Raw genomic sequence first — 55,579 nt, forward strand, 5'->3', positions numbered from 1 at the left:
GTCCTCCCCCGCGACGATCATCCGCGCGAGGTAGTGCAGCGCGGCGTCGACGTCGGAGCCGCGCAGCGACTTGATGAACGCGCTCGCGACGTCGTAGTGCTGGTCGCCGTCGCGGTCGTAGCGCACCGCGGCCTTGTCGATGCTCGACTCGACGGTCGGCAGGTCGATCGTCGCGCCCGTACCGCCGCGGTCGAGGGCGGTCTCGGCGGCCGCCTCGAGGGCGGTCAGCGCGCGGCGTGCGTCGCCACCGGCGAGGCGCACCAGGTGCTCGAGCGCGTCGTCGGTGATCTGCACGCTTCCACCGAGGCCGCGTTCGTCGGTGCGGGCCCGCTCGAGCAGGGCCCGGATGTCGTCGGGGCCCAGCGGTTGCAGCTGCAGCACCAGGGAGCGGGACAGCAGCGGGGCAACGACGGAGAACGACGGATTCTCGGTGGTGGCGGCCACGAGCAGCACGATCCGGTTCTCCACCGCGGCGAGCAGCGCGTCCTGCTGGGTCTTGGAGAAGCGGTGCACCTCGTCGATGAAGAGCACGGTCTGCTCGCCGGCGCTCAGGCGGCGACGGGCCAGGTCGATCACGGCCCGCACGTCCTTGACGCCGGCCGACAGCGCGGACAGTGCCTCGAAGCGTCGACCGGTGGCGCCGGAGATGAGGGAGGCCAGGGTGGTCTTGCCGGTCCCGGGCGGGCCGTAGAGCACGACGGACGCGGCGCCGGAGCCCTCGACGAGGCGGCGCAGCGGCGCGCCGGGGGCGAGCAGGTGCTGCTGGCCGACGACTTCGCTCAGGTCGGCCGGGCGCATGCGGGCGGCGAGCGGTGCGTTCGGTCCGCCGCCGCGGGGCGGACGCGCCGCCGGTTGCGCGGGGTCGGGTTCGGGTTCGGCCGGGCGGGGGGCCTCGAACAAGGCGTCCGGGCCGGTGGGTTCCTCCGCTCCGAAGAAGGTGCTCACCCCACGAAGCTACCGTCCCGTCCCGACGGCGGTCCGGGCCGACGGGACCGTGAACCGACCGTGAACGTTCAGGACGTTCGGCTGTGGTGCTTGCTCATCGCCGGGCACGCTGGTCTGATCGTCCGGTGCCCCCCACCGAACCTCGTGCCGTGTCGCGACGGACCGCGCTGCGCGCGGGCGGCGCCGTCCTCGGCGCCGCGGCCCTCGCGGCCGTCTGCGCCTCCCCCGCCTCGGCGCAGAACTCCGTGTTCGCACACGGCGTCGCCTCCGGCGACCCGCTGCCCGACCGGGTGATCCTGTGGACCCGCGTGACCCCCGCCCCGGGCGCCGTGCCGGGTTCCGGCCTCGGCGCGGCGACGGCGGTCCGCTGGGAGGTCGCCACCGACGGCGATTTCCGCGACGTGGTGGCCTCGGGGTCCGTGACCACGTCCCCGGTGTCCGACCACACCGTCAAGGTCGACGCGACGGGCCTGGAACCGGACACCGCCTACGTCTACCGGTTCACCGCCGGCGACGTGTCCTCCCCCGTCGGCCGTACCCGCACCGCGCCGGGGCCGGACACGGACCCGGACCGCCTGCGGTTCGCGGTGGTGTCGTGCTCGAACTGGGAGGCCGGGTTCTTCGGCGTCTACCGGCATCTGGCGGCGCGCCCGGACCTCGATGCCGTCGTGCACCTCGGCGACTACCTGTACGAGTACGGCACGGGCGAGTACGCCGCCGGTGACCGGGTGGTGCGCCCGCACGATCCGCGACACGAGATCGTCACCCTGGCGGACTACCGGATCCGGCACGGCCAGTACAAGAGCGATCCCGACCTGCAGCGATTGCACGCGCTGGTGCCGTGGATCGTGGTGTGGGACGACCACGAGAGCGCCAACGACGCCTGGTCCGGCGGCGCGGAGAATCACGATCCGGCCGTCGAGGGAATCTGGGCGGACCGGCGGGCCGCGGCCCTGCAGGCGTACCTCGAATGGCAGCCCGTCCGGCCGGGCGGCACCACCGACGCGCCCCGGTTGTACCGGCGGCTGCAGTTCGGGAGCCTGGCCGAGTTGTCGATGCTGGATCTGCGCAGCTACCGATCCGAGCAGGTGAACGGGCGCCGCCTCGACGACCCGGAGCGCACCATCACCGGCGCCGAGCAGATGGCGTGGCTGACCGCGGGCGTCGCCAGTTCGGGCACGCGATGGCAGCTCGTCGGGAACCCGGTGATGATCGCACCCGTGCTGCTGCCGCCGCTGGACGAGCGGACCACGGCGGCGCTGACCGCCGTCGCGGGGATCCCGGCTGCGGGGGCGCCGTTCAACGTCGACCAGTGGGACGGCTACCCCGCGGACCGGCGACGGCTGCTCGACGCGATTCGCGCCTCCGGCCGGGACGTGGTGTTCCTCACCGGCGACATCCACTCGTCGTGGGCCGCCGACATCCCTGTCGACGCCGCGAACTATCCGGGCGCAGGCACCGTGGCCACCGAGCTCGTGGTGCCCTCGGTGACCTCGGCGAACATCGACGAGTTGCTCGGCGTCGCGCCGCGCACCGTCTCCCCGTCGATCGAGGCGGCGGTACAGGCGACGAATCGCCACATCGGGTACGTCGAGCTGGATTCGCACGGCTTCGGAATCCTGGACGTGACCGCCGACGCGGTGCAGATGGACTGGTTCTACGTCCTCGATCCGACCGACCCGGGGACCGGCGTGCGGTACGGCACGAGCCGACGGGTCGCAGCCGGCACGCCGCGGCTCGCCCCGGCCGGCCCGCTCGACCCCGGTGCGCACCGCCGGGCGGACCGGCCGTGAGGCGGCCCGCCGGGGCGATCGACCGGCGCACGATGCTCGCGGGCACGGCCGTGCTGGCCGGCGCGGCCCTGATCGGCGCGGCACCGGCGAGGGCGGCCACGTCGGCGCTGGTTCCGGACGCGGACGTGCACGTCCTCGTCGTCGACGGGATGCGTCCGGACGAGCTCGCGCCGGGTCTCACGCCGCATCTCGTGGCGCTCGCCGACGCCGGCACCCGGTACACCGCGGCCCGGGCGATTCCGGTGGCCGAGACGCTGCCCAACCATGCGGCGATGATGACCGGTGTGCTGCCGCACCGGAACGGGGTGCCCGCGAATTCGGTCTTCGACCCGGCGCTCGGACGCACCCGGGACCTGGATCGGCCGGCCGACCTGCGCGCCGCCACGGTGCTCGACCGGTTGTCCCGCGAACTGGGGTTGACGACGGCGAGCGTGCTGTCCAAGCGGTACCTGCACGGCTTGTTCGGCGGTCGCGCGTCGGTGGCGTGGGATCCGGTGCCGCTGCTCCCGCTCACCGAGCACGCCCCGGACCGGTTCACGGTCGACGCGCTGATCTCCGTGGTGGACGAGCGGTCTCCGCGGTTCACGTTCACCAATCTCGGCGACGTGGACCGCGTCGGGCACCTGGACGTGCTCGGCGCGTCACTGCGGCTCGCCCGGACGGCGGCGCTGCGCTCGGCGGACGAGCAGGTGGCGCGGTTCGTCGAGTTCCTGCGCGCGACAGGGCGGTGGGAACGCTCGGTGCTGATGGTGCTGGCCGACCACGGGATGGACTGGTCGGCGCCGGACCAGGTGATCGGACTCGTCGACGTGCTCGGCGCCGACCCGCTGCTCGCCGGCTCGGTGCGCACCGCGCAGAACGGTGGCGCGAACCTGCTGTACTGGGTCGGCGATCCGGCGGCCCGTCTCGAGGCGGTCGCGCGGATGCGGGAGGTGACCTCCGCCGTGCCGGGCGTGGCCGAGTTGTACGCGGGAGCGGATCTGGGTCTCGGGGCGGCCGCGGGCGATCTGGTCGCGCTGTGCGACGCGGGGTGGCGGTTCTCCGATCCGAGCCCGCTGTCGAATCCGATCCCGGGCAATCACGGTCACGCCGCGACCGTCGAGATCCCGTTCTTCGTCGCCGGCGGGCACGCCAGCCTCCGCCGGGGCTCGACGGTCTCCGAGCCCGTCCGCACCCTCGACGTCGCCCCTACGGTCGCGGCGCTGTTCGGGCTGGCCGAGCCGCCGGGCGGCTGGGACGGCCGCGCGGCGACGCACGCCTTCGCCGGGTGAGTTCGATGGCCCCTCCCCCCTTCCACCGCCCGCCGCCGCGCGTGACAATGGAAGGGCAGTAACCGTTTTCAACGGAGGAGGCAGTGATGACCACCGCACGCGACATCATGCACCGTGACGCGGTCTGCATCGGTGAACACGACACCCTCGAGACCGCGGCCCGGCGGATGCGGGAACTGGATATCGGCGCGTTGCCGATCTGCGGCGACGACAATCGGCTCCACGGCATCATCACCGACCGCGACATCGTGCTCGAGTGCGTGGCAGCGGGCGGCGACCCGCGTTCGATGACGGCCGGTGCGCTCGCCCACGGCAAGCCCTACGTGGTCGACGCGGACGCGGACGTCGGCCGGGTCCTGACGGTGATGGAGGAACACCGCATCCGCAGGCTGCCCGTCGTCGAGGAGCATCGGCTGGTGGGGATGATCAGCGAGGCCGACCTGGCCGTGCATCTGCCCGAGTCGGAGGTGGGCCGGTTCGTCGAGGCGATCTGCGCACGCACCGCGCCGTGACCCTTCGAGCGTCCCGCGCCGTGACCCTTCGAGCGTCCCGCTCCGTGACCCTTCGAGCGTCCCGCTCCGGAGCCCTTCGAGCGTCCCGCTCCGGAGCCCTCCGAGCCTCCCGCGCCGGGGCGCTCCGGGCGTGGTGTGGTCAGTCGCCGACGCGCTGCTCGAGCCGGTCGAGGACGTCCCGGGCATGCCCGGCGACGTCGTCGTGTCCGGCGTCGCCGGCGAAGTCGGCGAGCAGCGACCAGCGGGTGCGCAGCGCGTCGGTCCACGGCACGGACAGATGGTGGTCACGCACCGCAGCGATGCGGGCCGGGTCCTCGGGAACGAACAGGTAGGTGCTCAACCACACCCACGCGAGTTGTGCGTCGAGCAACCGCTCGGCGAGCACCTCGTCGAAGCCGAGCGAGGGCCACATGCCCACCACCTCGGCGCGCCACGCGTCGGCCATCGCGCGGGCCCGCTCGAGGGTGAGCGGTGCCTTGCACAGGCAGGCCGGGAAGGAGGTCAGGGCATAGGCGATGTCGAGGGTGGCGTCGCGGAAGCCGCCCCATTCGTAGTCGAGGAACTGCACGCCCTCGTCCCCGACGACGATGTTGTCCGGGCACAGATCCGAGGGACTGAACGCCCGGAACCGGCCGGCGGTGAACAGCTTCGCGGCCCGCTCGGCGCGGTCGATCACGCTCTGCGGCACCTCGAGCCCGAACTCGGTGGCGAAGCGGTCCGGCACCCCGCGGAGCGCGCCGGTGGCCTGCTCGACGACGGCGTCGGCGAAGTGCGCCACCTCGGCGCGACGCAGCAGCGCGGCGAAGTCCTCGTCGCGCCCGACGGTCGCGGCGTGCATCCGGCCGAGGGCCTGGGCGAAGGCCATGAGGGTGTTGGTGACCGTGTCGGTGTCGTCGCTGCGCAGCAGTGTCGCGATCGGAGTGGCGTCGCCGAGATCGCTGAGCACGAGCAGACGGGATTCGAAGTCGTAGGCCAGGAGTTCGGCGCCGGGCCGGTCGTCCTTGGGCAGGGCGGTAGCGAACTGGTAGGACACCGCCTCCCGGAGGAACGCGACCTCGTCGTCGGTGGCGGCACCGCGGAAACCCACCTGCCGGTTCGCGCGTGGCGGCACCTGCTTGAGCACGAGGGTGCGCGGCAGGGAGAACGGGTTCGCCGCGACCCGCACGCGCAGGACCACCGAGCGGCCGCTGCCGCCGAGATCCACCGGATCGGCCAAGGTCACGGGTGCGCCGGTGCGCCGGGTCAGCAGCTTCTCCGCCGCCTCCACCACTTCCGACATGGGCTCCGCCAATGTTGCAGTCATCGCCTGACAATCTACCCGGTTCGGACGACGATCAGTTCGTGCACGAACCGCATCTTGACCGAAACGTGCGTGGGCAGCACGAACGGATGCCGGTCCCGTGACCCGGTGCACCGGGTCCGGCGACGGCCGGTGCCCCGGGGGCGCCACCCGGGGATCCCGGGCGGCGCCACCGGGACGGCTCCGCCGTCCTCTTACTTCCCGGCCGGCTTCGGCTCCGGCTTGAAGTCGATGCCCGAGTCCTTGCGCTGTTCGGCGGTGATGGGCGCCGGGGCGTCGGTCAGCGGATCGACGCCACCCCCGGACTTCGGGAACGCGATGACCTCGCGGATCGAGTCCGCGCCGGCGAGCAGGGCGGTGATGCGGTCCCAGCCGAAGGCGATGCCGCCGTGCGGCGGCGCGCCGTACTTGAACGCCTCGAGCAGGAAGCCGAACTTCTCGTTCGCCTCCTCCTCGGAGATTCCCATCACCTTGAACACCCGCTGCTGGACGTCCATGCGGTGGATACGGATCGAGCCGCCGCCGATCTCGTGACCGTTGCACACGATGTCGTACGCGTAGGCGAGCGCCGAACCGGGGTCGGTGTCGAACGTGTCGAGGTGCTCGGGCATCGGCGAGGTGAAGGCGTGGTGCACCGCGGTCCACGCGGAGGTGCCCAGCGCCACGTCGCCGGACGCGGTGGCGTCGGCGGCCGGCTCGAACAACGGGGCGTCGACGACCCACACGAACTTCCAGTCGTCGGGATCGATGAGATCGAGCTTGCGGGCGATCTCGCCGCGCGCGGCACCGAGCAGCGCACGCATGGGCTTGGTGGGGCCGGCGGCGAAGAAGATGCAGTCCCCCGGCGCTGCACCGACGTGCGCGGCCAGCCCGGCCCGCTCGGTGTCGGTGAGGTTCTTCGCGACCGGTCCGGACAGCTCGCCGTCCTCACCGACCAGTACGTACGCCAGGCCCTTCGCACCCCGCTGCTTGGCCCACTCCTGCCAGGCGTCGAGCTGGCGCCGCGGCTGGCTCGCACCGCCGGGCATGACGACCGCACCGACGTACTCGGCCTGGAAGACCCGGAAGGTGGTGTCCTTGAAGAACTCCTTGCACTCGACCAGTTCGAGACCGAAACGCAGGTCGGGCTTGTCCGAGCCGAAGCGGCGCATCGCCTCGGCGTAGGTCATGCGCGGGATCGGTGTGGTCAGCTCGTGGCCGATCAGGCGCCACAGCGCGTGCAGGATCTCCTCGGCGAGCAGGATCACGTCGTCCTGGCCCACGAAGGCCATCTCGATGTCGAGCTGGGTGAACTCCGGCTGGCGGTCGGCGCGGAAGTCCTCGTCCCGGTAGCAGCGGGCGATCTGGTAGTAGCGCTCGATGCCGCCGGCCATCAGCAGCTGCTTGAACAGCTGCGGCGACTGCGGCAGCGCGTAGAAGCTGCCGGGCTGCAGCCGGGCCGGCACCACGAAGTCGCGTGCGCCCTCGGGGGTGGAGCGCGTCAGCGTCGGAGTCTCGACCTCCACGAAGCTGTGGTGGGCGAGCACGGCACGCGCGGCGGCGTTGACCTTGCTGCGGAGCCGGATCGCCTTGCCGGGGCCCTCGCGTCGCAGGTCCAGGTAGCGGTACTTGAGGCGGGCTTCCTCCCCGACCTGGTCGTCGAGCTGGAACGGCAGCGGTGCGGCCTCGTTGAGCACCTCGAGCTGCGTCGCGTTCACCTCGACGGCGCCGGTGGGGATGTCGAAGTTCTGGTTGCCCTCGGGGCGGACCTCGACGACCCCGACGACCTTGATGCAGTACTCGGCGCGCAGACGGTGTGCCTGCTCGAGGACGTCGCCCTCGCGGAAGACGACCTGCGACACGCCCGACGCGTCGCGCAGGTCGATGAAGATCACCCCGCCGTGGTCGCGGCGCCGGGCCACCCAGCCGGTGAGGGTGACGGTCTGCTCGGCGTGCTCGGCTCGCAACGAGCCGGCGAGATGGGTGCGCAGCACGGAATTCCTTTCGAAACAACTTTGGCGAGGGACGTCGTCGCTGCAATCCTACGAAAGGCACATATCCGCCGAGGACACCCGTACCCGATCGGCCGTGCCAAGCTGAACCGGTCGGTCACCCTGCGACGAGAAAGCGAAGGCGGCGATGACGTTCAACGAGGGCGCGCGGATGGAGGGCGGCCGGATCCAGCTCGGCGGCGGGGGCAGCCCCGGCGGGCGGATCGCGATCGGCGGTGGCGCCGGCGGCCTCGTGGTGCTGATCCTGGCACTGCTGTTCGGGGGTGACCCCGGTTCCCTGCTCGGCAGCGGCGCCCCGGAGCAGTCCGGACAGTACGGTTCGGGCACCCTCGAGGGCTGCGAGACGGGTGCGGACGCCAACGCGAGCGTCGACTGCCGCGTCCAGTTCACCGTCGGCAGCCTCGACGCGGTGTGGGAACAGCAGCTCGGTCGGCAGACCGGCGTCGAGTACGTCCGGCCCGACGTCGTGCTGTTCTCCGGCGCGGTCGCGACGGGCTGCGGCAACGCCACGAGCGACGTCGGGCCGTTCTACTGCCCGGCCGACCGGACCGCGTACTTCGACACCAGCTTCTTCCAGGATCTGGTCACCCGGTTCGGTGCCAACGCGGGCCCGCTCGCGCAGGAATACGTCGTCGCGCACGAGGTGGGTCACCATCTGCAGAACCAGCTCGGCGACCTCGGCCGCGCGCAGGCCGATCCGCGTGGCGCCGACTCCGGGGCGGTCCGCACCGAACTGCAGGCCGACTGCTACGCCGGCGCGTGGGCGTACCACGCCGACAAGCAGCCGGATCCGAACACCGGGGAGCCGTTCCTGCAGCCGCTCAGCGACCAGGACATCCGCGACGCCCTGTCGGCGGCCTCCGCCGTCGGCGACGACCGGATCCAGGCCTCCGCCGGCGGGCGGGTCAACCCCGAGGGCTGGACGCACGGCTCGTCCGAACAGCGGCAGAAGTGGTTCCTCGCCGGGTACACGACGGGGCAGATCGCGGCGTGCGACACGTACACGGCGCGGGACCTGGACAACCCGCCGGCGCTGCGCTGACGCCGCCTCGCACCGCGGGGATTCCGTACCCGGAACGCGGTGCGCGTGCCATGCTCGAGGGGTCCGCACCGGTACGAGGTGACCTGCCGTGGAATGGTACGACGCCGAGGGGTATTCGCTGGGACGGTTGCTGTGCACGCGCGCGCTCGCCCTGGTCTACCTCGTCGCGTTCCTCGTGGCGCTCAATCAGTTCCGGGCGCTGCTCGGATCCGCCGGCCTGACGCCGATCCCCCGCTTCCTGAGCGCGACGTCGTTCGGGCGTGCCCCGAGCGTGTTCCACCTGCGCTACTCGGACCGTCTCTTCGCGGCGGTCGCCGGTCTCGGCGCGGTCCTGGCCGCCGCGACGGCCCTCGGGGTGACGGACCGGCTGCCGCTGATCGCCTCGATGCTCGTCTGGTTCCTGATGTGGCTGCTGTACCTGTCGATCGTCAACGTCGGTCAGGTCTGGTACTCGTTCGGCTGGGAATCGTTGCTGCTCGAGACCGGATTCCTGGCGATCTTCCTCGGCAACGCGGACACCGCCCCGCCGCTGCTCGGCCTGATCCTGCTCCGCTGGCTGCTGTTCCGGCTCGAGTTCGGCGCGGGCCTGATCAAGATGCGCGGCGACCGGTGCTGGCGGGACCTGACGTGCCTGTACTACCACCACGAGACCCAGCCGATGCCGGGGCCGCTGAGCTGGTACTTCCATCGTCTGCCGAAGCCGCTGCACCGGGTCGAGGTGGCCGGGAACCATGTCACCCAGCTGGTGGTGCCGTTCTTCCTGTTCGCGCCGCAGCCGATCGCGGGGATCGCGGCGTCGATCATGATCGTCACCCAGCTGTGGCTGGTGGCCAGCGGGAACTTCTCCTGGCTGAACTGGCTGGCGATCGTGCTGGCGCTGTCGGTGATCCCCGACGACTGGTGGGAGCGTCTGCTGCCGCTCGAGCCGGGCACGGGGTACGGGCCGACACCGACGGTGTTCGTGGCCGCGGTCCTGGCGCTGACCGGGGCGGTCGCGGTGCTGAGCTACCTGCCGGTGCGGAACATGCTCTCCCACCGGCAGGCGATGAACGCCTCGTTCAATCGATGGCACTTCGTCAACACCTACGGTGCGTTCGGCAGCATCACCCGGCACCGGCACGAGGTGATCGTCGAGGGCACCTCGGATCGGGACGTCGGTCCCGGCACCGTGTGGCGTGAGTACGAGTTCAAGGGCAAGCCCGGCGACGTGCACCGCCGGCCCCGTCAGTACGCGCCGTACCACCTACGGCTGGACTGGTTGATGTGGTTCGCTGCGCTGTCCCCCGACTACGCGCGGTCCTGGTTCGGGCGGCTGCTCGAGAAGCTGCTCACCAACGACGAGCACGTGACGGCGTTGCTGCGCCGTAATCCGTTTCCCGACGAGCCGCCGCGGTGGGTGCGGGCCCGGTATTTCAGTTATCGGTACACCACGCGGCGCGAGCGCCGGGAGACCGGCGCGTGGTGGGTGCGTGAATACATCACCGAGTACATGCGACCGGTGACCCTGGCCGAGGGCGACGTCGGCTGAAACTGCCGCGACGGCGACGTTACCGATTGTTTGTTTTCCGAAATCGAGATATTTACCCGCGGGAATTCACAAGAAGGCGGCCTGCGGTTGTGCAACCGCAGGCCGCCTGCTCGTCGAGTCGAGCCTACGCAGCAGCCTCGGAGCTGCCGGCGGCCTCAGCCGAACCCGAGAAGAAGTCGAGCGCGTCGAAGAGCGTCGACACGGCGTCGAAGAATTCGCTGAGGAAAGCGAGGTCCATTAGGTAACTCCATTTCTGATGCTGTACACGGCGGTGCGGGTCGCGCACCGGCTCAATTGTTACCGGAGGCTCCGAGCGTCTGCAATTCGAGACACAATCCGGCAGATACGACGTTCCGCGGAATTCCCGCAATACGGACCGCGGTGGCAATGCCCGTCGCGTCGCAATTCACGCAGGTCGTCCCGCTTCGGGGCGCGCAATCGGCGCCGCACACAATTCGTCGACGGCGGCGGAGAATCCTTCGGCCACGATCTCGAGATCGGGAACGAGCACCGCGTCCGCAACCAGATCGATATTCAGCCGGCCCGCGTAGGAGAGGACGCCGACGGCGAGCCCGACATTGCCCTGCACCACCCCGATCTGGAACATCTCGCGGATGCGGGCACCGACGAAGTGCAGCGGCACGGGCGGGCCGACCAGATTGCTGACGAACAGGTTCACCAGTCGTTGACGCCGCATGACCCGCACCGTCCAGCGCTGGAGCAGCCGGCCCCCGGGCTGCAGCGGCGGCTCCCGCCGGAGCCGGGCCGTCTCGCGGGCAATCGCCGCGAGGCGGGCGGCGACCGATCCGGCGCCCACCGGAAGGGCCACGAGCAGGATCCCGACCCGATTTCCCGGGCTCCGGTCCTCGGCGGTACGCAACGACGCCGCCACCGACGCCGTCAGCACCAGGTCCGGGTCGCGTACGCCGCGTGCGTCGAGGAGGCGCCGCACGCCGGCCGCGACGGCGGCGAGTACGACGTCGTTGACCGTCGCTCCGTGCGCGTGGGCGACGCGACGGATCTCGGCGAGGTCGCAGCGCACCAGGCTCAGCCGGCGGTGTGGTCCGACGGGACCGTCGAACGGTACCCTCGGGGCCTTGCCGCGCCGCACGAGCGCGCGCACCTGCCGCATCCGCAGGGCGGCCCGTCGCGCCGCCACCGTCGGCCGCACCGCCCGGATCCGATGCCGCGCGGCCGTGGTCCGGCGGCGCAGGTTGTCGCGGACGAGGGCGTGCACCGAGGGCACCTGCACCGGGGTGGGCACGGGAACCTGCCCCTCGTCGGCCGGCCCCTCGTCGGCCGGCACGGAGGCGGTGTCGAGGAGCGCGCCGAACAGTTCGAGGGCGGCGATACCGTCGGCGACCACATGGTGCAGCCGCACGAGCAGCGCGATCGTCTCGTCGTCGCGACCGGTGAGCAGCCACATCTCCCACAGTGGCCGCGACCGGTCGAGGCGCGGCTCGTCGAGTTCCGCGCACGCGCGCACCAGGGCTGCCTCGTCGCCGGGCGCGGGCAGGGCGCGGGTCCGGACGTGGTACGAGATGTCGAAGCGCGGGTCGTCGACCCACACCGGCGGTCCGGCACCCGGCGGCGGCCGGTGCAGCCGCTGGCGCAGCCGCGGTGCTCGACGGGTGCGGCGCTCGACGTGGTCGCGGATCGCCGCCAGGCGGAGCCGTCCGGCTGCATCGCACAGCGGCGTCCCGTCCACGACGACGAGCGCCGCCACGTGCATCGGCACCCCGCGGTCCTCGACGCGCAGGTTGCCCACGTCGAGCGGACTCAGCCGCTCGAACCGGGGCCGCTGCTCCGCCATGGATTCGTCCTGCCGTCGTGGCCGCGCGGGGCCCGGGGACCGCTCAGCGCCCCCCGGGGCGTCTCGGTGGCATCTTCGTCGCCAGGACCGCGGCCTGGGTGCGGCGCTCCACACCGAGCTTGGCCAGCAGCCGCGACACGTAGTTCTTCACCGTCTTCTCGGCCAGGAACATCCGTTCGGCGATCTGACGGTTGGTCAGCCCCTCGCCGAGCAGCGCGAGCAGGTTCCGCTCCTGCTCGGTCAGGTTCGCGTACGGGCCGTCGCTGCCGCTGGTGTCGGCGCGCAGCTTCGCCATCAGCGTGGTCGCGGCGCGGCTGTCGAGCAGGGACTTGCCGGCGCCCACGTCCCGCACGGCCCGGATCAGCTCGGTGCCGCGGATGTCCTTGAGCGCGTATCCGCTCGCGCCGGCGAGGATCGCGTCGAGCATCGCCTGCTCGTCGGTGAACGAGGTCAGCATCAGGCAGCGCAGTTGCGGCATCTGTGAGAGCAGCTCCCGGCACAGCTCGATGCCGTTGCCGTCCGGGAGCCGGACGTCGAGCACGGCCACGTCGGGTTCCGCGGCCGGAACCCGGACGAGGGCCTCGCCGTACGACGACGCCTCCCCCGCGATCGTCAGGTCGGGATCCGTGGTGAGCAGATCCGCGATGCCACGGCGGACCACCTCGTGGTCGTCGACGAGAAAGACCCTGACCATGCGGCAGCCTCCAATCCCCGGACAGCACGGTACCGCACGGTGAGCCCGCTCACACCGGCTCGGACCGGGCGGTCGACGGCCGCAGAACGATCAGCTGCCCGCGCCGGGCCACCACGGCAGCGTGGTGCGCCGCCCGCTGATGTGCTCGACGTCGATGACGAGGAGCGGATCCGTCGGGCCGATGCCCCACGGCACACCGTGGTCACCGTCGAATCCGAGGAGGCCGTCGGTGCCCCGCACGAGCCGGGCGCGGCCGATCGCGACCACGCTCCATCCCGTCCGGACCGCCTCCTCGAGCTGCTCGGCATGGAAGGCGAGCAGCCCGCCGTCGAAGCGCTCGAACCACCCGTCGTCCCCGGTGGGAACGACGATCTCGCCGTTCGGGGCGGCAAAGGTCACCGGATGCACCGCCGGCAGTGCGCCGTCGGTGTAGACCAGACGGCCGGTCGGCACCGAGCGCAACAGCGCCATGCACCGCCCCGGGGGGAGCGGGGATTCCGGACCCGTCGTCATCCTGGACCTTCTTCACCTGTGGAGACGTTCTCCGACTCCACAGTGGTCCGTCGTGTCCGCAAGCAGCAGGGTCGAAAGTCGTCACCGTGGGGGCGCAAGTCACCGCGGCGGCGGCGGTCCGCGGATTACCCTCGGCACAATGGGAGAAACCGGGCCTTCCGAAGCGGCCGGGGCGGGGCCCGGGGCCCGGGATCCACTGAAGGGGTGAGCGATGGCTGCCGACGAGGAACCGTTGCTCTCGGGCACGCTGTCCCAACTGCGGCTGCGGGAGCTGCTCGCGGAGGTCCAGGACCGCATCGACCAGGTGATCGTCGCGCGCGATCAGATCGACGGGCTGCTCGAGGCCGTGCTCACGGTCGCGTCCGGCCTCGAGCTCGAGGCGACGCTCGCACGCATCGTGCACGCGGCCATCGAACTCGTGGACTGTCGTTACGGCGCCCTGGGCGTGCTCAATCGCCGTGGCGACGGACTGCAGAACTTCGTGTACGAGGGCATCGACGAGGACGCTCGCGCGTCGATCGGCGACCTCCCCACCGGTCACGGCCTGCTCGGGCTGCTGATCGAGCAACCGAAACCGATCCGTCTCGACAACCTGGCCCAGCACGTGGCCTCGTCCGGCTTCCCGGACCACCACCCGCCGATGCGGACCTTCCTGGGTGTCCCGGTCCGGGTGCACGGGGAGGTGTTCGGCAATCTCTACCTCACCGAGAAGGCGAACGGCCAGTCCTTCACCGAGGACGACGAGGTGATCGTGCAGGCCCTCGCGGCCGCGGCGGGCATCGCGGTGGACAATGCGCGCCTGTTCGAGGAGGCCCGGCTGCGGCAGCGCTGGCAGGAGGCCACGAGCGAGATCCGGGCGGAACTACTGGCCGATACCGCCCCGCAGGACGTGCTCGACCTGATCGCCCGGCGCGCGCTGGTGCTGGCGGAGGCGGACCACGTCCAGATCGCCCAGCCCGAGGACACCGACGTGCCGCCGGAGGAGGTCTCGGCCCTGGTCGTCACCGCGTACGCCGGTTCGGACCCCGCGGCGTTCGAGGGCAAACGGATCCGGGTGGAGGGCACCGCGACCGGGGTCGTGTACCGGGGCGGGCGACCGCTCCAGGTCACGGAGTTCGACGGCGACGGCGACGGCGACCGGCACGGACCGGCGCTGCTGCTGCCCCTGCGTGCCTCGGCCGACACCGTGTCGGGGGTGCTGTCGGTCGTTCGCACCGCGGGTCGGGAACCCTTCGACGACCGTCAGCTCTTCCTCGCCACGTCCTTCACCGACCAGGCGGCGCTCGCGCTGAAGCTGGCCGACGACCAGCGGCGGCTCAATTCCCTGACCGTGTTCGCCGACCGGGACCGGATTGCGCGGGATCTGCACGACCATGTCATCCAGCGGTTGTTCGCCCACGGCCTGAACCTGCAGAGCACGCATGCCCGCACCCGCTCCCCGGAGATCCGCGGGCGCCTGGCCGACATGATCGACGACGTGCAGAGCATCATCACCGATGTGCGCACCGCGATCTTCGACCTGCACAGCGGGCCGGAGAGCGGCCGGCAACTGCGCCAGGCCCTGCAGGACATCGTCGCCGAACAGACCGCCGATGCGGGCCTGCGCACCGTGGTGCGCATGTCGGGGCCGCTCAACGTCATCACCGGTCCCCTCGCCGACCACGCGGAGGCGGTGCTGCGGGAGGCGATGAGCAACGTGGTGCACCATTCCGGCGCGGACACCGTCACCGTCACCGTGTCGGTGGACGACTACCTCACCCTCGACGTCACCGACAACGGCATCGGTCTTCCGGCCACCGTCGCGCGCAGTGGACTGCACAACCTCGCCTCCCGGGCGGAGGACGCCGCCGGCACCTTCGCCGCTGCCGCGCTCGCCACCGGTGGCACCCGTGTGCTGTGGTCGGCTCCCCTGCCCGAGGACTGAGCTCGCGCCGCCGCGATGCGAGCATGGCCCGCCCCCGCCGCTCACCCGGGTACCGCCACCCAGTTCAGCGGCCTCTCCCGTTCAGCGGCCTCTCCCGTTTCAGCGGCCTCGCCCGTTCAGCGGCGCAGCCGGGCGTTGAGCCGGGCCGCCTGGCGGGTCAGGTGGTCACGCTCGGCGAGGTTCGGAGCCTTCCGGGCTGCCTCCGCGTACAACCGCGCCGCCGTCGCCGGGTCGCCGGCACGCTCGTGGAGGTACGCCGCCACCGCGCTATAGCGGGGCAGCGAGTCGTCCAGCGCCGCGAGCGCGGCGAGGCCGGCCTGCGGCCCGTCTGCCTCACCCACGGCCACCGCACGGTTGAGCCGGACGACCGGGCTGTCGGTCAGCCGGACGAGCTCGTCGTACCACTCGACGATCTGCACCCAGTCGGTCTCCTCGGCGCTGGGGGCATCGGCGTGGAGTGCCGCGATGGCCGCCTGGGCCTGGAACTCGCCCAGCCGGTCACGGGCGAGCGCCGCCTGCAGGATCTCGACACCCTCGGCGATCGACTCGGTGTCCCATCGGTTGCGGTCCTGCTCGGCGAGGGGCACCAGACTGCCGTCGGGTGCCGTCCGGGCGGCGCGCCGGGCGTGGTGGAGCAGCATGAGAGCGAGCAGCCCCGCCACCTCGGGATGGTCGATCGCGGCGGCGAGCTGCCGGGTGAGCCGGATGGCCTCGGCCGCGAGATCGACGTCGCCGGAGTACCCCTCGTTGAAGACGAGATAGAGCACGCGCAGCACGGTGGCGACGTCGCCAGGCCGGTCGAACCGCACCCCGGAGACGGTGCGCTTGGCCCGGCTGATGCGCTGCGCCATGGTCGCCTCGGGCACCAGATACGCGCGGGCGATCTGACGGGTGGTCAGTCCGCCGACGGCACGCAACGTGAGGGCGACCGCGGACGACGGCGTCAGCGACGGGTGGGCACACAGGAAGTAGAGCTGGAGAGTGTCGTCCACCGCAGGAACAGGCGTCGGCTCGGCGCCGTGGCCGCTCGGCCGGCTTCGCTCCGCGCAGACGAGGTCCTCGCGGCGCCGGCGGGCGCCGTCCGTGCGGGCGGCGTCGAGGAACCGGCGCCAGGCCACCGCGATCAGCCAGCCCTTCGGGTCCCGGGGTGGGTCGGCCGGCCAGGTGCGGATCGCCTCGACGAGCGCATCCTGCACGGCGTCCTCGGCCGCCGCGAAATCTGCTCCGCGGCGGACGAGGATTCCGAGCACGCTGGGCACGAGAGTGCGGAGTTCGAGCTCGTTCACCGGACGGTCACTCCGTCACGTTGGGCGGTGCCGTCAGGAAGGGGCGCACCTCGAGCCACTCGTGGATCGGCTTTCCCCCCGCGCCGGGGGCGGCCGACAACTCGCCGGCGAGCTCGACGGCGCGTTCGTAACTGTCGACGTCGATCACCATCCAGCCGGCGATGAGGTCCTTCGTCTCGGCGAACGGGCCGTCGGTGACGGGGGGCCGGCCCTCGCCGTCGTACCGCACGAACACCCCCTCCGGGGCGAGTGCCTGACCGTCGACGAACTCGCCGGACTTTTCGAGCCGGGCCGCGAAATCGTGCATGAACTGCATGTGGGCCGAGATCTCCGCCGGCGTCCACTGGTCCATGGGCACGTCGTTGACGGCAGCCGGGGCGCCGCGGTAGTGCTTGAGCAGCAGGTACTTGGCCATCGTGTTCTCCTCGGTGCTGGTGCGACCCATTGTGGTCGCATTCGATTCGGGGACGGAGTCGGTCGCGGGTTCTCGACATCGCCGTCCGAATTCTCTCGAATCCGGCCCGAATCCGGGATGCGCCACCCGGAGCCGAAAGGTCGCGTTTCTCCGATATGCGCCGGATCGTCGTGGCGCAGGGACTACCATCGAATACGGCGAGGGAACCCGATGAACACGAATTCGAACGCACTGGACGACCAGGTCCGGGCCGTACACCAGTTGGTACGCACGCAACTGCGCATCCTCGAAATCCGCCACGCGCACAGCACACGTCCGAGGGCGAAGCGGCACATTGCGGCGGACATCCGCCACGTTTCCGAACGATGCGACGCGCTCGAACGAATTCTGCATTCGCGCACGACCTCTGCGACCGGATCGTCGTCCCGGGCAGCGCGGCTGAGCGACTGCATCGCCACCATCGCCGGGTCGGCGGACAGGCGCAGCGTCGTCGCCCTCGAACACGTCCTCGCGGACCAGCTGGCCGACCGGCTCCACACCCTCGAATCCCTCGCGATCGCCCTCGGGGACCGGCCGCTGCAGCAGTGGGCACGTGGACTCCACTCCGTCGGCGCCGCCTGATTCCGCTGCCGTTTCCGTCCCGCCCGCCGGGGTGACGTGCCAGGCTGGAGCCACGGTCCTGCCGAGCTGTGTCGGCGGCCCGGTTGGAGGAGACGATGACGTCCACGCTGCCTCGACGTGCCGGATCCGACCGCGACGATGTCCGGATGCTGACCATGGGCGTCGAGGAGGAGTTGCTGCTCGTCGATGCCGACTCCGGCCGGCCCCGGCTCAACAGCGCGGCCGTCGTGGCGGGTGCCCGCGACGCCGGGCTCGACCTTCAGCTCGAACTGTCGCGCTGCCAGGTCGAGACCGCCACCTCGGTCTGCACACGGATCGACGAGCTGCGCCGGGAACTGCGCGTCTCGCGGGCGGTCGCGGCGGCCGCCGCCGCGAGCGCCGGGTCCCGCCTGCTCGCGGCGGCCGTACCTCCTCTGGAGACCACCCCGCCGGGGGCGCTGACCGACGCCGCCCGGTACCGGCGGATGGCCCGGCACTTCGGGGCGGTCACCGACCAGGTGATCTGCGGCTGCCACGTCCACATCGGCGTCCCCGATCGCGAGGTTGCCGTGCAGGTCTGCAATCACCTGCGGCCCTGGCTGCCGGCCCTGCTCGCGCTCACGGCGAACTCGTCCGTCACGGCCGGCGCCGACACCGGCTACGCGAGCTGGCGACACATCCAGTGGGGGCGCTGGGCCAGCGGCGGGCCGCCGCCCTACTTCCGGTCGGCTCGGCACTACGACGACGTCGTCGCGATGATGCTCGACGCCGGCGTCGTCCTCGACCCCGCGATGGTCTACTGGGACATCCGGCTCTCACCGCACCTGCCCACTCTCGAGATCCGGATCTGCGACGTGCCCGCCACGATCGAGGAAACCGTCACCGCCGCCGCACTCGTCCGTGGGCTCGTGTCCACCGCACTCACCGCGGTCCATCGCGGGGACCCGGCACCCCGGCTCGAGGCCGAGCGGCTCGAGGCCGCGTGCTGGCGCGCCGCCCACGAGGGCATCGACGGACACGGAATGGACCCGCTGACGCAACGGCCCGTCCCTGCCGCCCGGTTACTGGGTTCGCTGCTCGCACACGTGCGACCCGGCCTCGAGGAAACCGGCGACTTCACGTCCACCCGCGCGTCCGTGCGGCGGATCCTGCGCCGGGGCAACGGCGCGCGACGGCAGCGGCGCGCGCTCGCGATGTCCCGCACCGCCGCGGACTTCGTCGCGGAACTGGCCCGCAGCACCGTCGAGGACTGTGCACCGTCCGCTCCCCCGCCGCCGGCCCGGTGAGCGCCCCTACCCGGCCGGCGCGGCGCCGATGTCCTCGTGCCACAGATCCGGGTGCTCGGCGACGAACGTCGTCATCATGTCGATGCAGCGTCGATCGTCGAGCACCGTCACCTCGACGCCGTGCTCGGCGAGCCAGTCGTGGCCGCCGGTGAAGGTGACGCTCTCCCCGATCACCACCGCGCCGATCCCGAACTGCCGGATCAGGCCACTGCAGTACCAGCACGGTGACAACGTCGTCACCATGATCGTCGCACGGTAGTCGCGGCGGCGGCCCGCGGACCGGAAGGCGGCGATCTCGGCGTGCAGCGACGGGTCGTCCTCCTGCACGCGCCGGTTGTGACCGCGGCCGAGCAGGGTCCCGTCCGCGGCGAACAGGGCCGCGCCGATCGGGATGCCGCCCTCGGCGAGGCCCAGCCGGGCCTCCGCGAACGCGACGTCGAGCATCGCGTCCGCCGAAGGGCTCCCCACCGACCCGCGTGCGTTCGTCACGGCACCACCCCGAATCCCGGTCAGGTGAACGACTTGTGGATCTGCGCGCCGTAGCGGCGGACGATCTTCTGCTTGGTCGCAGTGTAGGCGTGGACGTCGTCCTGCAAGCCCCTGTTCTCGAGGGATCGTCGTGCGAGTTCGCCGGCGATCACATCGAGGAACAACTCGGCCAGCAGCAGCCGCGCCGAGTCCCGGAACCGGCCCCGGCCGTCGAGGTACAGCTGCACGGTGGGATCGCCGGTGTTGATGAGAATCGTGCGATGCTCGGGGTCGTACACGGCGCGTCCACCGTCGTCCCCGAGATAACGCAGGTCGTAGCCGACGAACATGTCCTCGCCGTGGTCCCGGGACACCCGCCGGCGCTGCACCGGACGAGGCGGCGCCGGGTGCGGCCGCGGGACATGGTGCGGCGACGGCGCGTCCTCGGCGACGACGATCTCACACCACGCCCAGAACGCACCGGACCGCACCATGATCTCGCCGCGCTCCCCGGGTGTGTCGCCCACGACGGTCCATTCCAGCCGCTGCACACCGGTCCTCTGCTCCACGGCGATCTCGGTGGGCCGTGGGTCGATCCGCAGCGAGTCGGGCAGCGTGTACGAGATCGTCAGCCGGTCGTCGCCGGGAAGGCGCTCGGTGTCGACCTCCAGGGTGACGTGGAACGGGTGGCCGGGCCGGCGGTAGTAGAACGGCGTCGTGAACTGCAGGACGACCGCGTCCTCCGTTCCGGTTGCCGCCGGCGGCGCCGAGGCCGGCGACGGGCCGAGACCGAGGTCCCGGATCGCGGACTCGCTCATCCGGTGCAGCAGGCGGTCGATCATGTGCGCGGTGGTCCCGGAGGTCGTCGCGTGCTCGAGGCGTGTGAGCTGATCCCGTTCGGCGAGAACGTATTCGGTGAGCCGGGCGCTGACCGCCTTCGCGAACGCGGCGACGAACGGATCCTTCTCGTTGAGGCCCTCGCGCTCGTCGCTGACGACCGGCTCGCCCCGACCGAGCCGCTCGATCAACGCCTCGCAGCGCACCGTGCCGAACAGGTACTCGGCGCCCACCTGGTTCTCGTACGCGAACAACTGGCAGTCGAGCACGGCGAGGCCGGACACGACGACGAGGCCGTTGGTGCGCTCGTCGCCCGACATGGTCAGTTCGACGCCCTTGGCCCGCTTCACGGTGAGGGTGAAGCTGTGTTCGGTGCCCTCGTAGACGAAACTGCCGGGCGCCTCGGGACCGATCAGGACGACCGCCGGGGGTTCGTCGAAGAGCACCCTGCCGCTGCGCTGGATCTCCCGCCGGCCGGCGACGTGCACCACCTCGACGGTGCGCCGCGACAGCACCTCCCGCAGATACACGTTGTCGGACAGTGCCTGCACCACGGTCTGGAACCGGGAGATGACCACGTGCGGGTTCTCCACGACCAGGGTCACCCGGGTGCCGTTGCCGTCGAGACCGAGGCGTGCCCGGTCGTCGTCCTCGACGGGCCGGTCGCCCCCGTGGTCGTCGTACAGGTAGCCGCCGTTCTCGCCGCGGAACAGGTCGATGCGGGTGAACCGGCCGTCCCTGACGGTCTCGAGCGTCCCGGCGCCGACCCCGAACACGGCCTGTTTGAGGCCGCGGCCGAAGTAGCCGCGGCCGTGTCCCTCGCCGCGCGAGAGCGGACTGTGCGCGCCCCCGTACGCCAGGATGCGGGCGGCCTGGTCGAACGGCATCCCCTCGGCGTGGTCGGTGACCTGCAGGACCGCACCCGACTGGTGGCGCTCGTAGGTGATGTCGATGCGGGCCTCGGCTGCGGCGCCGCCGTTGCCCAGACGCGAGTAGCTGTCGTCGCTGTTGGTGATCAGCTCGACGAGCGCTTTCTCGATCGAGGCGAAGCGTCGCGAATCGATGCCGATCACGCGCTGGTCCACGGGAATGGGGGCGACTGCCATCGTTCCTGCCTTGTCTGTTCCGTCGGGAAGCCCCGGGGGTGGCGTCCCGAACTTGCCGTGATCGTACCGACGTCCGCGCCGATCCCGGCGCACCCGCATCGCCGGGCGGCGTCACCGCATTTCGTCGCACCCCGTCGACTCCAGGTACTCGTCCGGCAGCCGTCCTTCGGTGACGACCTCACCGCCGGTCCACGTGAACGTCAGCTCCGCGAACCCGGTGGCGGCCGCGTGCGGCTCGCCCTCGCGCGGGTAGGTGTATTCGACGTCGAGGGAGTCGAAGGCCGTGGCGACCACCGCCGGGTTCAGCGCGCACGGCGTGGCCGTGCCGACGTACTCGCCGCGGTGGAACAGCAGCAGGTGGGTCGGTGACGACCCGGTCGCCCCCACGATGCCGACCTGCGCGTAACTGAGGTCGCTGCAGCGGTTGTAGTTGCCGTTGTACGCCCGCAGCCATGTCGCGTCGGGGATCTGCTGGGGCGGGGGCAGCTGCTCGATCACCGCGAACACCTCCGGCGCGTCGAGGTCGACGGCGGGATCGCACGGCTGCTCGTCCGCCGTCGTGGCCGCCACCGACCCGCCGACAGGTGCCTGGCGGGAGGACGTCGCGGTAGCCGGTTCGGCCACCGGCTGCCCGTCCTGGGTCTGCGCGCATCCGGCGAGGAATGCAATCGCGGCGACCGACACGACGCTGAGACCGGCTGTGCGACTCGACATGGGGCTCCTCGGGCACTCGGGTGCGACGGCGGTCGCCGCGACGGGAACGGATTCTGTCAGTTCGGACCGGTCCGGACGGGAGCTGCGTGGAAGTGTCGCCGTGTGGAAGTGTCGCGGAATGGATGTACCGAGCCTCGACGCAACGCCCACGGTCCCGAAGGCGGGGAACGAACCGCTGCACGAGTCCGGGCGCCTCCTCGGGCAACAGTTGCGGGACTTCTGGGCGTGGGCGTACTCGGACCTGCTCGGCAACGCGATGCGAGGCGTTCTCGCCGAATACCTCGTCGGCACCGCGCTGGGGTGTGTTCACGGTCGTCCCCGACCACCAGCGGCACAGCCGCCGCCGGCCGGGAGTTAACGTGTCCTGCGAGTCCCGCGATGAGAAGTGCGTTCCACTCGGGTCGTCCGAGGACGGACCGAAGTCCGACAACGGTTCACGCGGAAGCTCGAGGTTGCGGCGCCCAGGTTCAAGTTCAAGTGGTCGAACCTCCTACCCGTGCTTTTTCGGGACCTGAGCGATGCGCTCCTCGAGATCTACGACCCCGATGCAGGCCCGGCCGACGCGCTGCGAACGGTCTACGGCGCCCGCCCCACAGTCGAATTCGTTCGCGAGGCGTGGCCCACGCTCAGGGAATCCTGGCTCCGGAGCGACAAGGAATCCCGGCACCGGATCGTCGACGCGCTCCAAAAGGCGCGGAACGAACACGGCCTGGCCAAGGGCACCAGGGCCCAGATGACGTACCTCCGGAATCTGAGGAACTCCAAGACACTGCGGGACATCGTAGGGGCGGAACTGATCGAGGTCGGTGAGGTGGACCGACACGACGAGCCCGGCCCGCGAGCAGCGATCGACACGGCGGCGACCACCCACCGACCGGACAGCGCGGGGAGGACGACACCGTCCGTCCCCGACCGGGCGCACGCGGCGCCGAGGAGGGTGCCGGCATCATTCCTCGCAACGGACCGGTCCTTGTCGATCACACCAGAAAGCGGGTATCCGAGTTGAGCGCCACGTCGAGTTCCGCCGAGTCGCCGGTAGTGGACGCGGCGGAACTCGACGTCGCCCCCGGCTCGATCGTCGTGGTGCGGGACGAGGAGTGGCTGGTCACCCAGGCCGAGGGGGCTCCGACGGGTGGCTCGTCCGAGCGCGGGGCCTGTCGGAACTCGTCGCCGACAGCACCGCCGCGTTCTACTCGAATCTGGACCGGATCGAGGTGCTCGATCCGGCGAAGGCTCAGGTGGTGGCCGACGGCTCCGACGGGTATCGCAACAGACGTCTCTGACTCGAGGCGCTGCTGCGCAAGACGCCCGTCCCCTACGGCGTCGCCGAACAGCGCGATGAGTTCGGTGCGCTGCCCACCGCGGCCGGACCGCGACCTCGTCGACGAGGAGGACGAGATGATTCCTGCGTCACTGGTGTGGCAGCTCGAGCAAGCGTTGCGCATCGTGCCGAGCGTCCGCCGCACTACCGCGTCCAAGCTGATCGCACGCAAGCGTCCCCGGCTGTATCCGATCTACGACGCGGTAGTCGGCAACGTACTCGGTACCGAACGCGCCTACCTCGAGCACCCTGTTGCGGGCAGATAGCCAGGGTCGTCGAGCGGGTCCGCCTCAGGGCACGGTGCTCGGGCTCAGTCCTGCCACGGCGGGAACTCCCCCTCCGCGCGCATGTTCGGATCGTCCCACCATGGGTCGCCGTAGAGCTCGTAAGGATCGCCGAGTTCACGCAGCCGCGTCTCGCCGAGGGCGGTGATCGCCGCGCGAAACACCTCCGTGGTCGCCGCCTGACGGGGGGACGCCTCCAGGTAGCCGACCTCACCGTCGAAGCCGTGCGCGATCCGGTCCATTGCCTCGTCCAGTGGAACGTCCCACGGCTCCCACGGCCGACCGTCTCCGGGCCAGCCGCCGAGGCAGAGGAATCCGCGTTCCGCCAGGTCGCGAATGATCGCGAGGACCCGACCGGACGAGCAGTCGTCGGGGGTGATCCGTTCCGTCAGGGCGACGAACGATCCCAGGGGCATCCAGTCGTCGGACAGTTCGTATAGCAGGAAGTGCTCGAGCCGGGGATTGATCATGCGACATGCACCTTCATTCTCCTCACATTCGGAAATACCACGTCGATGGTGGTGCCGTCCGAGCGCGCCGTGACTGTCGCGCCCCGTCTCACCACCAGCTCGCCTTTCGGTACTGCGACAACGCCTCAGGGCATTGATCCTCGAATCCGCCAGTGCCGCCACCTCGTCGACCGCGAGCGTTGTGTCACAGGGACTTCCGCAACGTTCAGCCTCGCCGGACCCCGTAACGCCGGACCGGCCCTTCCCGATCATGAAACGAGCCGGATCGGTACCGAGCGAAGGAGACCCTGCAGTGATCGGACGAATTCTGACAGTCACGGTCGCGGCCGTGGCCGCCACCATGGCGATCGCGCCTGCGGTCGCCCTCGCTCAGGACGGCGCTCCGCGCTACGACGCGACCGAATTCTTCGTCACCCCGTTCGATCCCGGGGCGTTCGGCGAGAACGCGCACAAGGCACTGATTCTCAGCCCGTACGGCACCGGACACCGGATCGAATGCCAGTCCTTCCACGGGCAGACCGCCAACTGCATCCAGCACATCCCGGGCGGGCAGACGAACCCGCTGATCCGGCTCAGTCCCCTTCCTGCCCCCGGCCAGAGCATCCGCCAGGTATGGGCGTACAACCCCATCGCTACCGGCAGCGCCGGCTGACCCAGGACGCGCGGCGAAGTGACGATGCGCCAACACGCCCATCCGGTCTCGAGCACACCTCGAGCCGCCTCGACGCCGTACCCGCTTGTTCCGGCCTCCGGATACCCGCCGCCAAGACAGGACCGCACCATGCTGACACGATCTCCGCTGCGCACGTCGCTGCGCCGCCTTGCCACCGTCACCGCGACCGTCGCCGCCGCGACCGGGCTGACGGTGCTCACCGCCCCGACCGCGTCCGCGTCGACGTTCACCCGCACCGTCGGCGTGCACGACATTCCGGGCATCTTCATCGGAAACACCGGCTCGGTCGGCAATATCACTCCCTTCATCAACGCGGCGGTATACATGCGCACCGATCCGAGTACTCCGCCGCTGCACGGGTGGACCATGGACTTCGACTACTGCCCGTGCACGGTGCACTGGCGCAACGAGACGACCGGCGTCACTGGCACCGCCGACCCCTTCACCGACCTGCTGCCGGCACAGACCGGAGCGGGCACCATCACGGCCACGGTCACCATCGACGGAGCAAGCATCACCGTGCAGTCGGGCACCGCGACCTGGCACGCCGCGTGAACGAGCCGTGACCCCAGGGCCGGACAGCCCACGCACAGTTCCGATTCCACACACGGCGGATGTGACCGAGGGGGATGCTCCCGCCGGCGAGCGTGCCCCTTGACCTTCACACTGTGACAAGCGCTCGAATGGTCTGCGAAGGAGGTGCTTCCCATGAACACAGCCAGCTACGGCGAGCCGGATGCTCGCCTCGTCGATGCCCTCACCGGTGACGATCCGGCGACTCGTCTGCGGGCGGCGCTCGAGGCCGGCACCGTCGCCGACGAGCGGCTCACGACCATCCTCGTCGACCGGTGCGGCGTCGAACCGGACTTCTTCGTCCGCGACATGTTGACGTGGGCACTGTGCCGGCTCCCGGCCGACGTCACCGTGCCGAGACTCCTCGAGGAACTCGACTCCGGCACCGCGCAGGCCCGCAGCCAGGCCCTGCACACGCTGTCCAAGATCGGCGACCGGAAGGCCTGGCCTGCGGTGTCGACGATGCTGCACGACGGAGACGACGACGTCGCCCGCAGCGCCTGGCGGGCCGCTGTCGCGCTCGTGCCCGCCGGCAGCGAGGGCCGGCTCGCCGCCGCTCTCGCGACCGCACTCGGACGAGGCGACCGCGACCTGCAGCTCAGCCTCAGCCGTGCACTGGCGATGCTCGACGAGGCGGCCGTGCCGGTCCTGGAAGCTGCCATGGCGAGCTCCGACCCCGGTGTCCGGGCGCATGCGGAAGCCACCGAACGGCTCCGCCTCGATCCCGACAGCGGGTTCACGCTGTCGCTGGAGCTGGCGAAACGGGTCGCCGCCACTGCACCGGACCGAGCCGGCAGGTGATGGGATGTTGATCGGTGAGGTCTCGCGGCGTTCCGGCGTGAGCACTCGCATGCTGCGCCACTACGACGCCTTGGGTCTGGTGACGCCGACGGGGCGCACGTCCGGCGGCTACCGCGAGTACACCGCCGACGACATCCGCCGCCTCTTCCATGTGGAGAGTCTCAGGAGTCTGGGCTTGTCGCTGCACGAAGCCAAACGCGCGCTGGACGAACTCGACTTCGCGCCGGCCGAGTTGGTGCACGACCTGATCCGGCACACCCGGGTGCGGATCGCCGCCGAGACGGAACTGCTCGCGCGACTCGAACGGGTCGACTCGGCCGCGCCGGAGGCGTGGGAGGACGTCCTGCGCATCGTCACACTGCTGCACGCGTTCGACTCCGAGTCGGGGTCCCACCGTCAGCAGGCCGTCCTGTCGCAGCACGAGAACGCCGCGCTGCCCGTCGAAGCCCTGGCCGAGGCAGTGCTCGCAGAGGACGACCCGAACGTCGCCGGGGCGCTGCGCTGGTCGTTGGCGAGGGCCGGGGCTGCCGGGCTGGCGGAGTTGGCCGCCGGGCTGGACTCGGCAGACGCCGACGTCCGGCGGCGGGCGATCGTCGCTGTCGCGGAGATGCACCTCCCGGACGCGACCGCACTGCTGAAGAAGCCACTCGACGACAGCGACACCACCGTGCGCGACCGTGCCGCCGTGGCCCTCGGCTCCCGGGGCGCCGGGGAGGCCGTGCCGATCCTGCTGGAGATGGTCGTCGAGGGCCGGGCCGACGTCGAAGCCGCCGAGGTTCTGGGCATACTGGCCGCCGCATCGGTGTCCACGGTCGACGTCGTCCGAGCCGTGCAGGAGGTGCTCGACGGCACGCTCGACGCAGCCGCACGCTTGCGCGTCACGCAGGCGCTCGCCGAGATTCCCGGACCTGCGGCGCGGGACGTCCTCGTCGCACTGACCGGCCACCACGACCGGGTGATCGCAACGACCGCGTCCGTGATCCTGGACAGGCGCGCGTCACCGTGAACGATGCGGGCGAGCGGTGACCGCCGGGGTGTTGCTCGATCGCTCTGTACCGGTAGGTGTCCTGATCGGCGACCCGTTCCCGGTCGACGGTGACGGCGGCCCCGACGGTCGGGGTGCGGAAACCCTCGGCGGCGATGTCGCTGTAGTGCGCCCAGCACCCGTCCGCGTCGGGGCGGTCCTTCGGGAAGCACCTCGACGCGACCGGCGGTCGGTGCTCGGTCGGCGTCCAGGAAAGCCCATGCCACCCGCGCTCGTCGAACGCCGCGAAGCGACGGCCCCCTACGAGTCGTGCCTCGACTCCCACAACCCGATCACGTTTCCCTCGGTGTCGGAGAAGTACGCCGCGAATCCCATGTCGCCGACGGGCATTCGGGCGGAGATCGTCTTCCCGCCGAGCGATTCGATCTTCTGCAGCGCGGCGTCGATGTCCTCGACGTCGACGGTCACGACGGGACTTCTCAGTTCGTCGCGCCGGAACATGCCGCCGTTGATGTACCCGGGTTCGGTGGAGGAGCCGGTCTCGTCGACGGGCCCCGTGGTGACGAGGGTGTAGTCCATGCCGGGAACGTCCGAGAGCGACCAGCCGAACGCGTCGCGGTAGAAGGACCGGGCGCGGTCACCGTCGTCGTAGGGCAGCTCGAAGTGCACGATGCGTCCTGCCATGGCGTTCGCCTCCTGTGCGACCGGACGGCTTCAGCGTAGCCTCCGCAAACGGGTGTACTCGCCCGATCGTGGCCGATCCGCGCTAAGCCGCAGCTAAGCGCCACCGGGTTTGCTCGACGGTGACGATACGGGCGAGCGAGGAAGAACGATGGACGAGAGCACGTTGGCCACGCATTTTCGGGCGGTGCTGCAGTTGACGCGGACGCAGGTCGAGGTACTGGAGGCGCGTCGTCGACGCACCTGCGACCCGGTGGAGCTCGGTGGGCTTCGCCACCGACTGGAATACGCGCTCGGCTACCGGGACGCCCTGGAACAGGCCCTCCGGGAGGGCGGCGCGCCGCCCGAGCGCGCGTCGGTGCGGGCTGCGCGCCTGAGTCGCTGCGTGGAGCAGATCGCGACGTCCGGCGACCGGCGCCAGGTGGCGATCCTGGAACGGGTCCTGCACGAGCAGCTGGTGGACCGCACCCGCGCCCTCGCCCGGCTCACCGCGGCCGGCGACCATCGCCCGGTGCACTACTGGGCACGGCGCTACCTGGCGCACTGCCGGAGCCTGGGCGACCCGCACCCGGCCGGGGTCGACGAGCGGTGGTCCGTCAAGTCACGGTGACGGTCATGCTCCGCTCGTCCGCCGACATGTGCTCGGCCCGCTGCAGCTGCAGCGACACCGGCCAGGTCCCGGCCCGCTTGGCGCGCAGGTAGAGGATGCGCTCGCTGCCGGCTCCGGGCAGCGGATTCCGGGACGGCACGAATCGCACGTCGCTGAGCAGCAGCCCCTTGCCGATGTGGGTCGGGCACCAGGTGTAGTCGCGGGAGGTGTTCTCCGGCAAGTGCAGTTCGATGGTGTCGCCCACGGCGACCTGCAGGTCCCGGGGTCCGGTGGTCACGTGCCTCATTGGACCAGCGTACGGCGGTTTTGTGATCTATGTCACTATCGAGAGCGATTCGGGGGACTCGTTCGTCGGAACACGTGTCGTGGGTCCGCGAGGCGGGTATCCGGAACACCGGCATGGGAATCGACCAGGAAGTGGGAAGGCATATGGCCGCATCGGTGTCAGACGAGTTCGAGATCGAGGCGACGCCCGAGCAGGTGATGCGCGCATTGACCGACATCGAGCGCATCCCGGAATGGTCGTCCTCCCACAAGGACGTGCAGGTCGAATCCCGACACGACGACGGCCGGCCCCGCGTCGTGCGCATGACGCTCGCCCTGTTCGGCATCTCGGACACACAGGTGATCGAGCACGAGTGGACCGAGGAGTCCACCTCGTGGACGCTGCTCGAGAGCGAGATGCAGCACTCCCAGGACGGCGAGTATCTCCTGACGCGCACCGAGCGCGGGACGTGCGTGCGGGTGACGATGTCCACCGACCCGAAGATCCCGGTGCCGGGCTTCATGCTCAGGCAGGGACAGAAGCACGCGATCAAGACCATCCGCAAGGGCCTGACCGAGTTCGTCCTGCGGCACTACGCCTGACCCGGCACAGGCCCCGGCACGCCGAGCCGCCGGCGCGTCGTGCGCGCCGGCGGCTCGTCGCTTCCCGGGATCAGCTCAGGTGGTGGACCTCCTGAAGCCCGTACACCGGCGTCGGGATCCCCTCGTGCCGGGCTTTGAGCTGCAGCGCCAGGTACAGCGAGTAGTGCCGCGACTGGTGCAGGTTGCCACCGTGGAACCACAGCCCTTCCTGCCGGGTGGGCTTCCACATGTTGCGCTGCTCACCCTCCCACGGGCCGGGGTCCTTGGTGGTGTCCGAGCCCAGGCCCCAGCACTTGCCGACCTTGTCGGCGACGTCCTGGCCGATCAGATCCGCCGCCCAGCCGTTCATCGAGCCGTAGCCGGTCGCGTAGACCACCAGGTCGGCCTCGAGCTCGGTGCCGTCCTCGAGGATCACGCTGTTCTCGGTGAGCTCGCGGACGCCGCCGTGGGCCAGCTTGATCTCGCCGTCGGCGACGAGTTCGGCGGCGCCGACGTCGATGTAGTAGCCGGACCCGCGGCGCAGGTACTTCATGAACAGCCCGGAGCCGTCGTCACCGAAGTCGAGCATGAACCCGGCCTTCTCGAGCCGGGCGTAGAAGTCGGCGTCGCGCTCACGGATCGCGTTGTAGACCGGGATCTGGAACTCGTGCATGATCCGGTACGGCAGGGACGCGAACGTCAGGTCGGCCTTGGCCGTCGTCATCCCCGCGGCCAGGGCCCGCTCGGAGTACAGATCGCCGAGGCCGAGGTCCATCAGTGAGTCGGACTTGACGATGTGCGTCGACGAGCGCTGCACCATCGTCACGTCGGCGCCGACCTCCCACAGCGCGGCGCAGATGTCGTGCGCCGAGTTGTTCGCGCCGATCACCACGGCCTTCTTGCCCGCATACGCGTCCGGTCCGGGGTGGTGACTGGAGTGGTGCTGGTCGCCGCGGAACCTGTCCATGCCGGGGAAGGTCGGGATGTTGGGCTTGCCGGACATGCCGGTGGCGAGTACCAGTTGCTTCGGCCTCAGCACGAGGGGTTCGCCGTCGCGGACCACGTTCACGGTCCACTCGCCGGTCGTCTCGTCGTAGGACGCCGAGGTGCACGTGGTCTTGGACCAGTAGGGCACCTCCATGACCTTGGTGTACATCTCGAGCCAGTCACCGATCTTGTCCTTGGGCGCGAACACCGGCCAGTTCTCGGGGAACGGCATGTACGGCAGGTGGTCGTACCAGACGGGATCGTGCAGGCACAGCGACTTGTAGCGGCCGCGCCACTGGTCGCCGGGCCGGTCGTGCTTGTCGAGCACGAGCGCGGGCACGCCCAGCTGGCGCAGACGGGCGCCGAGAGCGATGCCGCCCTGGCCGCCGCCGACGATCACGACGTACGGCTGGGTGGTGTAACCGAGTTCGCGCTCCTCGGCCTCGCGCTTCTCGGACCAGGTGACGCGGTTGCGGTCGGCGCCGTGCTGCACACCCTTGGGCCGGCGGACACCCTTGCTCTCCTCGTGCCCCTTCAGCTCCTGCATCGTGGTCAGCAGGGTCCAGGCACCCTCGTCCTTCAGCCGCAGGTGCCCGACGCCGCGGCCGACCGCGGTCTCGAAGGCGATCCAGGCGCTGACGACCCCGCCGTCCTCGGTGGGCGGCTCGGTGGTGCGGAACCCGCTCGGGTCGGTGTCGTGCAGCCGCGCGTGGAGCATGTCGGCGACGCCTTCCCGGCCCTCGACGGTCTTGAGGTTCCAGGTGAAGGCGACCAGGTCGCGCCAGAAGCTGTCGGTGGCGAACATGCCCGCGGCGGCCTCGACGTCCCGCGCGGCCAGCGCGGCCTCGAAGTCGGCCAGCCAGGCGTCGACCCGTTCCTGCGGTCCGGCGAGCGCGGCGTCGGGTGGGGTCAGTGTGTCGGTCATTGCGTGCTCCTCGTCCTGAACGGCTTGTGACTCAGAGCACACCGCACGGGGGGTGGGTGCGGCCAGCGTTGCATCGTGTTGCACACGGCCGACGGATCCGGGAACCCCGCATCGACGCGGGTCGTCTCGCATCGAGAAGCCGCAAACCCGGCGGCGGTTCGTCCGGGATGCGAGGGTGGAACGGTGAGAAGCGGACATGCTCGCCCGGCGTCGGTCGCGGCGGGTCTCGCCGTCGCGGTGTCGGCGGCCGTGGGATGCGCGCCGGCCGTCGACTGCGGCGCCGTGGTCACGCCGCTGCACGAGCCGGTGGGCGCGTGCCTGCGATTCGGTGTGAGTACGCCCGGCGGCCCGACCGCCGTCGACGAGTTCGAACGGGTCGCCGAGATCGCGGGCACTCCCCCGACCGTGGTGCTGTCGTTCTCCGACTTCGCCTCACCGCCGCCCGTCGCCGGACTCGCCGCGGTACGGCGGCTGGGCGCCGACCCGATCGTCACGTGGGAGCCGTGGCGCTGGCTCGGCGACGGACGGTACGAGCGCAGCGAGTTCACGATGGCGTCGATCGTGGCGGGCGTGCACGACGACTACCTCTACCGCTGGGCCGACGAGCTCGCCGCGTGGGGTTCGACCGTCTACCTGCGTTTCGCGCACGAGCCGAACGGCACCTGGTACCCCTGGAGTCCGACCGGGGGGACACCGCCGCACGTCTACGTCGCAGCGTGGCGTCACGTGCACGAGTTGTTCGCGTCGAAAGGGGTGGCCAACGTGAAATGGGTGTGGGCTCCGAACGTCTCGTTCGAGGGCAGCAGCGCGATCGCGGACCTGTACCCGGGGGCGGAGTACGTCGACGTGGTCGGGGTCGACGGGTACAACTGGGGCGCCACGCAGCCGTGGAGCCGCTGGACGTCGCCGCGGGAGCTGTTCGAGGAGACCCTCGACGAACTCGGCCGGATCGCGCCGGGCAAGCCGATCGCGGTCACCGAGGTGGGCAGCACCGACGTGGGCGGGTCGAAGCCGGACTGGGTCGCCGACCTGATCTCGTTTCTCGACGATCGAGCGGACGTCGCGGCGTTCGTCTGGTTCGATCACGACAAGGAGACCGACTGGCGGCTGGCGAGTACCCCGGAATCGGCGGCGGCGCTGGCGGAGGCCCTGCAGCGGAGGCAGCGCTGACATGACGACCGACACCTCGCACATCCCCGACGACCTCGAGGACGAGCGCGTGCGCGACCTCGAACGGCTCGAGGTCCTCGACACGCCGCCGGAGGACCGGTTCGACCACATCACCCGCATGGCCCGGCACGTGTTCGGGGTGCCCATGGCGAGTGTCGCGCTGCTCGACCGGGACCGGCTCTGGTTCAAGTCCCTCCAGGGGCTCGACCTCGTGCAGGTGCCGCGCGAGGAGAGCATGTGCAAGACCACGATTGCGCGCATCTACCGTCACCCCGGTGATCCGACGCTGATCGTAGAGGACGCCGCCGCCGATCCCCGGTTCGCCGGCATTCCCGGGGTCGGCGGCGACGACGGCGTCCGCTTCTACGCGGGTTACCCGTTGTACGGTCCGGCGGGTCATCCCGTCGGCACGTTCTGCATCTACGACACCGAGCCGCGGACACTCGGACCCGACCAGCTCGACGCGTTCGCCGAACTCGCCGAATGGGCGCAGCGGGAACTGCAGCGCGCCGACGAACTCGATCGCGCCGCCGCGATGCAGTCCCAGCTGCTGCCGCGACCGTTGACCGGGCTGCCCGGATACGAGGTGCAGGCTGTGTGCATTCCGGCGTTCGTGGTCGGCGGCGACTTCTACGACCACTATCTGTTGCGCGGCGGACTGGTCGTCACCGTCGCCGACGTGATGGGCAAGGGCCTCGGCGCGGCGATCCTGTCCTCGGCGGTGCGCTCCACGTTCCGCGGCGCGTCCCGGGTGATGGAGCGGTTCAGCCACGCCGAGGCATGCAGCGTCCTGGACACGGGCGCCGCGTTGAGCGCCGCGGCCGAGAACCTCACGGACGACTGCGAGCACACCGGCACCTTCGTCACCGTGTTCCATGCCGCCGTCGAGTTCGCGAGCGGGTCGGTGGACTACGTCGACGCCGGGCACGGCTTGGCCGCGATCCGCCGCACGGACGGCTCCGTGGCGCCGCTGGCGGGCACCGGGCTACCCGTCGGCGTGCTCCGCGAGACATCGTGGCAGGCGCAGTGCACGCGCCTCGAACCCGGTGACACGCTGGTGATCTGCTCCGACGGGCTGCTCGACCTGCTCGACGAGCACAGCGACCGGGCGGCCCTGTACCGGTTCGTGGCCGAACATGCGACGCCGCACGACCTGACCCGGGCGGCGCGGGCACTGGCCGAGGGGAACGCACCGATGGACGACGTCACCGTCGTCGCCGTGCGTCGCTGCGAGGACGCGTGAGTGCGGCCGGCGCGGACCGCTACCCGTCGCCGGGCCTGCGGATCCTGATCGCCGCGACGGTACTGCTCGGCCTGAACTACGTGGTGTGGCGCTGGCTGTTCTCCGTCAACTGGTCCGCGTGGTGGATCGCGGTGCCGCTCGTCGTCGCCGAGACGTACAGCCTGATCGACTCGATGCTGTTCGGGCTCACGATGTGGCGGTGGCGCAGGCGGGCCGCGCCGCCGGCACCGCCCGGCGGGCTGACCGTCGACGTCTTCGTCACCACCTACAACGAGCCGGTCGACCTGGTGATCGGGACCGCCGAGGCGGCGGCACGCATCCGGTATCCGCACGAGACGTGGATCCTCGACGACGGGGAGCGGCCTGAATTGGAGCGCGCCGCAGCCGAACTCGGGGTCCGGTACATGACGCGGGCGGCCAGCTGGACGAACAAGCCCCGCCACGCCAAGGCGGGCAACCTCAACAACGCCCTGTTGCACACACACGGCGAGTTCATCCTCGTCCTCGACGCCGACCAGGTGCCCGACCCGGAGATCCTGCACCGCACCCTCGGCTACTTCGAGGACGAGCGGACGGCTCTGGTGCAGACGCCGCAGTACTTCGTCAACGTGCCGGAGTCCGATCCGCTGGGCAGCCAGGCCCCGCTGTTCTACGGCCCGATCCAGCAGGGCAAGGACGGCTGGAATGCCGCATTCTTCTGCGGTTCGAACGCGATCCTGCGCCGCGAGGCGCTGATGCAGCTGGGCATCACCGGCTACGTCCGTGCCGTCGAGGAGGGCGTGGTGCGGGCGCTGCGCACGGCCGGCAAGGTGCTCGACCGGGCGCGATCCGAGCTCGGCGCGAACCAGCCGGAGGTTCTCGCCGCCCTCGATTCGGTGCGGGTGGCCGTGCGCACAGCCCGCGCGGCGGTCCGGCAGGGACAGCCGCTCGCCGAGGTGACCTACCGGTTCCAGCAGAGCGTGGACGAGGCCGCACGTGCCGTGGTCGACGCGGACGCCGGATCGATCCGCGCAGACCTGGAGGCGATCGCCGCCCTGACCGCCACCCCCGGGTCCGACGCCGACGGAGTTCTGCTCGACGAGACGACGTTGTCGCGCCTCGCCGACCGCGAGTGGTCGCCGCTCGGGGCGCTCGAGTCGATTCGCACGATGATCCGCGCCGTCGACGTCAGCCGCGACGACGAGGCGGAGCCGACGCTGGCGCTGGCGACGATCTCGGTGACCGAGGACATGGCCACGTCGATGCGCCTGCACGGGATGGGCTGGAAGTCGGTCTATCACCACGAGGTGCTGGCGCACGGTCTCGCGCCCGAGGACGTGGGCACGATGCTCACCCAGCGGCTGCGCTGGGCGCAGGGCACGATCCAGGTGATGTTGCGTGAGAATCCGCTCGTGCAGCGGGGATTGACGATCGCGCAGCGTCTGATGTACTGGGCGACGATGTGGAGCTACCTCGCGGGATTCGCGGCCCTCGCCTACATCGCCGCGCCGGTGATCTACCTGATCTTCGGAGTCCTGCCCGTGCAGGCCTACAGCTGGGACTTCTTCGGCCGGCTCGTCCCGTTCCTGCTGTTGAACCAGGTGCTGTTCGTCGTCGTCAGTCGTGGCACCCCGACCTGGCGGGGGCAGCAGTACAGTCTGGCGCTGTTCCCGGTGTGGATCCAGGCGTGCTGGACGGCGTTTCGCAACGTGTATCTGCACAAGCCCCTCGACTTCGCGGTGACCCCGAAGACGCGGCAGCGCCGTGCCGGGCCGCCCTGGGGCAAGGTGCGCTACCAGATCGCGGCGATGGTGCTGCTGGTGCTCGCGTCGGCGGTGGGCGTGGTGCGCCTGTATCTGGGTGCGAGCTCGGTGCTGGGCGTCGGCGTCAACCTGTTCTGGGTGCTGTTCGACCTGGCGATCCTCAGTGTGGTGATACCGGCGGTCCGCTACCGCGGGCCCGACACGGAAGGAAACGGATGACGCACTTCGCAACCCGCACCACCGGCTCGGACGTGGTGGTGGTGCGGCCCGAGGGCCGACTGAACATGGTCGCCGCACCACGGCTGCGGGAACAGCTGCGCGACCTCGTCGACAGCGGGTCCGCCCGGGTGGTCGTCGACCTCGCCGCCACGGAGTTCATCGACTCCTCGGGGCTCGGGGCACTGGTGTCCGGGCTCAAGGCCGCCCGGCAGGCCGGCGGTGATCTTCGGCTGGCGTCGCCTACGGCCCAGGTGCGCAGCGTGCTGTCGCTGACGAGCCTGGACCGGGTGCTGCGCACCTACGACTCCGCGGACGCCGCGTTCGATGGCGACTGACGACGGCACACGCTCCTGGACCCTGACGACCGTCACGGACGCCGACACGCTCACCCGGGTGCACGCACTGATCGAGGAGATGATGTCCGCGGGGCGTGTCGAGGACGCGGATCGCTTCCCGTTCGAGATCGCCGTCGCCGAGATCGCGGCGAACATCATCGAGCACGCCGCCCTCGGGCAGGCTGTGTCGATGAGCCTGCAGCTGCGTGCGCTCCCCGAGCGCCTCGAGGCCGAATTCACCGACGAGGGGCGGCCGGCCCGGGTGGATCTCGAGGCCGTCGAACTGCCGGATGCGCTGGCCGAGCGGGGGCGCGGGTTGGCGATCGCCATGGCGGCGCTGGACGAGTTGTCGTACCGGAGGCGCGGCGGTGTCAACCGGTGGATCCTGGTGCGGGAGCGAGCCGAGCCGCGGTAGCCGTGCGGCGGTACGGCCGCCGGGCGAAATGCCGACTTTGCCCGGACGGCGTCCGTTAACTTCCCGTTAAGTCGGCCCGCGCGCGGCCCCGCCGACCGCCGGAAAACCCCAGGCCGTGGGCGCTCATCTGCCGTTTCGTCGAGCCTCGGACCCCTCGGCTTGCCGATGTGTCCATTACGGCGCCGGACGCGGAACCTCAGACTCAGGCAGTCGAGAGGTGCATCACACTCGATACCGAACCTGGTTGTGAAGGGGATCCCATGTCGAACAGTGCCGAACCCGGACTGAGGCACACGCTCCAGAAGCGACATCTGTCGATGATCGCGATCGCGGGAGTCATCGGTGCAGGCTTGTTCGTCGGCTCGGGCGCTGCGATCCGGGAGACCGGCCCCGGCGTGCTGGTCGCCTACGCACTCGCCGGGGTCGTCGTCGTGCTCGTGATGCGCATGCTCGGCGAGATGGCGGCGGCCAATCCGCAGACGGGGTCGTTCTCGGCGTACGCCGACCGCGCCATCGGGCGATGGGCCGGCTTCTCCATCGGATGGCTCTACGCCTGGTTCTGGATCATCGTGCTGGGCATCGAGGCGACCGCCGGCGCGGTCATCATGAACCGCTGGATGCCCGGCGTGCCCCAGTGGACGTGGGCGCTGGCACTCATGATCGTGCTGACGCTGACCAACATCGCGTCGGTCAAATCGTTCGGCGAGTTCGAGTTCTGGTTCGCCGCGATCAAGGTGACGGCGATCGTCGCATTCCTCGTGCTCGGCGTCCTCGCGATCTGCGGCCTGCTGCCCGGCGTCGACGCGCCCGGAATGAGCAATCTCACCGGTCACGGCGGCTTCTTCCCCAACGGGACGGGTGCCGTGCTCGCCGGCGTCCTCGTCGTGGTGTTCTCGTTCTTCGGAGCCGAGATCGCGACCATCGCCGCCGGCGAGTCCGCCAACCCCGCCGAGGCGGTGCGCAAGGCGGTGCGGTCGGTCGTGTGGCGGATCCTGATCTTCTACATCGGCTCGATCGCCGTCGTCGTCACCCTGCTGCCGTGGGACGACGCCTCGGTGGCGCTGAGCCCGTACGTGGCGGTCATCGACTCCTACGGCATCCCCGCGGCCGCCACCATCATGGACGTCATCGTGCTGACGTCGGTGCTCTCGTGCCTGAATTCGGGCCTGTACACCGCCAGCCGCATGATCTTCTCCCTGTCGCGCCGCGGGGACGCCCCGCCGTCGATGGCCCGCATCGGGCGGTCCGGGGTGCCGCGCAACGCGGTTCTCGTCTCCACCGTGGTCGGATTCCTCACCGTGGGCCTGAACTACCTCTACCCCGAGACGGTGTTCCTGTTCCTGGTCAATTCCTCCGGCGCAATCGCGCTGTTCGTGTGGCTCGTCATCGCGGCATCGCAGCTGCGTATGCGGCGGTCCCTCGAGGCCCAGGGCCGGGAGCTGTCACCGAAGATGTGGCTGTTCCCCTACCTCACCTGGGTCACCATTGCCGCGATCGTCGCGCTGTGCGTGGGCATGGTCGCCCTGGAGAGCACGCGCAGTCAGATGCTGACGTCCTCGGCCCTCGCCGCCGTCGTCGTCGGTGTCGGGATCTACCGCCAGCGCCGTCGTCCCGCGCCGTCGGTGGAAGCGAACGACGACGTCGCCGTCCGGGTCCCGGAAACCACCTGATTCAGAACAGCGTGGGATCCGCCGGTGCGGTGCCCGGCCGCGGGGATGCCGCGGCCGGGCGCCGGTGCTCGGTCACGCGTGCGCCGAGTCCGTAGCGGGCCACCAGGGGATCGACGCGGCTCTTCAGCCACGTCCTGTACTCCGGCGAGACGTACGCGCCGCGGCCGTAGATCTGCCGATACCGCCGGATCAGGGCCGGATGTTCCCGGCCCAGCCACGACAGGAACCAGCCGCGGGTGGCGCCGCGCAGGTGCATCGGCAGCACCGTCACGCCGGTGGCCCCGGCGGCGGAGAGCGCGCCGAGCAGGTCGTCGAGGTGCCGGCTCGAGTCGGTGAGGCACGGGATGACGGGGGCGACCATGACGTGGCAGGGCAGGCCGGCGTCGCTGATCGCGCGGATCAGGTCCAGCCGCGCCTTCGGTGTGGGCGTGCCGGGCTCGATCTGCTGTTGCAGTTCGGGATCGCCGATCGCGAGCGACACCGCGACCCCGACGTCGACCTGCCCGGCGGCCAGGGTGAGCAACGGCAGGTCGCGGCGCAGCAGCGTGCCCTTGGTGAGGATGGAGAACGGGGTGCCGGACTCGGCGAGGGCACGGATGACACCGGGCATGAGCCGGTAGCGGCCCTCGGCCCGCTGGTACGGGTCGGTGTTGGTGCCGAGGGCGACGTGCTCGCGCTTCCACGACCGTCGGGCGAGTTCGCGGCGCAGGACCGCGGCGACGTTGGTCTTGACGACGATCTGGCTGTCGAAGTCGCGGCCCGCATCGAGGTCGAGGTACTCGTGGGTCGGCCGGGCGAAGCAGTACCGGCAGGCGTGCGAGCACCCGCGAAAGGTGTTGACGGTGAAGCGGAACGGAAGCTGTGAGGCCTCGGGCGTCTTGTTCAGCGCGCTCTTGCACAGCACCTCGTGGAAGGTGATGCCGTCGAATTCGGGAGTCCGGACGCTGCGGACGAGCCCGGCCCGTTCGAGACCCGGGAGCGCGCCGTCGTCGACGTCGAGAGTCTGTGCCGCCCACCGCATGCAGACAGTCGAACATACGTGCTAATCGCAGTCAAGCGCAGGCGGCTGCGCCGCCGGTGTGCCCTTTGGGCTGTCCCAGCAGCCCAAAGGGCACACCGGCGCTATGCGCCTCCGGCCTCCCAGCGGGCACGTTCGGCGCCGAACGCCACCGACTGCACCCGCCGGAACGCGTCGATCGACGCGGCGTGGTCCGCGAGGAACCGCTCGTGCTCGGCGAGCGAGAAGGTGCCGTCGACGATCTCGACTCCCCCGCCCCGGCCGGCGGCGAGGTCGGCGCGCAGGTCCAGCAGTTCCTCCGGCTCGACGGGATACCAGGAGATCCGGTCGAAGAAGCGCAGCAACCAGGGCGTTCCCGCCTCGAACGGCCCAGCCGGCTGCGGATGCCGGTGGTTCCACACCTGCGTCGTGCGGCCGACGAACTGGTAGCCGCCCGGACCCTCCATCCCGTAGATGCACAGGTACGCCCCACCGATGCCGACGGCGTTCTCCGGCGTCCACGTCCGCGCCGGGTTGTACTTGGTCGTCACCAGCCGGTGCCGCGGGTCGAGCGGCGTCGCGACGGGCGCCCCGAGGTACACGTCACCGAGGCCGAGCACCATGTAGTCGGCGGCGAAGACGGTGTCGAACACGTCGTTCACCGAGGCGAGGCCGTTCATCCGCCGGATGAACTCGATGTTCCACGGGCACCACGGCGCATCCGCCCGCACCCCGTGCATGTACCGCTGGATGGCCTCACGAGTGGCCGGGTCGTCCCACGAGAGCGGCAGCCGCACCTGCCGGCTCGGCACCACGAGCTCGTCGCTCGCCGGGAGCTGCCCCTCCACGTCGGCGAGCAGGTCGAGCAGCGCCGGCACCGGCAGCACGTCGGGATCGACCTTGACCTGCAGCGACCGGATGCCGGGGGTGAGCTCGAGCAGACCCGCGGGGCGTTCGGCGTCGAGCCGCTGGTGCAGGGCGTGCACCCGGGCGCGCAACGCGAGATCGAGGGTCATGTCGCCGTACTCGACGAGGACGTTGTCGTCCCCGCTGCGCCGATAGGTCACCGGGGTGTCGCCGTCGCGACGGGCGAGCACGCCGTCGTCGCCGTCCCCACCGGGCGAGACCACCAGCGACAGCCCCGCCCGGCGGGCCACCCCCAGCGCCCGCCGCGACGCGGCGTGCTCGGCCCGGACCGGGACGAACCGCACCCGGTGCCCGGGGGCGAGCTGACCCAGCTTCCACCGCTCGGCCGCGACGACGGTGACGGGACAGACGAATCCGCCCAGACTCGGCCCGTCGGGCCCGAGCAGGATGGGGGTGTCGCCGGTGAAGTCGAGGGCGCCGACGGAGTAGGCGTTGTCGTGGATGTTCGACGGGTGCAGCCCCGCCTCCCCGCCGTCGGGCCGGGCCCACCGCGGCTTCGGCCCGACGAGCCGCACACCGGTGCGGTCGGAGTTGAAGTGCACCTCGTACTCGGTGGCGTAGATCGTGTCGATGTCGGTGCGGGTGAAGAACTCCGGGGCACCGTGCGGACCTTCGGTGACGGCGATGTCCCAGCGGGTGGTCATGGCCGGGACGTGCTCGGCGGGAACCGGGACCGCCGGGCCGCTCGCCGACTCCCCCACGACGAGCACGTCCCCCTCGGCGAGCGTCCTCCCCTCGTGACCACCGAACCGCCCGAGCGTGAACGTCGCTGCGCTGCCGAGGAACTCGGGGACGTCGAGACCACCCTGCACGAGTACGTACACGCGCAGCCCGGGGCCGGCGAGGGCTCCGACGTCGAGCACGCCACCGGCGGGGACGGTGACGGGGCGCCACTGCGGGACCACCGTGCCGTCCACCCGCACGGTCGCCGGGGCACCCGTGACGCACACCCGCGTGGCGTCGGTGAAGCGCAGTGCCGGCCCGGCCATGACGGATTCGAGACCGGGCGCCCCGTCGGGGTTGCCGAGCGAGGCGTTGCCGAGGCGGAACGACAGGTCGTCCATGGGGCCGGACGGCGGGACCCCGATCTGCCAGTAGCCGGTGCGTCCGGGGTAGTCCTGGACGGTGGTGAGCATGCCGGGCCGGTCGACGGTGATCTTGGTGGTCATGACGGGCAAGCCTCCGGTCGGGTGACGATCATCCGCACCTCGGTCGGGTCGAAACCGTTGCACGGGTTGTTGATCTGCGGACAGTTGGAGACGAGGACGAGCACGTCGCGGTCGGCGCGCAGTGCGAGGCGCTTGCCGGGGGCGGACAGGCCGTCGACGATGCCGAGGGTGCCGTCGGGGTCGACGGGCACGTTCATGAAGAAGTTGATGTTGGAGACGAGGTCGCGTTTGCCCAGGCCCCACCGGGCGCCTTCGGCGAGGAAGTTCTCGACGCACGCGTGCTGATGCTTCGTGTGGTGGCCGTAGCGCAGGGTGTTCGATTCCTGCGAGCAGGCGCCGCCGACGGTGTCGTGATTGCCGACCTCGTCGGCGACGAGGGTCATGAGGGCCTCGCCGTCGCCGGCGCGCAGCACGGATCCCGTGGTGAGGAACAGGTGTTGCTGGGCAGCGATCGTGGCGGGTGCGCTGTAGCGGACGGCGGTGTCGTGCGCGTCGTAGATCAGGGTGTCGACGGCCTGGTTGCCGTGCAGGTCGACGACGGTGAGCACGTCGCCGGCGGCGACGACGGCCGACCAGGGTCCGCGGGCGCCGGCGATCTCGTCGCGGATCACCGTCCCGGGCACGAGGGCGGGCAGGTCGAGGGTCGAGGTCATGATCAGTGCTCCGTTCCGGTGGCGGCGATCCAGGCGTCCTCGGTGTTGAGGACGGCGCGCCGGTATTCGGGGTCCGTGTTCGGCAGGGCGTCGAGGTCGCGCGGGGCGTGCCAGGCGAGCACTTCGAGGGTCGTGGTGGAGAAACGTGGCGCCGGGTCGAGGGGGTGGGCGGTGTTGGCGATCAGCGCGATGACCGGCAGGTGGATCAGCAGCTCGACGCAGGCTCCGGCCCCGGCGCTGCCGGTGCTGGTCAGCGCGCCGTCGCCGCCGACGTGCACGCCGTGGAAGAACGACAGCGACGGCGGGAGGTCGCGGGGGGCCAGGCCGTGCTTCGCCGCGGCGACGGTGAACAGCTCCCGACCCGCGGGCGCGTGCGAATGCAGGCTGCCCGCACCGTATTTCGTGGTGTTCCCGGCCAGGTGGGTGGTGCCGCACAGCGCGTCGTGCCGGCCGGAGGTGTCGGCGACGACGGTGGCGAGCACCCGGCCCTGGTCCGACAGCAGCGGATGTCCGACTCCGAGGTAGGCCTGCCACGGCACCTTGACGGTGTCGGCGACGTTGAGGCGCTCGTGCGGGGCGTCGGCGCGGAAGAGCAGCAGGTGGGCGCAGGCGGCGCCGTCGAGGTCGCGCAGGCGCAGCCGGGTGCCGCGGGCGAGGACCTTGGTGGTGTAGCGGCCGCCGGGCACGGTCTCGGCCCAGGTCATGGGGGCCGTGCGGCCGCCGGGTGGGGTCGGGTGCGCCGAGGCGGGGACGGTGGGCATGCCGGCGGTGACGGTGCCGGCCTGCGCTCGGGCGTGTGCCTTCGCGGCGCGGGTGGTCGCGGTGTCGGTCATGCTCGGGCTCCGATCGTGACGGGGTTCGGGTGCGCGGTGCGGCGCGGGAAGCACAGGGCGCCCAGGGCGACGACGGCGGCGACGGTGAGCGGCGCGGCCCACTGCAGCAGCGGCATGGTGCCGTCCGGGTCGAAGATCTCGGCGCGCGGCCAGGACAGGTTGATCACCATCAGCAGGCCGTACGCGACGGCGAGGACGTTGACGGGAAGACCCCATCGGCCGAGGGAGAACAGCGGGTTGCCGTCGGCGTCGGTCGTCGCGGCGTCGTGCGGCCGGCCGCGCAGCCGGCGCAGCAGCAGCGGGACGGTGACCATCAGGTAGGCGAGGTAGATGAGCACGATGCACACGCTCGACAGGGTGGCGAAGATCGCGCTGTTGCCCATGTTCACCGCGAGGATGCCGATGCACACCACACCGATCAGCACGGCCGGCGCGATGGGAGTGCCGGTACGGGCGTTGACGTGCGACAGGACCTTCGAGGCGGGCAGGCGCTCGTCACGGGCCATCGAGAAGATCAGGCGCGACGCGGCGGTCTGGATGGCCAGGGTGCAGATGAACACGGCGATGGCCACGTCGACGAGGAGCAGCGTGCCCCACGGCGAGGACAGGATGGCGCCGAGCACGTAGGGCAGGCCCTCGGCGGCGAGGCGACCGTCGGTGAGACTGGGGGCGGCCATGAGGGCGCCGAGGATCATCAGGCCACCGCCGATCGCGGAGACGGACAGGGCGAGGCGGATGGTGCGGGGGGCGACCCGCCGCGGGTTGCGGGTCTCCTCGGCGAGTTCGCCGGCCGAGCCGAAACCGACCATGACGTAGGCGGCCATGAGACCCGAGACGATCCAGGCCCAGCCGTACCCGGGGCTCGCCCCGGGCACGCCGGTGTCGAGGACGACCTGCGGGCCGCGGACGGCATGGGTGAAGAACATGCCGATCACGGCGACGACGCCGACGATCTCGCAGGTGACGCCGATGCTGTTGATCCGCGACATCCAGTTCACGCCGATGCTGTTGATGATCGTGGTGAGCACGAGCAGCACCGACCCGAGCAGGACGGCGTTGGCGGCCCCGGACGAGGAGGTCAGTGACGGGTCGTCGCCGATGATCTGGAATCCACTCCAGACGGCCGGGAGAACCACCTGCAGGGCGATCGCGGCGGCCGCGGCGGTCACCATCTGCGCGAGGATCATGAACCAGCCGGCGAACCAGCCGACCACCTCGCCGCCCATCCGGCGGGACCACTGGTAGATCGCCCCGGAGATCGGGTAGCGCGCCGCGAGTTCGGCGAAGTTCAGGGCGACCGTGAACTGGCCGGCGAACACCACCACCCACGTCCAGAAGAAGGCGGGGCCGCCGAAGCCGAAGCCGAGGCCGAACAGCTGGAAGATGGTCGTGAGGATGGAGACGAACGAGAAGCCGGCGGCGAAGGAGGCGAACCTGCCGAGGTTGCGGTGCAGCTGTTGCTGGTAGCCGAATTCGCCCAGGTCGCCCGCGTCCTGGTGCGGGGCGGCCGGTGCAGCGGCAGCCGGCCGGGTGAGCGTCAGGCTCATGGCGGTGTCCGTTTCTGTGCGCGGTGCGGCGGCCGGATGACCGTCGAAAAACTGTCGAGTGACAGTTTTCGCGAGGCCACGTCTTGTCCGAATGACCGCGGCGTAACGAGTTCGTGACCGACGTTTCCACCGTGTGACGGTCTGCTCACCGCGCGCCCGCTCGGCCGCGGTCGCCGGATCTGTGCCATCGTCGACGGCGTGACCCATGCCCGCCCCGGACGCCCTCGACTGCACGGGCCACGCCGACCCGGTGCCACCGCACGCGCCGAGATCCTCGACGCCGCAGCGGAACTGTTCACCACCCGCGGATTCGCATCCACCTCGACGCGACTCGTCGCCGAGGCCGTCGGCGTCCGGCAGGCCTCCCTGTACAACCACTTCGCCACCAAGGACGACATCCTCGCGGCGCTGCTCGAGCAGACCGTCGCCCCCACCCTGTCGTTCTGCGAGCAGCTCGGCGACGACGCGCCGGCCGAGGCACGGCTGTACGCCCTGGCACTGTTCGACACCGCACAACTCGTCACGGGACGGTGGAATCTCGGTGCGCTGTATCTGCTCCCGGAGGTCCGCACCGACCGGTTCGCACAGTTCCACGCCGCCCGGGCCGGTCTGCGCGCGTGCTACCGCCGGCTCGCGGTCACCGTCCTCGGCCCTCGCGCCGCCGGAGCCGAGGCCGACGATCCCCGGGCCGACCTGCCGTTCCGGTTGGTCGAATCCGCCATCAACACCCGGGCGGACGGGGGCAGGGACGACGTCGCCGACCTGCCGGAGGTGCTGGCGGAGGCGGCCCTGCGCGTGCTCGGGTTCACCGGCCCCACAGAGCCCGTGCGCGACGTCGCCCGCGCGCTCGTCGCCCGTGTCGCCCCCTCGAGTTAGAGTGCTGCGCACGCGAATCTGATTGGGGGGTCATCATGAGCGGTTTGTTCGACGCTGCCGGCTCGTTCTCGACGGGGGGCGGCGTCCGTGTCGTGCCCGACGGGGTGCGGGCGTTCGGCAGCACGTCCCTGCGCGCCGCGGAGGAGGTCGCCCGCGCGGGCGGAGTGGATCTGCAGGCGAATGTCTCGTCGCTGAGCCCGGCCATGGGCCTGATCGGTGCGGACTTCGTCGCCGCGTTCGCCGTCGCGCAGGGTGCACACACTCGCGCCGTCGCCCAGCTGGCGTACGTCTACGCGTCCGGCGGTGTCGCCGCGCACGACGCCGCCGCCCGGTACGAGGCGCTCGACGCGGCGACCGCCGCGGGTCTCGGCGCGGCCGTCGCGGGAATCGGGGGCGCGCGATGACGGCGCAGGGGGCGCCGGTCGCCTCGCCCACCGTCCTCGACGCGCTCCGCGCGTCCCCTGCCGGCCCGGTCCTCGACCTGCCCCTGCCCGCGCCGGCCCCGGCCCCGCCGACGTGGTCGCCGGAATCCGGGCTCGATGCACTATCCGAGGTGCTGCAGTCGATTCCGGTTCCACCGGTGCCGGGAATCGACGAATTGCTGCGTCCCCTGCGCGATCTGGGCGACCTGTTCGGCACCGGGATCGTCGAGGCGCTCGACCCGTCTGCGGTGCTGCAGCAGTCGTCGCGGGTGCTCGAGGGCGCGGCGTCGCTGACGCGCACGGCACTGCATGCACTGCCGGACTCGTGGGAGGGGGCACCCGCCGAGGCCGCGCTCGACAAGGGTCGCCAGGCACAGCTGAGCGCGGTCGAGCTGGGCGAGCGGGGCGACGAGATCGGAGCGGTCACCCGCGCCGCGACCGCCAGTGTCGAGCGCGGCAACGTCGAACTCGGCGGAATCGCGCAGTCCTTCCTGGCGTTCGCCGCGGCGACGGCGCCCGTCGCGCTGACACCACCGGGACAGGTCGCGCTGCTCACCGCCGCCGCCGAGCACGTGTCCGCGGCGCTGGCGGTGGTCGCGCGTACCCGCGGCGAACTGCTCGGCCACACCGCGGCGATGAACGCGCTCGCCGCGCCGATCACCGTGCCTGCGCCCGTCGCCACGCCCGGCCTGCCCGCTCCGTCGGACGTCGCCGCGACCGCCACGAAGGCCGTGGAGATCGTCGCCGCGACCGGTGCGCCCGGCGATCTGCCCGCACAGACGCAGGCCGCGGCATTCGCAGGCGGCACCGGACCGGCGACCCCGACGCTCGCCGCCGCCACCGCCCCGGCGAGCAGCGCGAATGGCGTCGCACCGGGCGGGGGCGGTGTCTCGCTGGGCGCGGCAGGCGCGGCGGCCCTCGGGGGCGCGGTCGGCGGTCTCGGCGGCGCCCCGTCGAACCCCCGGTCCACCGCGACTGCTCCCGTGTCCACCGTGGCTTCGACCGCCCGTCATCCGCTCGCGGCCGCCCTCCCGGCCACCGGACGCGCGGACGACGACACGCCCCGGCGGACCCGTCCGGCGATCCTGGTGTCCGCGGCGAACAGCACCGCCGTGATCGGCGAGCTCCCGCCGGCGACGGCCCCGGTGATCGGGGGCGGTGACGACTGGTGATCCCCGGGTTCCCGTCCCGCCGGGGTGTGGGGCGGGAACCGGGCCCTTCGTGACCGGCGTGGCCGTAGCGGCGGTTCGGTGCGGGCATCGCCGTCGAGGTGGCGAGGGCGCCGAGTCCTGGGCGCGACGAGCACACGGCGTCACCGAACGCGAGAACCGGGACGTGGTCGCCCCGACCGTGGTGAACTGACTGACGAACCGGTCCCCTCTCGACCGGTCCGTAGTTGTCACCGACCCGACGGAGTTCTCGAGGGATGACGATCGACCACGACCGCGTCGTCGCCTGGCGACGGGACCTGCATGCCCACCCGGAGCTGTCGTTCGCGGAGTTCCGGACGACCGCGCTGGTGCGCGATCAGCTGGTCTCGCTCGGGCTGAGCCCGGTGACCCTGCCGGGGGGCACCGGACTGTGGTGCGACGTCGGCCCGGACACGAGCGAATGCCTCGCGCTGCGGGCCGACCTCGACGCCCTGCCGCTCACCGAGACCACCGGGTTGCCGTATGCATCGACCGTGGCGGGCGTGTGCCACGCGTGCGGGCACGATGCCCACACCGCGATGCTGCTCGAGGCAGCCACCGTGCTCGCGGCGGACCCACCCCCGCAACGGGTGCGGTTGATCTTCCAGCCGGGCGAGGAGACCACGCCGGGCGGCGCCCTCGAGGTCGTCGCGGCGGGTGGTCTCGAGGGGGTGTCCCGGATCTTCGCGCTGCACTGCGCCCCGCAACTCGAGGCGGGCAAGCTCGCCACCCGCGCCGGCCCGATCACCTCGTCCGGGGCCGTGCTCACGGTCCGGTTGTCCTCCCCCGGGGGCCATTCGGCCCGTCCGCATCTGACCGGGGACCTGATCCACGCGGCGGCCGTCCTCGTCACCGGTCTGGCATCGGTGCTCGATCGACGCCTCGACGCCCGTACCGCCACCGTCCTGACCTGGGGACGGGTTCGGGCCGGGCACGTCGGCAACGCCATCCCCGAGGAAGGCGAACTGGTGGGCACGTTGCGCAGCGCGTCGCACGAGACGTGGGCGACGGTCGAGCCCCTGGTGCGACGCAGCGTCGCCGAACTGCTCGCCCCCTACGACGTGGACCACGAACTGGAGTACGTGCAGGGCGTTCCGCCGGTGGTCAACGACCCCGAGGCGGTGGCCGAGATGCTCGCCGCGATCGAGTCCGTGGTGGGCCTCGAGAACCTCGCCGAGGCGGGACAGTCCAGCGGCGGCGAGGACTTCGCGTGGTATCTCGAGCACGTCCCGGGCGCGATGGCGCGGCTGGGGGTCTGGGACGGGACGAGTCCGCGGCACGATCTTCACCAGCCCGACTTCGTACTGGACGAACGAGCCCTGGCGCACGGGGCACGCACCCTGCTGGCCCTCGCCTACGGCGGAAAGCACGAACCCCGTACCCCTGACCCGAGCGAATGAACCGTGCGGCCGGACCGAGCGAGGGAGCGACGGGCTCCGCGAGACGCGCCCGTGCGTCGCGGGGTCACCGGTGGCGGCGGACGGGTCCGGCCCGGATGGGTGGATCCGCCGCCGGGGGCGGGTCCGGACGGTGCACGGTCACGCGGACGGACCGGGTGACCGGGCCGGCGCGGCGACGGTCGTACTCCGCGCGACGATCCGGGTCGCGCAGGACGAAATACGCCTCGACGATCCGGCGCAGTTCCTCGTCCTCGTCCGGGCCGTACGGGAGGGCCGGGTTACGGAGGTCGGGGTGGTGCGCGCGCAGCTTGCGGCGGAAGGCCGCCGTGATCGCCGCCTGCGCGGCGGAATCGGAGACGTCCAGCACCGCGTAGAGATCGGGTTCGCTGCCGGACACGGCTGCGCCTCCTTCGTGTCGTCGTCGGCGGGTTCGCCCACGACGGACCGCTGCGGCCACAGGAGCGAACGCCCGGCGACCCACCTCGCGACGGAGAGGGTCGCCGGGCGTCGGCGATGAACGGGTGCGGCCCGCACTGGGTGTGCCGAGTACCGGCGGTGCGCCGACCGGTTCCGGCTGCGGGCCGGTGACCGGCTCGGCGCGTCGTGGTTGTCGTCCGGGCGGGCGGCACGCACGTCAGCGCCTCGCACTACTGCTGCGACGTCGCATCACCGTCCTTTCACGACGAGATTCCGGGGATCGTTTCCGGTACGACCCGGAGGAGAGCGCTGCGTGGCCACCACTTCCCCCGGGGCTCGCGTCCCGACTCGTCCGAGCGGTCCCCGGGAGCATGCCGCCTCGCGCGGAGGCCGGACTGCGGCGGCCCGGCATCCCGGGATGTCCACCGGCGATCGCGGCCGGGGCACCTCGAGCATGTCCAGCTCGAGTTCGAGCAGGAGCAGCTCGAGGTCCGCACCGTCGACGGGTTCTTCGGGCCCGACGAGCGGTTCGGCGATCAGGTCGAGTGCGTCCATGACTGTCTCCGCGGACACCGGTGGGTCAGGCGTCGATCGCCTTCTTGTCGCCCACCGCGATCTCGATCTTGCGCGGCTTGGCCTTCTCCGCCACGGGGATCGTCAGCCTCAGCACGCCGGCGTCGTACGTCGCCTCGATGTTGTCGGTATCGAGGTTCTCCCCGAGGAACAGCTGCCGGCTGAACACGCCGCGCGGACGCTCGGCCGCGACCATCTCCTGACTCTGGTCGCGCGCCGGTCGTTCTGCATGCACCGTCAGCACGTTCCGTTCGACGTCGAGGTCGAGCGAATCCTCGGCCACACCGGGCAGGTCGAACTCGACGACGAACTTGTCGCCCTCACGCCAGGCGTCCATGGGCATCACCGCGGGCCGGGCCGCCGTACCGAGAACCTGCTGCGCGAAGCGGTCGAGCTCGCGGAACGGATCGGTGCGCATCAACATCGTTTCCACCTCCACAGACTCTCTTCGTGCCGGTTGAGGAGAGCAGCCGATCTATGTCTGCCGCTACACCTTTCTTGTACCACTCACAACATACGAAGGCAAGGCTTTGTTCCCGGAACCGGCGCGAATTCCGCGTCGCCGGGCCATAATCCGCCGACGCAAAACCTCCCGTGCGCGGCTGTGTCCGGCTACGCTCGACCTACCGCATGATGCCGCGGCGGTTCCGGGATGCCCTGAGGCCTCACGGAGCACGCGGCGCCGCAGCGACGTCGCCGCCCCGGGGCAGCGCAAGGAGGCACCATGGTTGTCACCGAGACGAAGGCCGTCCGGCCGTACCCGCCGCGGTACGCGCCGAAGGGTTCGACGTTCTACCGACTCGTCACCACGACCGACCCGAAGATGCTCGGTCTGATGTACATCGTCACGTCGTTCACGTTCTTCCTCATCGGCGGCCTGATGGCACTGCTGATCCGCAGCGAGCTCGCCGTCCCGGGTCTGCAGTTCCTGTCCAACGAGCAGTACAACCAGTTGTTCACGATGCACGGCGGCATCATGCTGCTGATGTACGCGACCCCGATCGTGTTCGGGTTCGCGAACTACATCCTGCCGCTGCAGATCGGCGCGCCCGACGTCGCGTTCCCCCGTCTGAACGCGTTCAGCTACTGGCTGTACCTGTTCGGCGCAACCGTCGTCGCCGCCTCCCTCATCACTCCCGGCGGTGCACCGGACTTCGGATGGACGTCGTACATTCCGTTGGCGGACGATCTGCACACCCCCGGCATCGGCGCCAACCTCTGGTTCACCGGCCTCGCGGTGGCCGGTCTCGGCACCATCCTCGGCGGGGTCAACATGATCACCACGGTGGTGTGCCTGCGCGCCCCGGGCATGACGATGTTCCGGATGCCGATCTTCACCTGGAACATCTTCATCACGATGATCCTGATCCTGCTGATCTTCCCCCTGCTGACGGCCGCGTTCATGGGGGTGATGGTCGATCGGGTACTGGGCGGGAACATCTTCGACCCGGCCACCGGCGGGGTGCTCTTGTATCAGCATCTGTTCTGGTTCTTCGGTCACCCTGAGGTGTACGTCATCGCGCTGCCGTTCTTCGGCATCATCTCCGAGGTCATCCCGGTCTTCTCCCGGAAGCCGATCTTCGGCTACACCGGCCTGGTCTACGCGACCCTCGCGATCGGTGCCCTGTCGATGGCCGTCTGGGCGCACCACATGTATGCCACCGGCGCCGTGCTGCTGCCGTACTTCTCGTTCATGACGTTCCTGATCGCGGTGCCCACCGGCGTGAAGTTCTTCAACTGGATCGGCACCATGTGGAAGGGGCAGGTGACGTTCGAGACGCCGATGCTGTTCTCGGTCGGGTTCATCATCACCTTCCTGTTCGGTGGCCTGACCGGCGTCATCCTCGCCAGCCCGCCGCTCGACTTCCATGTCCACGACTCGTACTTCGTCGTCGCGCACTTCCACTACGTGCTCTTCGGCACCATCGTGTTCGCCACCTACGCCGGCATCTACTTCTGGTTCCCGAAGATGACCGGGCGGCTGATGGACGAGCGCCTCGGCAAGTGGCACTTCTGGCTGACCTTCGTCGGCTTCCACACCACGTTCCTGGTGCAGCACTGGCTGGGCAACGAGGGCATGCCGCGCCGCTACGCCGACTACCTGCCGTCGGACGGATTCACCACGCTCAACACCATTTCCACCATCGGGGCGTTCACCCTCGGCGTCTCGACGCTGCCGTTCCTGTGGAACGTGTTCAAGAGCTACCGGTACGGGCAGGTCGTCACCGTCGACGACCCGTGGGGCTACGGCAACTCCCTCGAGTGGGCGACCACCTGCCCGCCGCCGCGGCACAACTTCTACGAGCTGCCGCGCATCCGCTCCGAGCGGCCCGCGTTCGAGCTGCACTACCCGCACATGGTGGAGACCATGCGGGCGGAGGCGCACGTGGGCGTCGGCCGGCGGCACGCCGCCGAGGTCGCCGAGGAACCCCACATCCGGGACACCGCCGACCGGACACCCAAGAGCACCTGACCGGTCGGCCGGATCGGTGTAACCGGGCTCCCGCCGGGGTATCTGGAGCGCACGCCCCGCACGGGCGAGCACTCGAGAACCACTTCGGCGGGAGGCCCGGTGTCCACTGACGCAATCGTGTTGTTGAAGGAAGACCACAAGGAGATCCGCGCGTTGTTCCGCGAGTTCCGCGGCGCGGACGACGACGAGGAGAAGGGTCGGATAGTCGGACGGATCATCGAACTGCTGACCGTGCACACCTACATCGAGAACGAGGGCATGTACCCCGAGGTGCGCTCGCTCCTGCCCGACCTCGAATCGGACATCCTCGAGTCGTTCGAGGAGCACCACGTCGCGGATGTGCTGGTGATGGAACTGGCGGGGATGAAGCCCGGTGCCGAGCGGTTCGACGCGAAGACGACGGTCCTCATCGAGAACGTCGAGCACCACATCGAGGAGGAGGAAGAGGAGTGGTTCCCGAAGGTGCGGGAGGCACTCGGCCGCAAGCAGCTGCAGGAGATCGGGGCTCGGATGCTCGACCTGAAGGAGAAGGCCCCCCGCTCCCCCGCGCAGCCGTCGGCCCTGAAGAAGACGATCGACGCCGTCGTCAGCTGACACGTCGCCGGACCGCTACCGGTCCGGTTCACGAAGGCCGGGGGTGTGGAGTTGCTCCGCACCCCCGGCTACTGCGCTCCGGCGCCCCAGCGGTCCGGCGCCCCAGCGGTCCGGCGCCCCAGCGGTCCGGCGTTACGGAGCGGCGGCGGAGTCGGGCAGATCGCTCCGCGCGGACCCGTCGGCCGCGCCGCGACCCGCGCGGCTGCCCTGGTAGGCGTCGCGACGGAACGACACGAGCCACCGTGGCCACAGGTCGACCGAGGCCGGGTGGTTGAGCACCGGGTCGAACGACGGTTGCGCCTCGTCGGAGGCGCGTACCTCGCTCTCGAGCGTGACGCGCCCGGCCGGCACGAGCCGCCCGCGGGCCGACGCCACGTGCAACGAGAACACCAGCGGCCCGCCGCGCCGAGCCAGTTCCCGCACAGACGTCGACGCCGGCTGCTCCCCCTCGGGGAACGCGAAGATCCACCGCGGCGCGAGATCGACGTTCGTGCGATACGCCATCAGGGAGCCGTACCGCGCCGTCGACCAGCCTCGCGCCGGCAGCAGCACCGCCCTGGTCCGCACGTGCAGCGTGGCGAGCAGGATGTCCCACGGACCGCTCTCGAGCGAGAACCGCAGCGCCAGACCGAGGATGTCGGGCACACCGTCGGGCGTGCCCACGGCACCGGACAACCGGGCGGTCACCGGTACCCGGGCCGGGACCGAGCGCGGCCACCAGCCCGGCGCCAGTTCCGCTTCCCCCTGGAAGAGCACCCCGTGCGGGTGGAACACCCGGGCGCCGCGCAACGCGGAGGCAGCCCGGAACGGCGCGGCGAACACCGCGTGCATCGAGATCATGCGCCCCGCATACCCGGGGTGCCGCCACACCAATCGGCGTGCGCTCATTCGACGAGCGAAGCCACCTCGTGATCGGTGAGCGTGGTCTGCGGCACGCGCCCGGCGTCCCGGGCCAGCAACACCGCCCGGTACAGCGGCCGTTGCTCCAGTCCCGCTTCGCGGGCCTCCGCCCGCAGCTGCTCCACCAGTACCGACGACATCGCCGCGGCCGAGGCCAGCTCACTCGCCGCGAGCGCGTCCGCGAGCCGGCGCAACGCCAGCACATCGAGCTCCCGGCAGCCGCCGTTCGCGTACAACGCCAGCGGGACCGACACGATCCGGTCGCCGTCGTTGAGCCGCAGCACCACCTGACTGACCCGCAGCGCCGACACCACCAGTTCGACCCCGGCGAGGTTGCGCAGCTGCACCCGCCGGGTGCGCAGTGCCCCCTTCGCCGTGATCGTGGTGCCGTCGATCCAGCGGCGCCGGCGCAGCACCGCCAGGGCGCCCACTGCCGGCGGCACCCCGACGATCATCCCGGACACGACCGCGACCAGCGGGCTGGCCACCAGGTACACCAGCAAACCGGCCACCACGCCGATCAGGAGGGAGAACGCCGCGACCCTCCCGGCGCGGGGTGCGAGCACCCGCGCCGGGATCAGGTCCAGACGGGTCGGCGCAGGACGTCCCGACGGGTCAGGTGCCGGCAACGACGTCCCCGACCCGGGCGACCACGTCGTCGAGCGGCACGGTGTGCTGTTCGCCGGTGCGCAGGTCCTTGACCACGATTTCGCCGGCTTCGAGCTCTCGCTCCCCCAGGACCAGGGCAACGACGGCTCCGGAGCGGTCGGCGGCCTTCATCGCTCCCTTGACGCCGCGCCCTCCGTACGCCAGGTCCACCCGGATGCCGGCGGCGCGCAGCCGATGGGCGATCGGGACCAGCGTCGACTTGGCGGAGTCGCCCATCGGCACGCAGAACACCTCGCAGCGGGCGGGGCTGCCCGCGCTCTTGCCCTCGGCGGCGAGGGCGAGCACCGTGCGATCGATCCCGAGACCGAACCCGATGCCCGAGAGGGGCTGCCCGCCGAGCTGAGCCATCAGGCCGTCGTAGCGCCCGCCGCCGCCGATCCCGGACTGGGCGCCGAGGCCGTCGTGGACGAACTCGAAGGTGGTCTTCGTGTAGTAGTCGAGGCCGCGCACCATGCGCGGGTTGATCGTGTAGCGCACGCCGAGCGCGTCGAGGTGCGAGAGCACCTCGTCGAAGTGCGCCTTGGCCGTGTCGGAGAGGTGGTCGAGCATGAGCGGGGCGTCGGCCGTCATCTCCCGCACGTGGGGGCGCTTGTCGTCGAGGACCCGCAGCGGGTTGATCTCGGCGCGCCGGCGGGTCTCCTCGTCCAGGTCCAACCCGAACAGGAACTGCTGCAACAATTCCCGGTACTGGGGGCGGCACGTCTCGTCGCCGAGGGAGGTGATCTCGAGGCGGAATCCGTCGAGGCCGAGGCTGCGGAATCCGGCGTCGGCCACGGCGACGACCTCGGCGTCGAGGGCGGGGTCGTCGACGCCGATCGCCTCGACCCCCACCTGCTGCAGCTGACGGTACCGCCCGGCCTGGGGACGTTCGTACCGGAAGAAGGGGCCCGAGTAGCTCAGCTTGACGGGCAGCTGGCCACGGTCGAGGCCGTGCTCGATCACCGCCCGCATCACCCCGGCGGTCCCTTCCGGCCGCAACGTGACGGACCGGTCGCCGCGATCGGCGAAGGTGTACATCTCCTTGCTCACGACGTCCGTGGACTCGCCGACGCCGCGCGCGAACAGCCCGGTGTCCTCGAAGATCGGCAGCTCGATGTGCCCGTAGCCGGCCAGCCGCGCCGCGCGGGTCAAGCCGTCGCGCACGGCGACGAACTCCGCCGACTGCGGCGGGACGTAATCGGGTACACCCTTGGGCGCCGAGAACGTGGAGGGCTTGCTCAACTGTCGCTGCTTTCTCTCGTCGGTGGGTCGGGAGGCCGGGTCAGCGGGAGCCGGTCAGCCCGGCCAGAAAGGGGTTCGACGTCCGCTCCTGACCGATGGTGCTGGTCGGGCCGTGTCCGGGCAGGATCGCGGTGGAGTCGTCGCGCACGAGCAGTTTCGCCGCGATGGAGGCGAGCAGCTGTTCGTGGTCGCCGCCCGGCAGATCGGTGCGGCCGATCGAACCCTGGAACAGGGTGTCGCCGGTGAGGGCGATCTCGACGTCGTCGCCGTCGGCGGTCGTCGCGTGGGTGCGCAGCACCACCGAACCCTGGGTGTGCCCCGGGGTGTGATCGACGACGAACCGGATGCCGGCGTGCTCGACCTGATCGCCGTCGGCCAGTTCGATCACGGTGCGCGGCTCGGTGAATTCGGCGCCTTCGAGGAACGGCTTCAGCGTCGGGCCGATACCGCGACCGGGATCGGTCAGCATGTAGCGGTCCTCGGGATGGATGTAGGCCGGGATGTCGTAGCGGTCGGCGACGGCCTGCGCCGACCAGATGTGGTCGAGATGCCCGTGGGTGAGCAGCACCGCGCGCGGCGTCAACCCGGACCGGGTCAGAAAGTCCGCGAGGGGCTCGGCGGCATCCTGTCCGGGGTCGACGACGACGCAGTCCTCGGCGTCGTCCTGCGCGAGGATGTAACAGTTCGTCTGGAACATCCCGGCGGGGAATCCGGTGACGAGCACGGGCAT

General features: G+C 70.9%; 56 protein-coding genes (1 of these 56 running past the window's edge). 29 read left to right on the top strand and 27 right to left on the bottom strand.

Translation table 11 applies throughout. From position 1 onward, the window contains the following. Window positions 1-945: the 5' portion of a replication-associated recombination protein A gene (locus RR3_RS10880; RefSeq protein ID WP_010595172.1), read on the bottom strand. It extends 465 nt beyond the left edge of the window; 945 of the gene's 1,410 nt are visible here — the first part of the coding sequence; the start codon lies at window positions 943-945; its stop codon lies beyond the left edge, outside the window. Window positions 946-1,094: 149 nt separating this feature from the next. Here RR3_RS10880 and RR3_RS10885 point away from each other — a divergent pair, with 149 nt between their 5' ends. From RR3_RS10885 to RR3_RS10895, 3 genes are all read left to right on the top strand, one after another. Then, on the top strand, window positions 1,095-2,738 hold the full coding sequence (locus tag RR3_RS10885; RefSeq protein WP_082170408.1) for an alkaline phosphatase D family protein: 1,644 nt from the start codon (window positions 1,095-1,097) through the stop codon (window positions 2,736-2,738). Then, window positions 2,735-4,009, top strand: a complete 1,275-nt coding sequence (locus tag RR3_RS10890; protein ID WP_082170409.1) for an alkaline phosphatase family protein — start codon at window positions 2,735-2,737, stop codon at window positions 4,007-4,009. The genes RR3_RS10885 and RR3_RS10890 overlap by 4 nt, the downstream gene beginning before the upstream one ends. A gap of 86 nt (window positions 4,010-4,095) precedes the next feature. Further along, window positions 4,096-4,521: a CBS domain-containing protein gene (locus RR3_RS10895; RefSeq protein ID WP_010595175.1), complete on the top strand. Its 426-nt coding sequence runs from the start codon at window positions 4,096-4,098 to the stop codon at window positions 4,519-4,521. Between the two features lie 139 nt (window positions 4,522-4,660). Here the strand turns inward: RR3_RS10895 and RR3_RS10900 are convergent, their stop codons facing one another. Both RR3_RS10900 and aspS read right to left on the bottom strand, forming a co-directional pair. Continuing rightward, window positions 4,661-5,800, bottom strand: a complete 1,140-nt coding sequence (locus tag RR3_RS10900) for a hypothetical protein (protein WP_017681672.1) — start codon at window positions 5,798-5,800, stop codon at window positions 4,661-4,663. 215 nt (window positions 5,801-6,015) lie between these two features. Further along, on the bottom strand, window positions 6,016-7,794 hold the full coding sequence (aspS, locus tag RR3_RS10905) for an aspartate--tRNA ligase (RefSeq protein ID WP_010595178.1): 1,779 nt from the start codon (window positions 7,792-7,794) through the stop codon (window positions 6,016-6,018). 145 nt (window positions 7,795-7,939) lie between these two features. On the opposite strand from aspS, the gene ypfJ reads away from it, so the two are divergent. Together ypfJ and RR3_RS10915 are read left to right on the top strand one after the other, a co-directional pair. Further along, window positions 7,940-8,854 (top strand): KPN_02809 family neutral zinc metallopeptidase, encoded by a 915-nt coding sequence (ypfJ, locus tag RR3_RS10910; RefSeq protein ID WP_010595179.1) that lies wholly within the window; start codon window positions 7,940-7,942, stop codon window positions 8,852-8,854. A gap of 88 nt (window positions 8,855-8,942) precedes the next feature. Then, the gene (locus RR3_RS10915; protein ID WP_017681674.1) at window positions 8,943-10,382 is read left to right on the top strand and encodes a lipase maturation factor family protein; all 1,440 of its coding nucleotides are present in this window, start codon (window positions 8,943-8,945) and stop codon (window positions 10,380-10,382) included. A gap of 406 nt (window positions 10,383-10,788) precedes the next feature. On the opposite strand, the gene RR3_RS10920 is transcribed toward RR3_RS10915, so the two are convergent. The 3 genes from RR3_RS10920 to RR3_RS10930 all read right to left on the bottom strand — a co-directional run bounded on the left by RR3_RS10920 (window position 10,789) and on the right by RR3_RS10930 (window position 13,402). Further along, the gene (locus RR3_RS10920; RefSeq protein WP_064066284.1) at window positions 10,789-12,195 is read right to left on the bottom strand and encodes a wax ester/triacylglycerol synthase family O-acyltransferase; all 1,407 of its coding nucleotides are present in this window, start codon (window positions 12,193-12,195) and stop codon (window positions 10,789-10,791) included. 43 nt (window positions 12,196-12,238) lie between these two features. Continuing rightward, window positions 12,239-12,889: a response regulator gene (locus RR3_RS10925; protein WP_010595182.1), complete on the bottom strand. Its 651-nt coding sequence runs from the start codon at window positions 12,887-12,889 to the stop codon at window positions 12,239-12,241. A 90-nt stretch (window positions 12,890-12,979) separates the two neighbouring features. Beyond that, complete coding sequence (locus RR3_RS10930; RefSeq protein WP_010595183.1) at window positions 12,980-13,402, bottom strand: pyridoxamine 5'-phosphate oxidase family protein; 423 nt, start codon at window positions 13,400-13,402, stop codon at window positions 12,980-12,982. 211 nt (window positions 13,403-13,613) lie between these two features. Between RR3_RS10930 and RR3_RS10935 the strand changes: the two genes are divergently transcribed. Further along, window positions 13,614-15,326, top strand: coding sequence for a sensor histidine kinase (locus RR3_RS10935; RefSeq protein WP_010595184.1), 1,713 nt, complete (start codon window positions 13,614-13,616; stop codon window positions 15,324-15,326). Window positions 15,327-15,442: 116 nt separating this feature from the next. Here the strand turns inward: RR3_RS10935 and RR3_RS10940 are convergent, their stop codons facing one another. Further along, window positions 15,443-16,612, bottom strand: a complete 1,170-nt coding sequence (locus tag RR3_RS10940; protein ID WP_064066283.1) for an RNA polymerase sigma factor — start codon at window positions 16,610-16,612, stop codon at window positions 15,443-15,445. 7 nt (window positions 16,613-16,619) lie between these two features. Further along, window positions 16,620-17,027 carry a YciI family protein gene (locus RR3_RS10945; protein ID WP_026137985.1) on the bottom strand — a complete coding sequence of 136 codons (408 nt, stop codon included), beginning with the start codon at window positions 17,025-17,027 and terminating at the stop codon, window positions 16,620-16,622. Window positions 17,028-17,237: 210 nt separating this feature from the next. Between RR3_RS10945 and RR3_RS10950 the strand changes: the two genes are divergently transcribed. Next, a complete protein-coding gene (locus RR3_RS10950; protein ID WP_017681682.1) occupies window positions 17,238-17,648 on the top strand; it encodes a hypothetical protein in 411 nt (136 codons plus the stop codon). A gap of 95 nt (window positions 17,649-17,743) precedes the next feature. Then, window positions 17,744-18,913 carry a carboxylate-amine ligase gene (locus RR3_RS10955; RefSeq protein ID WP_064066285.1) on the top strand — a complete coding sequence of 390 codons (1,170 nt, stop codon included), beginning with the start codon at window positions 17,744-17,746 and terminating at the stop codon, window positions 18,911-18,913. Between the two features lie 6 nt (window positions 18,914-18,919). Here the strand turns inward: RR3_RS10955 and RR3_RS10960 are convergent, their stop codons facing one another. The 3 genes from RR3_RS10960 to RR3_RS10970 form a co-directional block, all read right to left on the bottom strand. After that, window positions 18,920-19,357 carry a nucleoside deaminase gene (locus RR3_RS10960; protein ID WP_010595190.1) on the bottom strand — a complete coding sequence of 146 codons (438 nt, stop codon included), beginning with the start codon at window positions 19,355-19,357 and terminating at the stop codon, window positions 18,920-18,922. A 65-nt stretch (window positions 19,358-19,422) separates the two neighbouring features. Next, the gene (locus RR3_RS10965) at window positions 19,423-21,324 is read right to left on the bottom strand and encodes an ATP-binding protein (protein WP_048773568.1); all 1,902 of its coding nucleotides are present in this window, start codon (window positions 21,322-21,324) and stop codon (window positions 19,423-19,425) included. A 111-nt stretch (window positions 21,325-21,435) separates the two neighbouring features. Next, entirely contained in the window at window positions 21,436-22,038 is a 603-nt protein-coding gene (locus RR3_RS10970) for an LppP/LprE family lipoprotein (RefSeq protein ID WP_010595192.1), read from the bottom strand. A gap of 496 nt (window positions 22,039-22,534) precedes the next feature. Between RR3_RS10970 and RR3_RS10980 the strand changes: the two genes are divergently transcribed. The 3 genes from RR3_RS10980 (at window position 22,535) to RR3_RS10990 (ending at window position 23,625) form a co-directional block, all read left to right on the top strand. Then, the gene (locus tag RR3_RS10980; RefSeq protein WP_017681685.1) at window positions 22,535-23,044 is read left to right on the top strand and encodes a hypothetical protein; all 510 of its coding nucleotides are present in this window, start codon (window positions 22,535-22,537) and stop codon (window positions 23,042-23,044) included. Between the two features lie 91 nt (window positions 23,045-23,135). Next, window positions 23,136-23,321 (top strand): hypothetical protein, encoded by a 186-nt coding sequence (locus tag RR3_RS10985; RefSeq protein WP_026137988.1) that lies wholly within the window; start codon window positions 23,136-23,138, stop codon window positions 23,319-23,321. Window positions 23,322-23,376: 55 nt separating this feature from the next. Further along, window positions 23,377-23,625 carry a DUF6308 family protein gene (locus RR3_RS10990; RefSeq protein WP_010595194.1) on the top strand — a complete coding sequence of 83 codons (249 nt, stop codon included), beginning with the start codon at window positions 23,377-23,379 and terminating at the stop codon, window positions 23,623-23,625. Between the two features lie 44 nt (window positions 23,626-23,669). Here RR3_RS10990 and RR3_RS10995 read toward each other — a convergent pair whose 3' ends face one another. After that, window positions 23,670-24,113, bottom strand: coding sequence for a hypothetical protein (locus RR3_RS10995; protein ID WP_010595195.1), 444 nt, complete (start codon window positions 24,111-24,113; stop codon window positions 23,670-23,672). A 292-nt stretch (window positions 24,114-24,405) separates the two neighbouring features. Between RR3_RS10995 and RR3_RS11000 the strand changes: the two genes are divergently transcribed. The 4 genes from RR3_RS11000 to RR3_RS11015 all read left to right on the top strand — a co-directional run bounded on the left by RR3_RS11000 (window position 24,406) and on the right by RR3_RS11015 (window position 27,166). Beyond that, entirely contained in the window at window positions 24,406-24,765 is a 360-nt protein-coding gene (locus RR3_RS11000) for a hypothetical protein (RefSeq protein WP_010595196.1), read from the top strand. A 129-nt stretch (window positions 24,766-24,894) separates the two neighbouring features. Next, window positions 24,895-25,341 carry a hypothetical protein gene (locus RR3_RS11005; RefSeq protein ID WP_010595197.1) on the top strand — a complete coding sequence of 149 codons (447 nt, stop codon included), beginning with the start codon at window positions 24,895-24,897 and terminating at the stop codon, window positions 25,339-25,341. A gap of 153 nt (window positions 25,342-25,494) precedes the next feature. Next, window positions 25,495-26,160 carry a HEAT repeat domain-containing protein gene (locus tag RR3_RS11010; RefSeq protein ID WP_064066282.1) on the top strand — a complete coding sequence of 222 codons (666 nt, stop codon included), beginning with the start codon at window positions 25,495-25,497 and terminating at the stop codon, window positions 26,158-26,160. 4 nt (window positions 26,161-26,164) lie between these two features. Then, window positions 26,165-27,166: a MerR family transcriptional regulator gene (locus RR3_RS11015; RefSeq protein ID WP_064066281.1), complete on the top strand. Its 1,002-nt coding sequence runs from the start codon at window positions 26,165-26,167 to the stop codon at window positions 27,164-27,166. Between the two features lie 279 nt (window positions 27,167-27,445). On the opposite strand, the gene RR3_RS11020 is transcribed toward RR3_RS11015, so the two are convergent. Beyond that, window positions 27,446-27,829, bottom strand: coding sequence for a VOC family protein (locus RR3_RS11020; protein ID WP_017681686.1), 384 nt, complete (start codon window positions 27,827-27,829; stop codon window positions 27,446-27,448). A gap of 148 nt (window positions 27,830-27,977) precedes the next feature. Here RR3_RS11020 and RR3_RS11025 point away from each other — a divergent pair, with 148 nt between their 5' ends. Beyond that, a complete protein-coding gene (locus tag RR3_RS11025; RefSeq protein ID WP_064066280.1) occupies window positions 27,978-28,436 on the top strand; it encodes a hypothetical protein in 459 nt (152 codons plus the stop codon). On the opposite strand, the gene RR3_RS11030 is transcribed toward RR3_RS11025, so the two are convergent. Then, window positions 28,423-28,722, bottom strand: a complete 300-nt coding sequence (locus tag RR3_RS11030) for a protease inhibitor I42 family protein (protein WP_017681688.1) — start codon at window positions 28,720-28,722, stop codon at window positions 28,423-28,425. The genes RR3_RS11025 and RR3_RS11030 overlap by 14 nt on opposite strands. 143 nt (window positions 28,723-28,865) lie before the next feature. Between RR3_RS11030 and RR3_RS11035 the strand changes: the two genes are divergently transcribed. Beyond that, window positions 28,866-29,303: an SRPBCC family protein gene (locus RR3_RS11035; RefSeq protein ID WP_017681689.1), complete on the top strand. Its 438-nt coding sequence runs from the start codon at window positions 28,866-28,868 to the stop codon at window positions 29,301-29,303. A gap of 70 nt (window positions 29,304-29,373) precedes the next feature. Here the strand turns inward: RR3_RS11035 and RR3_RS11040 are convergent, their stop codons facing one another. Beyond that, window positions 29,374-31,194, bottom strand: coding sequence for an NAD(P)/FAD-dependent oxidoreductase (locus RR3_RS11040; RefSeq protein ID WP_017681690.1), 1,821 nt, complete (start codon window positions 31,192-31,194; stop codon window positions 29,374-29,376). A gap of 183 nt (window positions 31,195-31,377) precedes the next feature. Between RR3_RS11040 and RR3_RS11045 the strand changes: the two genes are divergently transcribed. The 6 genes from RR3_RS11045 (at window position 31,378) to RR3_RS11070 (ending at window position 37,988) form a co-directional block, all read left to right on the top strand. After that, a complete protein-coding gene (locus RR3_RS11045) occupies window positions 31,378-32,364 on the top strand; it encodes a glycoside hydrolase family 26 protein (RefSeq protein WP_017681691.1) in 987 nt (328 codons plus the stop codon). Window position 32,365: 1 nt separating this feature from the next. Continuing rightward, window positions 32,366-33,607, top strand: coding sequence for a PP2C family protein-serine/threonine phosphatase (locus RR3_RS11050; protein WP_010595207.1), 1,242 nt, complete (start codon window positions 32,366-32,368; stop codon window positions 33,605-33,607). Then, window positions 33,604-35,568: a glycosyltransferase gene (locus RR3_RS11055; RefSeq protein WP_064066279.1), complete on the top strand. Its 1,965-nt coding sequence runs from the start codon at window positions 33,604-33,606 to the stop codon at window positions 35,566-35,568. Before RR3_RS11050 ends, RR3_RS11055 begins: the two co-directional genes overlap by 4 nt. Then, on the top strand, window positions 35,565-35,903 hold the full coding sequence (locus RR3_RS11060) for an STAS domain-containing protein (protein ID WP_010595209.1): 339 nt from the start codon (window positions 35,565-35,567) through the stop codon (window positions 35,901-35,903). Before RR3_RS11055 ends, RR3_RS11060 begins: the two co-directional genes overlap by 4 nt. After that, window positions 35,893-36,318 carry an ATP-binding protein gene (locus tag RR3_RS11065; RefSeq protein ID WP_010595210.1) on the top strand — a complete coding sequence of 142 codons (426 nt, stop codon included), beginning with the start codon at window positions 35,893-35,895 and terminating at the stop codon, window positions 36,316-36,318. The genes RR3_RS11060 and RR3_RS11065 overlap by 11 nt, the downstream gene beginning before the upstream one ends. A 260-nt stretch (window positions 36,319-36,578) precedes the next feature. Then, a complete protein-coding gene (locus RR3_RS11070; RefSeq protein ID WP_010595211.1) occupies window positions 36,579-37,988 on the top strand; it encodes an amino acid permease in 1,410 nt (469 codons plus the stop codon). A 1-nt stretch (window position 37,989) separates the two neighbouring features. Here RR3_RS11070 and RR3_RS11075 read toward each other — a convergent pair whose 3' ends face one another. From RR3_RS11075 to RR3_RS11095, 5 genes are all read right to left on the bottom strand, one after another. After that, on the bottom strand, window positions 37,990-39,009 hold the full coding sequence (locus RR3_RS11075) for an Rv2578c family radical SAM protein (RefSeq protein WP_064066278.1): 1,020 nt from the start codon (window positions 39,007-39,009) through the stop codon (window positions 37,990-37,992). Window positions 39,010-39,110: 101 nt separating this feature from the next. Further along, window positions 39,111-41,081 (bottom strand): 5-oxoprolinase/urea amidolyase family protein, encoded by a 1,971-nt coding sequence (locus RR3_RS11080; protein WP_010595213.1) that lies wholly within the window; start codon window positions 41,079-41,081, stop codon window positions 39,111-39,113. Then, window positions 41,078-41,734, bottom strand: coding sequence for an urea amidolyase associated protein UAAP2 (locus RR3_RS11085; protein WP_010595214.1), 657 nt, complete (start codon window positions 41,732-41,734; stop codon window positions 41,078-41,080). Before RR3_RS11085 ends, RR3_RS11080 begins: the two co-directional genes overlap by 4 nt. A 2-nt stretch (window positions 41,735-41,736) precedes the next feature. Further along, the gene (locus RR3_RS11090; RefSeq protein ID WP_010595215.1) at window positions 41,737-42,567 is read right to left on the bottom strand and encodes an urea amidolyase associated protein UAAP1; all 831 of its coding nucleotides are present in this window, start codon (window positions 42,565-42,567) and stop codon (window positions 41,737-41,739) included. Further along, a complete protein-coding gene (locus tag RR3_RS11095; protein WP_010595216.1) occupies window positions 42,564-44,114 on the bottom strand; it encodes an amino acid permease in 1,551 nt (516 codons plus the stop codon). Before RR3_RS11095 ends, RR3_RS11090 begins: the two co-directional genes overlap by 4 nt. Before the next feature lie 198 nt (window positions 44,115-44,312). Here RR3_RS11095 and RR3_RS11100 point away from each other — a divergent pair, with 198 nt between their 5' ends. The 4 genes from RR3_RS11100 (at window position 44,313) to RR3_RS11115 (ending at window position 48,002) form a co-directional block, all read left to right on the top strand. Next, window positions 44,313-44,990: a TetR/AcrR family transcriptional regulator gene (locus tag RR3_RS11100; protein ID WP_010595217.1), complete on the top strand. Its 678-nt coding sequence runs from the start codon at window positions 44,313-44,315 to the stop codon at window positions 44,988-44,990. Window positions 44,991-45,025: 35 nt separating this feature from the next. Then, window positions 45,026-45,394: a type VII secretion target gene (locus RR3_RS11105; protein ID WP_010595218.1), complete on the top strand. Its 369-nt coding sequence runs from the start codon at window positions 45,026-45,028 to the stop codon at window positions 45,392-45,394. Then, window positions 45,391-46,584 (top strand): hypothetical protein, encoded by a 1,194-nt coding sequence (locus RR3_RS11110; RefSeq protein WP_064066277.1) that lies wholly within the window; start codon window positions 45,391-45,393, stop codon window positions 46,582-46,584. The genes RR3_RS11105 and RR3_RS11110 overlap by 4 nt, the downstream gene beginning before the upstream one ends. A 254-nt stretch (window positions 46,585-46,838) precedes the next feature. Beyond that, on the top strand, window positions 46,839-48,002 hold the full coding sequence (locus tag RR3_RS11115) for an amidohydrolase (protein WP_017681341.1): 1,164 nt from the start codon (window positions 46,839-46,841) through the stop codon (window positions 48,000-48,002). A gap of 64 nt (window positions 48,003-48,066) precedes the next feature. On the opposite strand, the gene RR3_RS11120 is transcribed toward RR3_RS11115, so the two are convergent. The 3 genes from RR3_RS11120 to RR3_RS11130 form a co-directional block, all read right to left on the bottom strand. Next, complete coding sequence (locus RR3_RS11120) at window positions 48,067-48,399, bottom strand: DnaJ domain-containing protein (protein ID WP_064066276.1); 333 nt, start codon at window positions 48,397-48,399, stop codon at window positions 48,067-48,069. A 269-nt stretch (window positions 48,400-48,668) separates the two neighbouring features. Then, window positions 48,669-48,974 carry a hypothetical protein gene (locus RR3_RS11125; RefSeq protein WP_010595222.1) on the bottom strand — a complete coding sequence of 102 codons (306 nt, stop codon included), beginning with the start codon at window positions 48,972-48,974 and terminating at the stop codon, window positions 48,669-48,671. A 25-nt stretch (window positions 48,975-48,999) separates the two neighbouring features. Next, window positions 49,000-49,416 carry an Hsp20/alpha crystallin family protein gene (locus RR3_RS11130; protein ID WP_010595223.1) on the bottom strand — a complete coding sequence of 139 codons (417 nt, stop codon included), beginning with the start codon at window positions 49,414-49,416 and terminating at the stop codon, window positions 49,000-49,002. A 300-nt stretch (window positions 49,417-49,716) separates the two neighbouring features. On the opposite strand from RR3_RS11130, the gene ctaD reads away from it, so the two are divergent. Together ctaD and RR3_RS11140 are read left to right on the top strand one after the other, a co-directional pair. Next, window positions 49,717-51,465, top strand: coding sequence for an aa3-type cytochrome oxidase subunit I (ctaD, locus tag RR3_RS11135; RefSeq protein WP_064066275.1), 1,749 nt, complete (start codon window positions 49,717-49,719; stop codon window positions 51,463-51,465). 99 nt (window positions 51,466-51,564) lie between these two features. Further along, the gene (locus RR3_RS11140) at window positions 51,565-52,059 is read left to right on the top strand and encodes a hemerythrin domain-containing protein (protein WP_064066274.1); all 495 of its coding nucleotides are present in this window, start codon (window positions 51,565-51,567) and stop codon (window positions 52,057-52,059) included. Between the two features lie 132 nt (window positions 52,060-52,191). Here the strand turns inward: RR3_RS11140 and RR3_RS11145 are convergent, their stop codons facing one another. Genes RR3_RS11145 through RR3_RS11160 form a run of 4 tightly spaced genes read right to left on the bottom strand, consistent with a single transcriptional unit; the run spans window position 52,192 to window position 55,573 of the window. Continuing rightward, a complete protein-coding gene (locus tag RR3_RS11145) occupies window positions 52,192-52,899 on the bottom strand; it encodes a hypothetical protein (protein WP_064066273.1) in 708 nt (235 codons plus the stop codon). A gap of 44 nt (window positions 52,900-52,943) precedes the next feature. After that, window positions 52,944-53,525 carry a hypothetical protein gene (locus tag RR3_RS11150; protein WP_010596859.1) on the bottom strand — a complete coding sequence of 194 codons (582 nt, stop codon included), beginning with the start codon at window positions 53,523-53,525 and terminating at the stop codon, window positions 52,944-52,946. Between the two features lie 49 nt (window positions 53,526-53,574). Then, a complete protein-coding gene (gene hisS / locus RR3_RS11155; protein WP_017681347.1) occupies window positions 53,575-54,849 on the bottom strand; it encodes a histidine--tRNA ligase in 1,275 nt (424 codons plus the stop codon). A gap of 40 nt (window positions 54,850-54,889) precedes the next feature. Then, window positions 54,890-55,573: an MBL fold metallo-hydrolase gene (locus RR3_RS11160; RefSeq protein WP_026137910.1), complete on the bottom strand. Its 684-nt coding sequence runs from the start codon at window positions 55,571-55,573 to the stop codon at window positions 54,890-54,892. Window positions 55,574-55,579 lie beyond the last annotated feature (6 nt).

It is taken from the genome of Rhodococcus ruber NBRC 15591 (assembly GCF_001894945.1).
Taxonomy (GTDB): Bacteria; Actinomycetota; Actinomycetes; order Mycobacteriales; family Mycobacteriaceae; genus Rhodococcus; species Rhodococcus ruber.

What these genes read in the sequence shown, in the direction of transcription:
- RR3_RS10920 (WP_064066284.1), bottom strand. Translation starts at nt 12,195, where the DNA reads ATGGCGGAGCAGCGGCCCCGGTTCGAGCGGCTGAGTCCGCTCGACGTG.
- RR3_RS10930 (WP_010595183.1), bottom strand. Translation starts at nt 13,402, where the DNA reads ATGACGACGGGTCCGGAATCCCCGCTCCCCCCGGGGCGGTGCATGGCG.
- RR3_RS11080 (WP_010595213.1), bottom strand. Translation starts at nt 41,081, where the DNA reads ATGACCACCAAGATCACCGTCGACCGGCCCGGCATGCTCACCACCGTC.
- RR3_RS11005 (WP_010595197.1), top strand. Translation starts at nt 24,895, where the DNA reads ATGCTGACACGATCTCCGCTGCGCACGTCGCTGCGCCGCCTTGCCACC.
- RR3_RS10925 (WP_010595182.1), bottom strand. Translation starts at nt 12,889, where the DNA reads ATGGTCAGGGTCTTTCTCGTCGACGACCACGAGGTGGTCCGCCGTGGC.
- RR3_RS11105 (WP_010595218.1), top strand. Translation starts at nt 45,026, where the DNA reads ATGAGCGGTTTGTTCGACGCTGCCGGCTCGTTCTCGACGGGGGGCGGC.
- RR3_RS11075 (WP_064066278.1), bottom strand. Translation starts at nt 39,009, where the DNA reads ATGCGGTGGGCGGCACAGACTCTCGACGTCGACGACGGCGCGCTCCCG.
- RR3_RS11020 (WP_017681686.1), bottom strand. Translation starts at nt 27,829, where the DNA reads ATGGCAGGACGCATCGTGCACTTCGAGCTGCCCTACGACGACGGTGAC.
- RR3_RS10950 (WP_017681682.1), top strand. Translation starts at nt 17,238, where the DNA reads ATGAACACGAATTCGAACGCACTGGACGACCAGGTCCGGGCCGTACAC.
- RR3_RS10970 (WP_010595192.1), bottom strand. Translation starts at nt 22,038, where the DNA reads ATGTCGAGTCGCACAGCCGGTCTCAGCGTCGTGTCGGTCGCCGCGATT.
- RR3_RS11085 (WP_010595214.1), bottom strand. Translation starts at nt 41,734, where the DNA reads ATGACCTCGACCCTCGACCTGCCCGCCCTCGTGCCCGGGACGGTGATC.
- RR3_RS10955 (WP_064066285.1), top strand. Translation starts at nt 17,744, where the DNA reads ATGACGTCCACGCTGCCTCGACGTGCCGGATCCGACCGCGACGATGTC.
- RR3_RS11040 (WP_017681690.1), bottom strand. Translation starts at nt 31,194, where the DNA reads ATGACCGACACACTGACCCCACCCGACGCCGCGCTCGCCGGACCGCAG.
- RR3_RS11015 (WP_064066281.1), top strand. Translation starts at nt 26,165, where the DNA reads ATGTTGATCGGTGAGGTCTCGCGGCGTTCCGGCGTGAGCACTCGCATG.
- RR3_RS10965 (WP_048773568.1), bottom strand. Translation starts at nt 21,324, where the DNA reads ATGGCAGTCGCCCCCATTCCCGTGGACCAGCGCGTGATCGGCATCGAT.
- RR3_RS11125 (WP_010595222.1), bottom strand. Translation starts at nt 48,974, where the DNA reads ATGGACGCACTCGACCTGATCGCCGAACCGCTCGTCGGGCCCGAAGAA.
- RR3_RS11010 (WP_064066282.1), top strand. Translation starts at nt 25,495, where the DNA reads ATGAACACAGCCAGCTACGGCGAGCCGGATGCTCGCCTCGTCGATGCC.
- RR3_RS11095 (WP_010595216.1), bottom strand. Translation starts at nt 44,114, where the DNA reads ATGAGCCTGACGCTCACCCGGCCGGCTGCCGCTGCACCGGCCGCCCCG.
- RR3_RS11030 (WP_017681688.1), bottom strand. Translation starts at nt 28,722, where the DNA reads ATGAGGCACGTGACCACCGGACCCCGGGACCTGCAGGTCGCCGTGGGC.
- RR3_RS10990 (WP_010595194.1), top strand. Translation starts at nt 23,377, where the DNA reads ATGAGTTCGGTGCGCTGCCCACCGCGGCCGGACCGCGACCTCGTCGAC.
- RR3_RS10900 (WP_017681672.1), bottom strand. Translation starts at nt 5,800, where the DNA reads ATGTCGGAAGTGGTGGAGGCGGCGGAGAAGCTGCTGACCCGGCGCACC.
- RR3_RS10895 (WP_010595175.1), top strand. Translation starts at nt 4,096, where the DNA reads ATGACCACCGCACGCGACATCATGCACCGTGACGCGGTCTGCATCGGT.
- RR3_RS11025 (WP_064066280.1), top strand. Translation starts at nt 27,978, where the DNA reads ATGGACGAGAGCACGTTGGCCACGCATTTTCGGGCGGTGCTGCAGTTG.
- RR3_RS11035 (WP_017681689.1), top strand. Translation starts at nt 28,866, where the DNA reads ATGGCCGCATCGGTGTCAGACGAGTTCGAGATCGAGGCGACGCCCGAG.
- ypfJ (WP_010595179.1), top strand. Translation starts at nt 7,940, where the DNA reads ATGACGTTCAACGAGGGCGCGCGGATGGAGGGCGGCCGGATCCAGCTC.
- RR3_RS10945 (WP_026137985.1), bottom strand. Translation starts at nt 17,027, where the DNA reads ATGGCCAAGTACCTGCTGCTCAAGCACTACCGCGGCGCCCCGGCTGCC.
- RR3_RS10960 (WP_010595190.1), bottom strand. Translation starts at nt 19,357, where the DNA reads ATGCTCGACGTCGCGTTCGCGGAGGCCCGGCTGGGCCTCGCCGAGGGC.
- RR3_RS10995 (WP_010595195.1), bottom strand. Translation starts at nt 24,113, where the DNA reads ATGATCAATCCCCGGCTCGAGCACTTCCTGCTATACGAACTGTCCGAC.
- RR3_RS11060 (WP_010595209.1), top strand. Translation starts at nt 35,565, where the DNA reads ATGACGCACTTCGCAACCCGCACCACCGGCTCGGACGTGGTGGTGGTG.
- RR3_RS11110 (WP_064066277.1), top strand. Translation starts at nt 45,391, where the DNA reads ATGACGGCGCAGGGGGCGCCGGTCGCCTCGCCCACCGTCCTCGACGCG.
- RR3_RS10935 (WP_010595184.1), top strand. Translation starts at nt 13,614, where the DNA reads ATGGCTGCCGACGAGGAACCGTTGCTCTCGGGCACGCTGTCCCAACTG.
- RR3_RS11130 (WP_010595223.1), bottom strand. Translation starts at nt 49,416, where the DNA reads ATGTTGATGCGCACCGATCCGTTCCGCGAGCTCGACCGCTTCGCGCAG.
- RR3_RS11065 (WP_010595210.1), top strand. Translation starts at nt 35,893, where the DNA reads ATGGCGACTGACGACGGCACACGCTCCTGGACCCTGACGACCGTCACG.
- RR3_RS11090 (WP_010595215.1), bottom strand. Translation starts at nt 42,567, where the DNA reads ATGACCGACACCGCGACCACCCGCGCCGCGAAGGCACACGCCCGAGCG.
- ctaD (WP_064066275.1), top strand. Translation starts at nt 49,717, where the DNA reads ATGGTTGTCACCGAGACGAAGGCCGTCCGGCCGTACCCGCCGCGGTAC.
- RR3_RS11145 (WP_064066273.1), bottom strand. Translation starts at nt 52,899, where the DNA reads ATGATCTCGATGCACGCGGTGTTCGCCGCGCCGTTCCGGGCTGCCTCC.
- RR3_RS11070 (WP_010595211.1), top strand. Translation starts at nt 36,579, where the DNA reads ATGTCGAACAGTGCCGAACCCGGACTGAGGCACACGCTCCAGAAGCGA.
- RR3_RS11050 (WP_010595207.1), top strand. Translation starts at nt 32,366, where the DNA reads ATGACGACCGACACCTCGCACATCCCCGACGACCTCGAGGACGAGCGC.
- RR3_RS11115 (WP_017681341.1), top strand. Translation starts at nt 46,839, where the DNA reads ATGACGATCGACCACGACCGCGTCGTCGCCTGGCGACGGGACCTGCAT.